The organism is Ramlibacter sp., assembly GCF_035627355.1.
In the GTDB taxonomy this organism is placed as follows: domain Bacteria; phylum Pseudomonadota; class Gammaproteobacteria; order Burkholderiales; family Burkholderiaceae_C; genus Ramlibacter.
Map to the genome: position 1 here is coordinate 1 of NZ_DASPLW010000061.1, position 54147 is coordinate 54147.

Below are 54147 nucleotides of genomic sequence, written 5' to 3' on the forward strand. Positions count from 1 at the left end.
GACTTACCCTGCCTTTCGGCCGAAGCCGGAAAACACCTTGGCGATCCGCTGCAGCGCGCCGACCGGCGCTGCCGGTTCGGCCGGCGGTGGCCCGGACAGTTCTTTCTGCAGCGCGAACAGGCTGGGCGGCCGCTTGAGCGGATCGAGCTCAAGGCAGGCGCGCACCATATTGACCAGGCTTGCCGGGTAGGTTTCGGCCAGTTCGGCGTAGCGCTGCCCCATCTGGTCGTCGGCCTGGCGCTGGTCGGCCGGCTGCGGCGGTTTGCCCGTCATGCAGGCGTACATCGACGCGCCGATGCTGTAGATGTCCGACCACGGCCCGAGCGCCCCGGTCTTGGAATACAGTTCCGGCGGTGCGAAGCCCGGCGTGTACATCGGCCGGATGAAGTTGCCTTCCTTGCTGAGCACTTCGCGCGCGGCGCCGAAGTCCAGCAGCACGGCCTTGTTGTCGTTCGTGATGAAGACGTTGGCCGGCTTGATGTCCAGGTGCAGCATCTTGTGCTGGTGCACGATGCGCAGCCCGCGCAGGATCTCGTCGAACAGCGAGCGGATGGTGGACTCGCGGAACACCTTCTGCTTCTTCAGTTCGCGCGCGGTGATGATGAAGTCCTGCAGGGTCGCGCCCTCCAGGTAGTTCATCACCATGTAGACGGTCTCGTTCTCGCGGAAGAAGTTGAGCACGCTGACCACCGAGGCGTGCGAGATCTGCGCCAGCGAGCGGCCTTCCTCGAAGAAGCTCTTGAGGCCCAGGCGGTACAGGGAGAGCTTTTCGGGCTGCACCTGCGGCAGCAGCTCGCCGGGTGCGCGGGTGGCGAGCGATGCGGGGAGGTATTCCTTGATGGCGACCTGCTGGCCTTCGCTGTCGACGGCGAGGTAGACCACCCCGAAACCGCCGGCCGACAGCTTGCGCACCACGCGGTAACCCCCGATGACGGTGTCCGGGGGAAGCGGCGCCGGCTTGACCTTTGACATAATTTCCAGTCTAGGGCCAGCAGTTCAGCCCCGTTATCCTCGCTATCCCGCAACAGCCCCCAAGAGTCGATGGCAGTCTACAGCATGACCGGATATGCCAGCGGGCAGCAAAGCCTGTCCACCGGCGTAGCCGCGTCCGGCCAGGATGCCAGGGCCTCGGTGCAGGGACGCCTCGGGCTGGAGATCCGGTCCGTCAACAGCCGCTTCCTCGATCTCTCGCTGCGCCTGTCCGAGGACCTGCGCCAGCACGAGCCCGCCCTGCGCGAACTGCTGCAAGGCCGCCTCAAGCGGGGCAAGGTCGAACTGCGCGCCGGGCTGGAATCGACCCAGGCCGACGCGGTACGCGAACCCACGGCGCGCCTGCTGCAGCGGCTCAGCGCCCTGCAGGACAGCGTCCGCTCCTGGCTGCCGGAGGCGCCGGCCCTGAGCGTGGCCGACGTGCTGCGCCTGGGCGCCTCCGAGGAAGCGCCGCACGCCGACCTCGGCCCCGCGCTGCAGGCCCTGGCCCGCCAGGCGATCGACGACCTGGTCGCCGCGCGCGAGCGCGAAGGCACGCGCCTGGCCACCATGCTGCTCGGGCACCTGCAGCAGCTGCGCGCGCTGGCGGAGCAGGCCCGGCCCCTGGTCCCGCAGCTGGTCGAACAGCAGCGCGCCCGTTTCCTGGAGCGCTGGAACGAGGCAATGGGCCTGGCCGACGGCACGGCCACCCCCGAAGCGGCACAGGACCGGGCGCTGACCGAGGCGACCGCGTTCGCGATCCGCATCGACGTGGCCGAGGAACTGACCCGGCTCGCGGCCCACCTCGACGAGATCGAGCGCCTGATCACCAAGGGCGGCGAGATCGGCAAGCGCCTGGACTTCCTGATCCAGGAACTGCACCGCGAAGCCAATACGCTGGGCTCCAAGTCGGCGGCCCTGGAGCTGACGCGCATCTCGGTGGACATGAAGGTCCTGATCGAACAGATGCGCGAGCAGGTCCAGAACATCGAATAGGCACCTCCCGATGGACTACCCCGGCAACCTGTTCGTCGTCGCCGCACCCAGCGGGGCCGGCAAGTCCAGCCTGGTCAAGGCCTTGCTGGAACTGGACTCCCAGGTCCAGCCCTCGGTCTCGCACACCACCCGGCCCCCGCGCGGCCAGGAGAAGCACGGGCGCGAGTACTACTTCGTCTCCGAGCAGGAGTTCGATGCCATGGTGCTGGCCGACACCTTCGTGGAGTGGGCGTTCGTCCACGGCCGGCGCTACGGCACCTCCAAGAAGGCCATCGAGGAGCGCATCGCCCAGGGCGCCGACGTGATCCTGGAGATCGACTACCAGGGCGCCCTGCAGATCAAGCGCATCTTCGCCAACGCGGTGCTGGTGTTCGTGCTGCCTCCGAGCTGGGAGGAGTTGCGCTCGCGCCTGGAGCGGCGCGGCGAGGATTCGGCCGAGGTCATCGAGCTGCGCCTGCGCAATGCGGCCGACGAGATGGCCAAGGCCCCGGAATTCGACTTCGTTATAATCAACGAGCTTTTCGAACGAGCGCTGTTCGACCTCAAAGCCATCGTTCACGCCCAGCGGCTGAAGTATTCCGCCCAGCGCCGGGCCCGGGCCGAGACCTTCAAGGCCCTCAACATCCCCTGACACCGCGAGAGACCATGGCCCGCATCACCGTCGAAGATTGCCTGGAGAAGATCCCCAACCGCTTCCAGCTGGTGCTGGCGGCCACCTACCGGGCCCGCATGCTCAGCCAGGGCCACGCCCCCCGGATCGAGAGCAAGAACAAGCCGGGCGTCACCGCCCTGCGCGAGATCGCCGACGGCAAGGTCGGCCTGGAGATGCTCAAGAAAGTGCCCGGCTGAGCGCAGAGAAGCCAGGCATCCCCGCGCACGCGGGCATCCAGTTCGCCGGGGCCCCGACTTCCCGGGAACGCCGCCGCAAAAAGCACCGCCTCGGCGGTGCTTTTTTTCGTTCCGGGCGCAGTGGGGGCGAGCACCGGCTAACATCGATGGCATGAGTGCCGTGCTCCCCTCCGCGGGCAAGGGCCAGCGCGCGCGGGCGGCGCTGCCGAGCCCGGCGGCCGCGAACGCCGCGGCCGCCAGCTTCGCGGCGCTCACGGACCGCCTCGGCTACCTGGAGCCGGCCGACATCGAGCTGGTGCGGCAGGCCTACCGCTTCGCCGACGAGGCCCACCTGGGCCAGATCCGCGCCAGCGGCGAGCCCTACATCACCCACCCCATCGCCGTGGCGGTCCAGTGCGCCGAGTGGAAGCTCGATGCCCAGGCCCTGATGGCCGCGCTGCTGCACGACGCGATCGAGGACTGCGGCGTCACCAAGGTGCAGCTGGTCGAACGCTTCGGGGTCGCGGTGGCCGAGCTGGTGGACGGGCTGACCAAGCTGGACAAGCTGCAGTTCAACACCCGCGAGGAAAGCCAGGCCGAGTCCTTCCGCAAGATGCTGCTGGCCATGGCGCGCGACGTGCGCGTCATCCTGATCAAGCTGGCCGACCGCACCCACAACATGCGCACTCTGGACGACGTGCCGCGCGACAAGTGGGGCCGCATCTCGCGCGAGACGCTGGACATCTACGCGCCCATCGCCCATCGCCTGGGCCTGAACCTCACCTACCGCGAGCTGCAGGAACTGGCCTTCCGCTACCTGATGCCGTGGCGGCACAAGGTGCTGGTCAAGGCGGTGGCCAAGGCCCGCAGCCGCCGCCGCGACCTGATCCAGAAGGTGCAGCGCGAGGTGGAGTCGGCGTTCGAGCAGGCCGGCATGAAGGTGAGCATCGCCGGCCGCGAGAAGACGATCTACTCGATCTACCGCAAGATGGACGAGAAGCACCTGTCGTTCGCGCAGGTGACGGACATCTACGGCTTCCGCGTGATCGTGCCCACAGTGACCGACTGCTACACCGCACTGGGCATCCTTCACCAGATGTACAAGCCCGTGCCGGGGCGCTTCAAGGACCACCTGGCGATCCCCAAGGTCAACGGCTACCAGTCCCTGCACACCACGCTGGTCGGCCCCTCGGGCGTGAACGTGGAGTTCCAGATGCGCACCGAGGCCATGCACGTGGTGGCCGAGTCCGGCGTGGCCGCGCACTGGCTGTACAAGGCCAGCCACCCGGACGGCGACGCCTCCGACCGGCTGGGCACCAAGTGGCTGCAGTCGCTGCTGGACATCCAGCACGAGACGCGCGACGCCGCAGAATTCTGGGACCACGTCAAGATCGACCTGTTCCCGGACGCGGTCTACGTGTTCACGCCCCGCAGCCAGATCCTGGCCATGCCGCGCGGCGCCACGGTGGTGGACTTCGCCTACGCCATCCACAGCGACGTGGGCGACCACACGGTGGCGGCCAAGATCAATGGGGTGCAGGTGCCGCTGCGCACCGAGCTGAACAACGGCGACGTGGTGGAGGTGGTGACCGCGCCGGTGTCCACGCCCAACCCGGCCTGGCTGGGATTCGTGCGCACGGGCCGCGCCCGCTCCAAGATCCGCCACCACCTCAAGACGCTGGCGCAGGCCGAATCGCAGGAACTGGGCGAGAAACTGCTCACCCAGGCCCTGCGCGCCGAAGGCATCGAGCGGCTGCCGGCCGACGACGAGGCCCACCGGGCGATCTGGGACAAGCTGCTGCGCTTCACCGGCAGCAAGAGCCGGGCCGAACTGCTGACCGATCTGGGCCTGGGCAAGCGCATCGCCGGCATCGTGGCCAAGCGCCTGATGACGCTGATGGCGGAGCTGGGCGAGAAGCCCGACGCGCTGCTGATCACGCGCGAGCGCTACACGGCGCACGAGAACGTCTCGCAGGGCAGCGTGGTCCTCGATGGCAGCGAGAACGCCTCGGTGCAGTTCGCGGCCTGCTGCCGGCCGGTGCCCGGCGACGCGATCGTCGGCTACCTGGGCCGGGGCGAAGGCCTGGTGGTGCACCTGGAGGACTGCGCGGTGGCGCGGCGACTGCAGCACAAGGACGCGGAGCGCTTCATCGGCGTGGACTGGTCCGAGGAGCCGGTGCGCCCGTTCGAGACCGCGATCCTGGTCACGGTGGCCAACAGCAAGGGCGTGCTGGCCCGCGTGGCCTCGGCGCTGGCCAGCGTGGAGGCCGACATCACCCACGTGGACATGGACGACCAGCGCGACCAGGACGCCACCGACCTGCGCTTCCTGGTGGCGGTGCGCGACCGCGCCCACCTCGATGCGGTGATGCGCACGCTCAAGCGCACGCCCTCGGTGATGCGCGCGCAGCGCATGCGCGCCGGCCTGTCAGGCGCCTGAGGCCTCGGCCGGCGCCGGATAGCGCACTTCCAGCACCTCGATCTCCTGCGGCCCCGCCGGGGTGACCAGCTTCACCACGTCGCCTTCGTTCGCCTTGAGCAGCGCGCGGGCGATCGGCGAGATCCAGCTCACCTGCCCGCTGGCGCTGTCGGCCTCGTCGATGCCCAGGATGGTGATGGTGCGCTCGGTCCCCGAGGGTTCCGCATAGGTGACGGTGGCGCCGAAGAAGACCTGGGTGCGGCCATGGTGCAGCGACGGGTCGGTCACCTCCGCGATCTCCAGCCGCTTGGTCAGGAATCGGATCCGGCGGTCGATCTCGCGCAGGCGCTTCTTGCCGTACAGGTAGTCGCCGTTCTCAGAGCGGTCGCCGTTGCTCGCGGCCCAGTGCACGACCTCCACCACCTGCGGCCGCTCTTCGTCGATCAGGTGCAGCAGTTCCGACCTCAGGCGCGCATAGCCCTGTGGCGTGATGTAGTTGCGGCCGCCGGGCGGCAGCGGGGGCAGCGCGTCGCCGTCCTCGTCCTCGACGCTGTCGGCTTCGCGCGTGAACGCCTTGCTCATGGCCGGAAGGATAGCCCGGCACCGTGGCGCGGCGAAGCACTGCCAAACGCAACGCAGGCTCTCTCCTACAGGGTGCGCGGGCTTCGCCTGACGGGGGAAAACGGCCCCGCTGCCAACAATCGGTCCCGATGAAGCAGGCCCCAGCGACACCCCGCCCCCGCCACGGAGTACCGTTCCCATGAGCCTAGCCACGCAGGCGCCCACCGCCGCAGCCGCCGCCGCCAACACGGCTGCCGCCCAGCCGGCGCCGGCCCGGCGACCGCGCACCAGCGCCGAATCGGCCCGCTATGGCGTGCTGCGCCGGCTCGCCCCCGCGCTCAAGCACGACATGGTGGTCAACCTGCAGGCCGTGGCCATGATGGCCGAGGTCCTCAATGCCCGGCTGGAAAAGGGCATGCCCCCGCCGGCCGAACTCGAGCGCAGCGTGTCCAAGGTCAACCGGCTGGCGCGCGATGCGGTGATGACCTGCCTGAAGGTCGCCGCCTGGATCGCGCCATCGGAGGACGAGAGCGTGCGCCTGCGCGAGGGGGTCGACGAATGCGTGGCCCTGCTGCGCAGCGGCTTCAATTTCCGCGGCTGCATCCTCTCCAACCTGGTTCCGGAGACCGAATTCGAGGCCTCGCGGGTGGTCCTGCGGCACCTGGTCGCCGCCTCGCTGCTGTCGCTGGCGGATGCGGCCGGTGGCCCCTCCGAACTGAGCGTCACCGCCGACATTTCGCCGGGCTTCGCGGTGATCACCGTCCGCTGCGCGCCCCGCCCGCAGGAGGAAGCGTCGCTGCTGGACGCCATCGCGTCCGAGCCCAACTACCGCACGCTGGAGTGGGCGGACGTCCAGGCGCTGGCGTTGGCCGAGGGGGTGGAGCTGTTCCGCACCCAGGACCAGATCGTCATGCGGGTGCCCCGCATGGTGGCGACCACGCCGCTGCAGATCGCGCCGCTCTGATCCACCAGGCAGGAAGACCGGAGCGCACGCACGGCGGAGCTCTGCCGTTGCCGTTGCCGATTCCGATGATCAAGCCGGCGTGGCTTCGGCCGAGGCCAGGCGGTCCATGAACGCCTCCAGCTCGGCAATGGGCAGCGGCCGGGAGAACAGGTAGCCCTGGTACGAGAGGCAGCCCTGCCGCGCCAGGAAGTCGCGCTGCTCGGGCGTTTCCACGCCCTCGGCGATCACGTCCAGGTTCAGGCTGTGCGCCAGTCCGATCACCGTGCGGGCGATGGCGGCGTCGTTGGCGTCGGTCAGGATGTCCTTGACGAATTCGCGGTCGATCTTGAGCTGGTCCAGAGGCAGGCGCTTGAGGTAGGACAGCGAGGAATAGCCGATCCCGAAGTCGTCCAGCGACAGCGCGACGCCCATCTCCTTGAGGCTGCCCATCTTGGCGATGGTCACGTCGATGCCGTCGGCCAGCAGGCTTTCGGTGAGTTCGAGCTTGAGCTTGTGCGGCTGGATGCCGGACTGCTCGATGGCCTGCATCACCTCGTCGACGAACTCCGGGTGGCGGAACTGGCGCACGCTCACGTTCACGGCGATGCTCAGGTGCGCCCGGTCCGACCGCTGCTCCCAGGCCGCGATCTGCGCGCAGGCCTGGTCCAGCACCCAGCGCCCGATCGGGATGATGAGCGCGGTCTCCTCCGCCGCCGGGATGAACTGGTCGGGCGGGACCACCCCGCGCTGCGGGTGGTGCCAGCGCAAGAGCGCCTCCACGCCGATCATGCGGCCCTCCACGTCCACCTGCGGCTGGTAGTCGATGCGGAACTGGTTCTCGCGCCAGGCCTGCCGCATGTCGGCGGCCAGCGCCGCATGGGCGCTGACCACTGCCTGCATCTCCGGATCGAAGAAGCAAACCGTGTTGCGGCCCGAGCTCTTGGCCTGGTACATCGCCAGGTCGGCCTGCTTGAGCAGCTCGCTGACGGTGCGGTCGCTGCGGCTGAACAGCGTCACGCCGATGCTGCAGGTGCTGTGGTGCAGGTAGCCCGGCAGCACATAGGGCTCGCCCAGCGCCGCCAGGATGCGGTCGGCTACCGCGTGCGCACCCTTGGCCGGGTCCAACGGCTTGTCGCCGCGGTTCTCCAGCAGGATCACGAACTCGTCGCCGCCCAGCCGGGCCACCGTGTCGCCCTTGGCCACGCAGGAGCGCAGCCGCTCCGCCACCAGCTGCAGCAGCAGGTCGCCCTTCTGGTGGCCCAGCGTGTCGTTGAGCACCTTGAAGTTGTCCAGGTCGATGAACATGAGCGCGCCTTCGCGCGGCCGGGCCGGATCGTTCAGCGCGGCATGGAGCCGGTCCATCAGCAGCTGGCGGTTGGGCAGCTTGGTGAGCGGGTCGTAGAAGGCCAGGTGCTGGATCTTCTCCTCCGCCAGCTTGCGCTCGGTGACGTCGCGGCCGACGGCCACCCAGTGGGTGAGCTTGCGTTCGCGGTCCCAGACCGGCGAGACGTCCAGGTCCACCCAGAACGGCTCGCCGTTCTTCTTGTAGTTGACCAGGTCGACGCGCGCCGGTCGCCACTCCTCCATGGCGGCGCGGATGCGGTCGAGCGAGGCGCGCTGCGTGTTGGGGCCCTGCAGCAGCCGCGGCGAGCGCCCGATCACCTCGTCGCGCGTGTAGCCGGTGCGCCGCTCGAACGCATCGTTGACGAACACGATGCGCGGCCCGGGTTCGCTGAACGGGCCGGCCTCGGTGATGATGACCACGTCGTTGAGCCGCGCGATGCTGCCTTCCAGCAGCCGGAGCTGCTCCTGCGCCTTGCGGCGGCTGGTGACGTCGCGCAGGTGCAGCGCCATCCCGCCGCCGAACGGGAACCCACGCACCTCGAACCAGTGCGACAGGCGCGCATCGAGCTCCTCGAACTCGAGCTTCACCCCGCGCGAGCAGGCGCTGCGGAACTGCTCCTCCAGCCGCAGCCGGACCGTCTTCTGGAACGAGTTCCAGAAGCGGCGGCCCAGCAGCTGCTGGGTGGGCGCACCCAGCAGCCGCTCGGCATGTTCGTTCAGGAAGCTGTACTGGCCATCGGCGTCGACCGTCACGAAGGCTTCGCCGCTGCCCAGGGCTGCGCCCATGCGCAGCAGCGTCCCCGGGCGCAGGCCGCGCGGCGCGATCTCCTGCACCGCTCCCTGGGCGGCCACGATGTGGCCGTCCTCGTCACGCACCGCTTCGCCCAGCGATCGCACCCAGGCGCGACGGCCGTCGGGCAGCACGATCTGCGCTTCCTCGTCGAAAGGCGCGCCCTCCTCCGCGCAGGCCCTCAGCAGCTGTTCCATGCGCGGACGGTAGTCCGGCGCGTAGTGGCGGCAGGCATCGTCGGCGGGGGGTGCATAGCCGTCCGGCTGGCCGTGGATCGCGGCCAGCTGCTGCGACCAGGACAGCTGGCCGCCGGTGGCCGGCTGGAGCCGCCACACGCCTATGCATGCGGCTCGCTCCAGCATGTGCACCGCGCTGGCCTGCGGCGCCGATTCGGTCAGGCGCATGGATCGGAGTCGCAACGAGGCATTGCAGGAACCGGAGGAACCTGCCATGTTAACGGCTGTCCGGCACCTGCCGGTAGGCCCAGTCCTACCCCAGCTCGCGCCCGCGGCGCAGTCGCGCCAGCGGCGGCGCGCATAGAGTGGGTAACTTCTGATACGCCCTCTTACGGACTGACGCACGCCGTGGAAATCAGGACCTTCGTCGTCGAGGACAACGCCACCAGCCGCGACAACCTCGTGGTGGCGCTGGAAGAGCTCACCTGCGTGCGGGTGGTGGGCAGCGCGGGCGTCGAGGACGATGCGCACGACTGGCTCGCCGACGAGGGCCATGCCTGGGACCTGGCCATCGTGGACCTCTTCCTGAAGGCCGGCAGCGGCTTGCGACTGGTCACGCGCCTGTCGGGCCGGCAACCGCTGCGCAAGGTGGTGGTCTTCAGCAACTACGTGAACGCCGCCGTGCGCAAGCGTTGTGCCCAGGTCGGCGTGGACGCCGTCTTCGACAAGTCCACCGAGATCGACGCCCTGGTGGACTACTGTGCGCGGCAATGTGCGCGGGCGGAGGCTCTCCAGCCGTCGCACCCCTAGCGGCTCAGACCCGGAGCTCACGGGGGGCCAGGATGCGGGCGAGTTCGACGGCCGGCACCGGCGGGCTGTACAGGTAGCCCTGGGCCTGGTCGCAACGCAGCGCGAGCAGTTCGCGCGCCTGCGCTTCGGTCTCCACCCCCTCGGCCACCACCTTCAGGCTGAGATGGCGCGCCAGGCTGACGCAGGTGCCCACCAGCCCCCGGTACGCGGCATCGGTGGCGATCTTGCCGACGAAGGAGCGATCGATCTTCACCTCGTCGACGGGCAGGGTCACCAGGTACGCGAGCGACGAATAGCCGGTGCCGAAGTCGTCGATCGCAACCGGCAGCCCCAGCGCACGCACCTGGCTGAGCACCTCGACGGCGCGCTCCATGTTGCCGATCAGCACGCTTTCCGTCACCTCGATGCCCAGCGCCGAGGCATCGCCACCGAGCTGCTCGAGCGCGCCGCGCAGGTGCTGCACGAAGCCCGTGTCGCGCAGCTGGGCGGCAGCGACGTTGACGGCAATGCGCGGGGCCTGCAGGCCGGCGTCGCGCCACCGCTTCCAGTCGGTCGCGGCACGCTCGAGGATGTACCGGCCGACGTCGCGGATCAGCCCGGTCGCCTCCAGCGCCGGCACGAACTCCGAAGGCGGCACCAGTCCGCGCTGGGGATGGATCCAGCGAACCAGCGCCTCCACCCCGACGATCCGGCCGGTGGCCAGGTCGATCTTGGGCTGGTAGTGGTTGACGAACTCGTCGTGGGCCAGGGCCGAGCGCAGCTGCGGCTCCAGCCGGTAGTGCGTGCTGGCGGCGGTGTCGACGAAGCGGTCGAAGAAGGCCGCCGGCTCGTCGCGCTCGATGGCCAGCTGCAGCGCGTTGTCGGCAGCGTTGACGACGTCGTCGAGCGTGGCGCCGTCGCGCGGGTAGGCCGCAAAGCCCAGGTGCACGGGGCACACCAGGGTCAGTTCGTTCACCGTGCAGGGTGCCTGCAGCCGCTCGGCCACGCCGGGTGCCAGCAGCCGCGTGAAGGCATCGGGCTCCATGTCGGGGAAGAACAGCAGGAACAGGCCGCGTTTGATCCGGCCCAGGAAGGCGCCCTCGTCGGCCAGCTCCCGCAGCCGGATGGCCATCTCCTGCACCAGCGCATCGGCCAACCGGAACCCATGGGCGGCGCTGATCTGGCTGAGCGCCTTGAGCCGCACTAAGCAGACCACGCCCTGCCGCGGCCGGGCCGATTCGAACTGGGCCTCGAAGTGCAGCCAATTGGGCAAGCCGGTCAACCGATCGGTTTGCGTGGCCACGCGCAACTGCCGGCGCAGCACCAGTTGCGAGCACACGGCCCGGCCCAGCCGCTCCAACGCCTGCCGCTGCGGCGCCGCCAGCCGGCGTGGCACCTCGTCCATCACGCACAGCGTGCCGATGGCGCTGCCTTCGCGGGTGCGCAGCGGCACCCCGGCATAGAACCGCACCGGCCGCGATCCGGGCCCATGCAGGAAGGGATCGAACCAGGGGGCGGCCGCCGCGTCCGGCACTTCGAGGAGAGTCTCCGTTGCGAGCACCGCACGGGAACAGAAGCCGGCACTGCGCTCGACCTCGGCCACCGGGATCCCGAGCCGGGACTTGTACCGCTGGCGCGACGCGTCGACCAGGGACAGGGCTGCCATCGGCGTGCCGCACACCTCGGCCGCCAGTTGCACCAGGCCGTCCATGTCCTCGTCGGGTCCGGCGTCCAGGATGCCGAGCTCGCGCAGCTCGACCAGCCGCTGCGGCTCGTCGGCCGGCAGCAATGGAGTGGCGCACAGCATCGCCATTTGCTCGGGCGACAGGGCCCGCCCCGGTTCGGTCCCGGCCGGGTACGCCGAGCGCACGCGTCGCACCACCTGCTCGGCGCGCGACAGCAACTCCATCACGGCTGCTCTCCCGCTGCTTGCCCACCGTGGGGTCGTCGAAGGGGCGCCACGGCCCTGCCGGGAGGCGCGACCCGCTTACAAGACGTAAGGAATGTTTGCATGGGCAGCGCCACTGTAGGGACGGCGCCCGTTATTGCTGTGTCAGCCGCGTGGCGCTGATGACGTAGGACTCAGGCTACTCGACAGGAATGAAAAGCGCTGCAGGCCGACTGGCGCGTGGGAGGCGCGGCTGCCCCGCTGCAGGCTCAAGCCACCAGGAGTCCTCAGGAGAGCGGGATGAATCGCCCACCCCATTCGGGACAATCCGACCATGCGCCGGCGGGTCGATGCGACTGCAATCCCCGCCATGAAGTACCCGCCTGCGCTCGTGGCGGCCGTCATCGCAGCGGTCGTTCTCCTGTTGCTGGAAAGCGGCGGCTCGCCGTGCCGCTCCTCGTCCGCCCTGCGCCTGGACGGCGCCTGTGGCGCAGCGGCCTTCTACATGAGCTCGCGGTGAGCACCTTGCCCCGCCTGCCGTAATCAGCAGGCACTGGATCCTGGGGCCGGCGGCCTGCTCCTGCAACACGAAGGGCGCTGCGGCTGCCTATTGCGTGTAGCCGCGCAGGCGGTTGTACGCGCTGACTTGCTCGGCCGAGAGCAGCCGTTGCTGGGCGAGGTGTGTCCGCAGGTGCGAGGCGCGGATGCTCCCCTGGATCTGCGCGATCTCGGCGGTCAGGCGCTCCACGTCGGTGTCGTTCGCCCGCTTTTCGCGAAAAGCGGCATCGAGCTGGCGCTCGGTCTCCACCAGACGGACGCCCAAGGCGCGGGCCTCGGCCTTGTGCCGCTGCATCAACTCACGGCTAGCTGCAAGCTGCGCGGGCGACAGGCCGATCGAGTCGGCGAGTTCCAGTGTATGCATGGGGCCGGGGTAGCCGTTGAGTTCGGCAGCTCGGGCCAGTCCCATGCCCTGGCCCTCCAGCCAGCCGCGCTGCTCCTGCTCGGACATGGCCTTGATTTCGCGTTTCTCCTGGCCGACGTAGGGAGACGCCGCCGTCGCGTGTTCGGCTGGCTTCCCGTGACCCGTGCCGTGATGCTGGGCGGCAGCGGGAAGGCTGGCTGCGAGGACGGCGGCAAAGGTGACGGCGTTGATCCGGTTCATGTAGCGACCTTGCGGTGGGAAGCGAGGCGCCATTCTGATCGCCGACAGGGCGATCTTCCATCCCGCCAGCACCCGGTGAGGTCCGGCGCATCGGGGGCGGGGCGGGAGTGGCAGGCGCCAAAAAGCACAACGGGCCAGCCCCTTGTGAGAGCTGACCCGTCGATTTGATTGGCGCGGCTGGCAGGATTCGAACCCACGACCCCTTGGTTCGTAGCCAAGTACTCTATCCAACTGAGCTACAGCCGCGAAGCCGGCGAGTATAGCAGGTAGCGGACCTGCTCCATTTTCGGCTTGGTAGGGCGTGCTGGGCTCGAACCAGCGACCAAGGGATTATGAGTCCCCTGCTCTGACCAACTGAGCTAACGCCCCGACCGTGGGGAGATTGTAGGTAGCCCGCCGGACCGGCCGTGCGGATCAGCCCCGCTCCATGCCCTTGTTGTGGCTCAGCGCGTTGCTGACCAGCCGGGCGGTGATGTCCACGATCTGGATCATGCGGTCGTAGGGCATGCGGGTGGGGCCGATCACGCCCAGGGTGCCGACCACCTGGCCGTCCACCTCGTAGGGCGCGCTGACGACCGACAGCTCCTCGATGGGCACGACCTTGCTCTCGCCGCCGATGTAGATGCGCACGCCCTCGGCCTGGCTGGAGATCTCCAGCAGGCGCATCAGCTGGGTCTTCTGCTCGAACAGCTCGAAGGCCTTGCGCAGGTTCGACATGTCGCTGGAGAAGTCCGACACCTCCAGCAGGTTGCGCTCGCCGGAGATCACCACTTCGTCCTGGGCCTGCTCGAAGGCGTCGGAGCTGGCGTCCACGGCCGTGCGCATCAGCTTCACGATCTCGCCGCGCAGCTGCTCGACCTCGTTCTTCAGGCGCTCGCGCACCTGCTCGATCGTCAGCCCCGCGTAGTGCGCATTGAGGAAGTTGGCGGCCTCCACCAGCTGCTGCTGCGTGTAGTCCGTGTCGGTGAACACCACGCGGTTCTGCACGTCGCCGTCGGGCGAGACGATGATCACCAGGTAGCGGCGCTCGGACAGGCGCAGGAACTCGATGTGGCGGAACACCGACGCGCGCCGCGGTGCGACCACCACGCCCACGAAGTGCGACAGGTTGGACAGCAGCTGCGCGGCGTTGGCGATCACCCGTTGCGGCTGGTCGGCCGGCAGGCTGGGCGCGGCGAACTGCTCGCGCTGCACCGTCATCATGGTGTCCACGAAGAGGCGATAGCCCCTGGCGGTGGGCACGCGACCGGCGGAGGTATGGGGGCTGGCGATCAGGCCCAGTTGCTCCAGGTCCGACATCACGTTGCGGATGGTCGCCGGCGACAGCTCCAGCCCCGAGGCGCGCGAGAGGGTGCGGGATCCCACCGGCTGCCCCTCGGCGATGTAGCGCTCGACCAGCGCTTTCAGCAACAACTTGGCACGGTCATCGAGCATGGTGCAAGGCCTCGCGGCCATTCTAAGGAATCCGGAGGGGCAAGCCCGTGCGCAGGCGCTTTCTCGGGGCCTGCCCCGATGGTTTAATCTGCGCCGATGAAGCCCATGTTCCACCGCGTCGCCCTGATCGGCAAATACCACGCCGCGGCGGGCGGGGCGGCGGCGGCGGGCAACCGCGCCGCGCTGGAGGACATCGCCAACTACCTCGCGGACGAGGGCTGCGACGTGGCGGTCGAACACGACACCGCCACCGCCTGCGGACTGGCCGGCTACACGGTGCTGGACGTGCCCGCCATCGGCACCCAGTGCGACCTGGGCCTGGTGGTCGGCGGTGACGGCACCATGCTGGGCATAGGCCGGCAACTGGCCCGCCACGGCGTGCCGCTGATCGGCATCAACCAGGGCCGGCTGGGGTTCATCACCGACATCCGGCTCGACAGTTACCGGGCCGTTCTGGGCCCCATGCTGCGCGGCGAATTCGAGGAAGACCGCCGCAGCCTGATGCTGGCCCAGGTGATCCGCGACGGCCATTGCGTGTTCAAGGCGCAGGCGATGAACGACGTGGTGGTCAACCGCGGCGCCACCTCCGGCATGGTGGAACTGCGCATCGAGGTCGACGGCCACTTCGTCGCCAGCCAGCGCGCCGACGGCCTGATCATTGCCACGCCGACCGGCTCCACCGCCTATGCCCTGTCCGCAGGCGGTCCCATGCTGCACCCCGGGAACCCGGCGTTCGCGCTGGTCCCGATCGCGCCGCACACGCTGTCCAACCGGCCGATCGTCATTCCCGATTCGGTGGAGATCGCCATCGAGCTGGTCGCCGGCCGCGACGCCAGCGCCAACTTCGACATGCAGTCGCTGGCCTCGCTGCTGCACGGCGACCGGGTGATGGTCCGGCGGTCGCAGCACCAGGTGCGCTTCCTGCACCCGCGCGGCTGGAGCTACTACGACACGCTTCGCAAGAAGTTGCACTGGAACGAGGGCGGATCGTGAGCCTGCGGCGCATCGCACTGCGCGATTTCGTGATCGTGCGCGAGCTCGAACTGGAGCTGGGCACGGGGTTCACCGTGCTGACCGGCGAAACCGGCGCCGGCAAGTCCATCCTGGTCGACGCCCTGCAGCTGGCGCTGGGCGCCCGGGCCGATGCCGGCGTGGTCCGCGAGGGCGCGTCGCGCGCGGAGGTCACGGCCGAATTCGACCTTGCGCCCGGGCTGCGGGCCTGGCTGGACGAGGCCGGGTTCGAACCGGGCGACAGCCTGCTGCTGCGCCGCACCGTGGACGCCCAGGGCAAGAGCCGGGCCTGGATCAACGGCAGCCCGGCCACCGCCACCCAGTTGCGCGAAGCCGGCGAGCAGCTGGTGGACATCCATGGCCAGCATGCCTGGCAAAGCCTCACGCGTCCCGATGCCGTGCGCGGATTGCTGGACGCCTATGCCGGGGTGTCGGATGCGCCGGTGCTGCAGTCCTGGCAGCAGTGGCGCGCGGCCCAGAAGGCGCTCGCGCAGGCGCGCGAGGCGCAGGACACGCTGCACCGCGAACGCGAGCGGCTGACGTGGCAGATCGGCGAAGTCGACAAGCTCGCGCCGGGCGCGGACGAGTGGGAGGAGCTGAACGCCGACCACACCCGGCTGTCGCACGCGCAGGCCCTGCTCGATGCCGCGAGCGGCGCGCTGCAGGCCCTGGACGGCGAAGGCGACGGCGCGACCAGCCGGCTGTCGCAGGCGCTCTCGCTGCTGCAGGCGCAGCAGCACCTCGAGCCCCAGTTCGAGCCGCTGGCCGAAGTCCTGTCCTCCGCACTGGCCCAGGCCGAGGACGCCGCGCATTCGCTGCACGCCTGGCAGCGCCGGACCGACCTGGACCCGGAGCGGCTGGCGCAGCTGGACGAGCGAATGTCGCTGTGGCTGTCGCTCGCGCGCCGCTACAAGCGCGGGCCGGCGGAGCTGCCCGCCTTGCTCGGAGGCTGGAAGTCCGAGCTGGCGCGGCTGGACCAGGCGGCCGACCTGGCGGCACTGGAAGCCACCGAGCGGGAACACGCCCGCAGCTACCAGGCCGCGGCGACGGCACTGTCCAAGGCCCGCTTTAAGGCGGCACCCAAGCTCGCCCAGGCGATCACCCAGGCCATGCAGGGCCTGGGCATGCAGGGCGGCCGTTTCCAGGTCGCCGTGCAGCCCTTGGCGCAGCCTTCCGCATCCGGCCTGGACGAGGTGGGTTTCCTCGTCGCGGGCCACCCCGGCGCCACGCCGCGGCCGGTCGGCAAGGTCGCTTCGGGCGGCGAGCTCTCGCGCATCGCGCTGGCGATCGCCGTCACCACCAGCCGGCTGGGCACGGCCGGGACGCTGATCTTCGACGAGGTGGATGCCGGCGTGGGCGGCGCCGTGGCCGAGACCGTGGGCCGGCTCATGAAGCAGCTCGGACGCGACCGGCAGGTGCTGGCGGTGACGCACCTGCCGCAGGTCGCGGCCTGCGCCGACCACCACCTGGTCGTCGCCAAGCGCAGCGACGAGGCTGGCACCACCAGCGACGTCGCCGCGGTGCAAGGCGAGCAGCGGGTCGCGGAGGTCGCGCGCATGCTGGGCGGCGAGCGGCTCTCGGGCACCACCCTGGCGCACGCCAAGGAAATGCTGGGCAGCCAGCCATGAGCCTGGAGCTGGTCCTCATCACGGGCATGTCCGGGTCGGGCAAGACGGTGGCCCTGCGCGCGCTGGAGGACGCCGGCTACTACTGCGTGGACAACCTGCCGCCCGAGCTGCTCCAGTCCTTCGTGGCCCTCGAGCAGGCCAAAAAGCACCAGCAGCGCGTGGGCATTGCCATCGACGTGCGCAGCGCCACCTCGCTGCCGCTGGTGCCGCAGCAGCTGGACGAGCTGCGCCGCGGCGGCGTGAACGTCCGCTCCCTGTTCCTGGACTCCACCACCGACACGCTGGTGCGGCGCTTTTCCGAGACGCGCCGCCGGCACCCGCTGTCCAGCCAGGTCGCGTCCGAGCCGGCCGACCCGCTGGTGCGCCGGCGCGCGCTGGTCGAGGCCATCGAGGTGGAGCGCGAACTGCTGGGCGACCTGCGCGAGCAGTCCCACGTGATCGACAGCAGCACGATCCGGCCGGCCCACCTGCAGGCGCAGGTCAAGGCCCTGCTGGCGGCGCCGCCCAGCCAGCTCACGCTGGTGTTCCAGTCGTTCGCGTTCAAGCGCGGCATCCCGGTGGACGCCGACTACGTGTTCGACGTGCGCATGCTGCCCAACCCGCACTACGAGCCGGAGCTGCGCGACCTCACCGGCCTGGATGCGCCGGTGGCCGAGTTCCTGCAGCAGCAGCCGGAGCTGGAGCGCATGTACGCGTCCATCTCGGGGTTCCTCGAGCAGTGGCTGGAGCCGCTGGCGCAGGACCACCGCAGCTACGTCACGGTCGCCATCGGCTGCACCGGTGGGCAGCACCGCTCGGTGTACCTGGTCGAGCGACTGGCGGCGGCGTTCGGCCAGCACTGGACCACGCTGAAGCGGCACCGCGAACTGGAGCGGCCCTGAGGCCGGCGATGCGCCGCCGCTAGGCCTGCGAGAGCAGGCTGCGCACCGGCGCGGGCAGGCCCAGCGAGGGCCATTCCTCTCCCGCGAACCATTCGCCCGTGCGGCCGCCCAGGGCTGCCAGGGGCAACTCCACGGCCACCGGATGCAGGTGCAGGTCGCGGTGGGTCAGCACGTGCAGGAACGGTGGCCGGTCGGCCAGACGGCGACGGGCCGCCAACGGCACCGCGCACGCGAGTTCCTCGCGCGAATCGAAGACGGGCAGGCAGTACAGGCCGCCCCACACGCCGGCCGGGGGCCGCTTTTCCAGCCAGACCGAACCGTCGCGCGCGCGGGCCTGCAGCAGCCAGAGCGATTGCGAACTGCGCCGCGTGCGCCGGCTCCTGACCGGGTAGCGCTCGGGAGCCTGCTCGCGCGCAGCGGCGCACACGTCTTGTAGCGGGCAGGCCGGGCACGACGGCCGCCGGGCCAGGCAGACCGTGGCCCCCAGGTCCATCAAGCCCTGGGTGTAGGCCGGCATGTCCGCGGGCTTGGCGGGCAGCAGTCCTTCGGCGCGCTGCCACAGTTCCCGCACGGCGCCGGCCTGCGAGAGATCGTCGCCGAAGGCCAGTACCCGGGCCAGCACTCGCTTGACGTTGCCGTCGAGGATGGCGGCGCGCTCACCCCAGCAGAAGGCGGCGATCGCCGCCGCGGTCGAGCGGCCTATGCCGGGCAGTTCCTCCAGGGCCGCCGCGCTCTGCGGGAAGCGGCCGCCGTGCGCGTTCACGACCAGCTGGGCACAGCGGTGCATGTTGCGCGCGCGGCTGTAATAGCCCAGGCCGCTCCAGAGCGCCAGCACCTCGTCGGCGTCGGCAGCAGCCAGGTCGGCCACCTGCGGAAATCGCTGCAGGAAGCGCTCGTAGTACGGGAGCACCGTGCTGACCTGGGTCTGCTGCAGCATGACCTCGGACAGCCAGACGCGATAGGGATCGCGCGTGCCCTGCCAGGGCAGGGACTGCCGGCCATGCCGCCGCTGCCAGCGCACGACCAGGCCGGAGATGCCGCCGTGCGGCTCGGTCATGCCTGTTGCAGTTGCGGGGGTTCGGCCGGGGCCTTCGCCGGCGCGACTTCCAGATGCCGAGTCAACTCGAGCAGCTTGGCGTCGATCGCATCGAGGGCTTGGTCCTGCGCCTCGATCTCGGCGATGCGATCGTCCAGCCCGGAGGCAGCCTGCTGGATGCGCTCGATCGCCTCCAGCCGGCGGCTGAAGTTGCGGCGCCGCTCACGCAGCTGCGCGTCGAGCTGGGCCGCGGCGGCCTTGTTCCACAGTTCGACTTCGCCCAGTGCCGCTTCGTAGACCGCCCGCAAGCGGGTGGCCAGCGCACGCACCAGCCGGTCGGCGAACTCGGGCTGGGCCAGTCGCAGCGCGTGGCCCACGCCCAGGTAGTGCTGGTGCCCGCGCTCGACCAGGTCCAGGTCGCGCTGGTAGCGGGCCAGGTCGGGCTCCTTGGGCGGCTGCAGCGAGAACCCGTATTCGGCATTGAGCTGCCGGAAGGTGCCGGTCAGCATCGACTGGATCTCGTCGCTGATGCCCTGGGCCTTGCGCAGGCCCTCGCGCAGCCGGTCGAAGGTCTGCGCATAGGCGCGCTTGACGCCCAGCTTGATGCCCTTCTGGCGCAGCCCGTCGGTGAGTTGCGCCATCTGCTCCTTCATCGCCGCAGTGCCCAGCAGGTCGAACACGTCGCGCAGCAGCTTCAGGTGCACCGACCGCACGGCATGGATGCGGGCGCCGCTGACGTCGAAATCGCGCTGCTCCTGCTCGATGCGCGAGCGCATGTGGCGGATCACCGAGGCGTTCTTGCCGCGCAGGCCCTTGAGCTCCAGCACCTGCTCGGCCAGGTCGCGGCGGCGGATGTTCAGCGCCCGGCCGGCTTCGGCGCGCAGTTCGCCGATGCTGGCAGCGACGGCGGCACGCAGGATCGCTTGGCGCTGGCCCATCATGCCCTCGCCGAGCGCGTGCTCCAGCACCGGCAGGCCGCTGGTGGCCAGCAGGCTCGCGTCGTCCTCGACCTTGGCGACCAGCGCCTTCTGCGCGGAAACGGGGATGACCTGCTCGGCCGGCAGGCCGAGGATCTCGGCCGAGGTGGCGCGCTGCCGGTGGATCTGGGCCTGCACCTGCTGCGGGGTGCTCAGAGAATCCCAGAGCGTGTCGATCTTGTTCAGCACGACCAGCCGGGCGTGCATGTCCTCGCCCTCGGGCAGCAGGTGTTCGCGCCAGATCGCCAGGTCGGACTTGGTGACGCCGGTGTCGGCCGCCAGGATGAACACCACCGCGTGCGCCTGCGGAATGAGGTTCACCGTGAGTTCCGGTTCGGCGCCGATGGCGTTGAGTCCCGGGGTGTCGAGGATCACCAGCCCCTGCCGCAGCAGCGGGTGGGCGATGTTGATCAGCGCATGGCGCCAGCGCGGCACCTCGACCCGGCCGTCCGGGCTCTCCATCGGGTTGTCGTCGGGCGTGTCGTCGTGCCAGAAGCCGAGCGCGCGGGCTTCGTCCTTGCTGACGTGCCGCACCTCGGCGACCTTCTCGAAGGCCTGCGCGAGTTGCGCCGGGTCGTTCACGTCCAGGTCGACGCGGGTCCACTTCTCGGGGGCTCCGCGCCACTCCATCAGGGGCTGCGGCTGCAGCCGCGTCTCTATGGGCAGCAGGCGCAGGCAGGGCGGCACCTCGCTGTCGTAGCCCAGCTCGGTCGGGCACATGGTCGTGCGGCCCGCGCTGGCCGGCATGATGCGGCGCTTGTAGCCGGCGAAGAAGATGGCGTTGATCAGCTCGGACTTGCCGCGCGAGAACTCGGCGACGAAGGCCACCATGACCTTGTCGGACCGCATCTGCGTCTCGAGCCGGCGCAGGCGTTCCTCGACGGCGGCGTCCAGCAGGTCATGGTCCCGCAGCCACTCGGCCAGCAGCTTCAGCCGCAGCGCGAAGTCACGCCGCCATGCGGCGTGCTGGTCGAATTGTTCGTTGAAGGAAGCGCCCACTGATACCCCTTCGATTGAATATAGCACCCGGGCTCAGCCGTAACTGTGTCACTTCTGGCATTCGGGGCAGTGGAACGTGGCGCGCTGGCCCTGCCGGATGCCCCGGACCGGCGTTCCGCACACCCGGCAGGGCAGGCCGGCGCGGCCATAGACCATGGCTTCCAGCTGGAAGTAGCCGGATTCGCCGTTCGCGTTGGAGAAGTCGCGCAGCGTGCTGCCGCCCTGTCGCACGGCCCGGGCCAGCACGTCGCGGATGGCACCGTGCAGCTTCAGGGCGCGCGGCCGGCTGATGCGAGCAGCACTCAGCGTGGGCCGTATGCCGGCCAGGAACAGCGCTTCGGAGGCGTAGATGTTGCCCACGCCCACCACGACGTCGCCCGCCAGCAGCACCTGCTTGATCGGGGCCTTGCGCCGGCGCAGCGCCGCGTGGAACGCCACCGGGTCGAACGCGTCGCCGAGCGGCTCCACGCCCAGCCCACCCAGCAGCTTGATCGCCTCGGGCGACTCCTCCCGCAACGCATGCACCACCGCACCGAAGCGGCGCGGGTCGTTCAGGCGCAGCACCCCGCGGTCGGTGAAGAGGTCGAAGTGGTCGTGCACGCCGGCCGCCGGTTGCTCGGCTGCGAACCGCAGGCTGCCCGACATGCCCAGATGCAGCAGCAGCAACCCTTCATCGAGGTCCATCAGCAGGTACTTGCCGCGGCGACGCACCGCGCGGACCGTGCGGCCCACCAACGCAGCCGGATCGCAGCCCAGCGGCCAGCGCAGGGGCTTGCCCAGCCGCACCTGTTCGATGCGGGCACCCGCGATGCGGTCGGCGAAACTCAGCCGCGTGACCTCGACTTCCGGTAATTCAGGCATGGCATCGCACCCGCAGGGGCTTGGATTATTATGGTCCGGATGAACCGCAGCTCTCGCGTGGCATGGGGCGCGCTCATCCTGCTTGCGCTGTCCCAGGCGGGCTGCGCACAGCCCGGTCCCCCGGTGCCGACCGCTCCGGCCTCCACCCCGGCCGAATCCCAAACGGAACCCGTCACCAGCGCGCTGGACGCAGACCTGTTCTACCAGTTGCTGCTCAGCGAGCTGAACGCGCGCGGCGACGAGTCCGCGGCCGCGTTCTCGCTCATGCTGGATGCCGCGCGCAAGACCGACGACCCCGAGCTCTACCAGCGCGCGGTGGAGATCGCGTTCCAGAGCCGCGCCGGCGATGCCGCGCTGCAGGCCGCGCGCGCCTGGAAGCAGGCCCATCCGACCTCGCGGGACGCCAATCGCTATGTGCTGCAGATCCTGCTGGCGCTCAACCGCGTCCCCGAGGCCATGGAGCCCTTGCGCACGGAGCTGGCGCTGGCGGATGCGCGAGACCGGGTGGCCGTGCTCAGCGCGATCCCCCGGCTGTTCGCCCGGGTCAGCGACAAGCAGCAGGCCGCGACGCTGGTGGAACAGGCCCTGCAGGAGCAGCTGGCCGATCCGGCGACGGCGGCGGCCGCCTGGACCACCGTCGGTCGCCTGCGACTGGCCGCCTCCGACACCCAGGGCGCGCTGGCCGCAGCCGGGCGCGGGCAGGCCGCCGACCCGCAATCGGAGAGCCCGGTCCTGCTCGCCCTGGAGCTCATGGACCCCGGCATGCCGCAGGCGGAGGCCATCGTGCGCCGGTACCTGGAGGGCCGCGCGCTGCCGGAACTGCGAATGGGCTATGCGCGTGCCCTGATCGAGGCGCAGCGCTACACCGAGGCGGCGCAGCAGGTGCAGGCGGTCACCCGCGAGAAGCCCGAGCTGGCGCAGGGCTGGCTGGCGCTCGGCACGCTGCAGGTACAGGAGAAACACCACGAGGAGGCGCAGGCTTCGCTGACGCGCTACCTCGAACTCGCCAAGAGCCAGCCCGCCGGCGCCGAGCGCAGCCGTGGAATGGCACAGGCCTACCTGCTGCTGGCGCAGGTCGCCGAGGAGCGGCGCGACTTCGCGGCCGCCAACGCCTGGCTGGACCGCATCGACGACTCGCAGGACCTGCTGGCCGCCCAGAGCCGGCGGGCTTCCATCCTCGCCCGGCAGGGCCGGCTGGACGAAGCCCGCAAGCTGATCCAGGCCCTGCCCGAACGCACGCCGGTCCAGGCACGGGCCAAGCTGACCGCCGAAGTGCAGTTGCTGCGCGAGCAGAAGCGCTACAAGGCTGCCTACGACCTGCTCGACAAGGCGGTGGCCAAGGATCCGAAGGACCCCGACCTGCTGTACGACCAGGCCATGCTGGCCGAGAAGATGAACCGGCTGCCGGACATGGAGCGCCTGCTGCGCCAGGTGATCGCGGCCAGGCCCGACTATCACCATGCGTACAACGCACTGGGCTATTCGCTGGCCGATCGCGGCGTGCGACTGCCCGAGGCCCGGCAACTGATCCAGAAGGCACTCGAACTCGCGCCCGGCGATCCCTTCATCACCGACAGCCTCGGCTGGGTCGAGTTCCGGATGGGCAATCGCAGCGAGGCTCTGCGATTGCTCGAAGGCGCCTACAAGAGCCGGCCCGACGCCGAGATCGCGGCCCACCTCGGCGAGGTGCTGTGGAGCCTGGGCCAGCGCGACCGGGCCCAGGGCATCTGGCGCGAAGGCCTGCTGCTCAATCGCGAGAACGAGACACTGCAGCAGACGCTCAAGCGGCTGGGCGTCCAGCCGTGAGTTGCGCACGCGTCGGATCCCGCGCCATCCCCGCGCCGAGCTGGCTGGCGCGCCCTGTGCTCGCCCCCGTCCTGATGGCCTTGGCACTCTTGGCCGGCTGCGCGCAGGTGCCGCGCGCCCCCGACGCTGCTTATGCAGGAAGCGAGACCCGAACCGGCAGGCTGGCCCTCGCCGTGCAGGACCAGCCCGGCCAGTCGTTCTCCGCCGCCTTCGAACTGCGCGGCGGCCCGCAGGCCGGCGAACTGACCCTGCTCAATCCACTTGGCGGCACCATCGCCGTGCTGCGCTGGGAGCCGGGCCACGCCGTGCTGCAGCGGCCCGGGCAGGCGCCGCAACCCTGGCCCTCGATGGAGGCCATGCTGGAACAGGTGACCGGGGCCGCCCTGCCGGTCGCGGCGCTGTTCGACTGGCTGGACGGCACCGCCACCCCGGTGCCCGGCTGGGAACCCGACCTCTCGCTGCTGGCCGAGGGGCGCCTGCGTGCCCGCCGGCTCGAGCCGCCGCCGCAGGCCGACCTGCGCATCGTCCTCGACCACTGAGCCATGCGCGCCCTGTACGACGTGCCGGCACCGGCCAAGCTCAACCTCTTCCTGCACGTGGTCGGCCGCCGCGACGACGGCTACCACCTGCTGCAGTCGGTCTTCATGCTGCTGGACTGGCACGACTCGCTTCACTTCGAGCGGCGCAGCGGCACCGCCCTCAGCCGCGAGGACATCGGCATGCCTGTGCCCGACGATGACCTGGTGCTGCGGGCCGCACGGGCGCTGCAATCGGCGACCGGTTGCCGCGAAGGCGCCCACATCACGCTGGACAAGCGGCTGCCCTCGCAGGCGGGCATGGGCGGCGGCTCCTCGGATGCGGCCTCGTGCCTGCTCGCCCTGAATCGCCTGTGGAACACCGGCCTGGGCCGCGCCGAGCTGGCACGCATCGGCCTCGCCCTGGGGGCCGACGTGCCCTTCTTCGTGCACGGGCGCAACGCCTGGGTCGAGGGCATCGGCGAACGGATCGCGCCGGTGGACGTGCCGGCGGGCCGTTTTCTCGTCGTCAAGCCGGCGGCCGGACTGGACACGGCGGCGATCTTTCGCGCACCCGATCTGGTCCGCAACAGCGACGCTGCTATAATTTCAGGCTTTGCTGCAAACCCGCTGCAGTTCGGTCGAAACGACCTGCAGCCCGTGGCCCAGCGGCTGTGCCCCGAGGTGGGCCGGGTGCTGGAATGGCTGGCCTCGCAGGGGCTGGCCGGGCGGATGACAGGCTCGGGCAGCGCGGTTTTCGCGCCGCTGCCGCCGGGCCACCAGGTCCCGCCGGCGCCGCCGGGCTGGCTGGTGCGGGAATGCGGCAACATGGACGTCCATCCGCTGGCACGGTGGGCTTCCAGCGACGAGTCATCGGTTGGCCGCTGATTGCAGCGACCGACCCGTGTAGGGGAGTCGCCAAGTTGGTCAAGGCACCGGATTTTGATTCCGGCATGCGAGGGTTCGAGTCCTTCCTCCCCTGCCAAACCCATTCGGGGCTGCAGCATTTTTTTGGGCACCGGACCCTGTGGCCCGGGCCGATCGACGAGAAACCCGGTGTCTGACGCCCCTCAACCCGTTCCGCCCATGCAGGCCCTTCCGCATCCCGATTTCATGGTGTTCACCGGCAATGCCAATCCCGGCCTTGCTGCAGAGATCGCCGAGCACCTGGGCATCTCGCTGGGCGCAGCCAGCGTCGGCCGCTTCTCGGACGGCGAGGTCACGGTCGAGATCAACACCAACGTGCGGGCCCGCGACGTCTTCGTGGTGCAGTCCACCTGCGCGCCGACCAACGAGAACCTGATGGAGCTGCTGATCATGGTCGACGCGCTCAAGCGCGCCTCGGCCGAGCGGATCAGCGCTGTCATCCCCTACTTCGGCTACGCCCGCCAGGACCGCCGCCCGCGCTCCTCGCGCGTGCCGATCTCGGCCAAGGTGGTGGCCAACCTGCTGCAGACCGTGGGCGTCTCGCGCGTCCTGACCATGGACCTGCACGCCGACCAGATCCAGGGCTTCTTCGACATCCCGGTCGACAACATCTACGCCTCGCCGGTGCTGCTGCACGACCTGCGCACCAAGAACTACGAGAACCTGATCGTGGTGTCGCCCGACGTCGGCGGCGTGGTCCGCGCCCGCGCGCTGGCCAAGCAGCTGGGCACCGACCTGGCCATCATCGACAAGCGCCGCCCGCGCGCCAACGTCAGCGAGGTGATGCACGTCATCGGCGAGATCGACGGCCGCAACTGCGTGATCATGGACGACATGATCGACACGGCCGGCACGCTGGTGAAGGCGGCCGAGGTGCTCAAGGAGCGCGGCGCCAGGCAGGTGTATGCCTACTGCACGCACCCGATCTTCTCGGGCCCCGCGATCGAGCGCATCGAGAAGGGCACCGCCCTGGACGAGGTCGTGGTCACCAACACCATCCCGCTGACCGACGGGGCACGCGGCTGCCGCAAGATCCGGCAACTGAGCGTCGCATCGCTGATCGCCGAGACGATCCAGCGCATCGCCAAGGGCGATTCGGTCATGAGCCTGTTCTCGGAACAGGAAAACCTGTTCTGAGGCCTTGACCGCGCTGCATGTTGTTCCGCGCGGTCTGTAAGCGGCCTTCCTTCCGGGAAGGCCTTTCTTGAAACGGGCAGCACACTGGTCGCGGTGGCTGCCGAAATGGAGTCAGTCATGAAATTCGTCGCTTTCGAGCGCGCCAAGCAGGGAACGGGTGCGAGCCGCCGTCTGCGCAACACCGGCCGCACGCCGGCCATCGTCTACGGCGGCGAGGGCCAGCCCCAGCTCATCGAGCTGGACCACAACGCCCTCTGGCACGCCCTCAAGAAGGAAGCCTTCCACTCCACCATCCTGGAGATGGAGCTGAACGGCAAGACCAGCAAGGTGCTGCTGCGCGACGTGCAGATGCACCCGTTCAAGCAGCTGGTGCAGCACGCCGACTTCCAGCGCGTGGACGCCAAGACCCGCCTGCACATGAAGGTGCCGGTGCACTACGTCAAGGCCGAGGAATCCCAGGCCGTCAAGCTGGAGCACTGCGTGGTCAACACCGTGATCTCCGAGCTGGAGATCGCCTGCTTCCCGGGCGACCTGCCCGAGTTCATCGAGGTCGACCTGTCCGGCCTGAAGAAGGGCATGTCGCTGCACCTGGCCGACATCACGCTGCCCAAGGGCGTGACCGCCGTCACCCACGGCAAGAAGAACCCGGTGCTGGTGTCGGTGGTGACCACCGTCGCCGAGGAAGCTGCGCCCGAGGGCGAAGCGGCGGCCGCTGCTGCTGCCCCGGCGCCGGAAGCCAAGCCGGCCGCCAAGGCTGCCAAGAAGTAAACCCCTTCACCTGAAGGGAACAGGCCCGCTTCGGCGGGCTTTTTCATGGGCGCTCGCCGCGGCGTTTGCCCTTAGGATCGAACGATGATCAAGCTGTTCGTCGGCCTCGGCAATCCCGGCGCGGAGTACGAAGCGACCCGGCACAACGCCGGCTTCTGGTGGGTCGATGCGCTCGCGCGCGAGTTGAAGCTGCAGCTCTCGCCCGACAAGGGCTACCACGGCCTGGTCGCGCGCGGCAGCGTCGGCGGCCAGACGATCTGGCTGCTCGAGCCGCAGACCTACATGAATCTCTCGGGCAAGTCGGTCGCGGCGCTGGCGCGCTTCTTCAAGATCGCCCCGCAGGAGATCCTGGTGGTGCACGACGAGCTGGACCTGCCGCCCGGCCAAGCCCGGCTCAAGCTCGGCGGCAGCCATGCCGGCCACAACGGCCTGCGCGACATCCATGCGCAGCTGGGCACGGGCGACTACTGGCGGCTGCGGCTGGGCATCGGCCATCCCGGCGTGAAATCCGAAGTGGTCGACTGGGTGCTGCGCAAGCCGGCGCCCGAGCAGCGCGAAGCCATCCTCGAATGCATCGCCCGCACGCTCAAGGCCGCGCCCTTGCTGCTGGCGGGCGAGATGGACAAGGCCACGCAGGTCGTGCACACCAGCAAGCCACCGCGGCCCAAGCCGCCGCGTCCGCCCGAAGCAGGCTGAAGACCTGCGGGCACCAGCGAGGGAGGAGACCATGAGAGCGACGATTGCAGCGTTGTCGCTGGCGGCCCTGGCGGCCGCCGCGCCCGCACAGACCATCTACCGCTGCGGCGACAGCTACGGCCCGCAGCCCTGCGCGGGCGGCAAGGCCATCGAGGCCGAGCCGGCGCCCACCGCGGCCGAGCGAAACCGCTCCGCCGCCGCCACGCAGCGCGACGCGAAGCTGGCCGACAGCCTCGAGAAGGACCGGCTGCAACGCGAGGCCCAGCCCGCGCAGCTGTACATCCCGCCGCCGCAATTCGAAGCCCAGCCTGGTCCGTACAAGGGCCCGGAGAAGGCCGCCACGCGCAAGCTCGACGTCTTCACGGCCAGCGCGCCGGCCAGCAACAAGCCGGGCAAGCCGACCAAGGCGAAGAAGGGCAAGGGGAAGGCGGGGAAGAAAGGCACCGCCGATTCCGGCAAGCCGGCCAAGAAGCCGGGCAGCGGCCCAGCCGCCGGCACGCTCGCGGTCAAGCGCTAGGAGCGGCCGGCGACGCCGGCTCCGTGTCGTCGCCAGAAGGCAGGGGCGCCTGCCTGGTGACCTGCACCTGCGCCTGTCCCTGCAGGCGACGGTACTTCTGCCACAGGGTCTCGCGATCTTCCACGTGCGCCGGGTCCACCGGGATGCAGGCCACCGGGCACACCTGCACGCACTGCGGCTGGTCGAAGTGGCCGACGCACTCCGTGCAGCGATCCGGGTCGATCTGGTAGATCTCCGGCCCGAGCGATATCGCCTCGTTCGGGCACTCCGGCTCGCACACATCGCAGTTGATGCACTCGTCGGTGATCATCAAGGCCATGCCGAAGTCCTGCCAGTAAGAAAGATTTCACCCGGAGCGATCTGGCATTATCCGCGCCTTCATGAGCGTGTTCCTGTTCAAGCGCCTGATCACCCTGGTCGCAACCCTGCTAGGCGCTTCGGTGGTGGTCTTTCTGGTGCTGGAGATCCTGCCCGGCAATGCGGCCCAGATCCTGATGGGGCCCGATGCGTCGCCCGAAGCGGTGCAGGCGCTGGCGCAGAAGCTGGGCATAGACCGCCCGGCGGTGGAGCGCTACTTCGACTGGGTCGGCGGCATGCTCACCGGCGACCTGGGCACCAGCTACGCGTACAGCACGCCGGTATCGGAACTGGTGCTGGAACGCCTGAGCCTGACGGTGCCGCTGGCGGTGATGGCCATGGTGCTCACCTCGCTGATCGCGCTGGCGGCCGGGGTCTATGCCGCCGCCCGCCACAACAAGCTGGGCGACGTCGGCGTGATGGGCCTGTCGCAGATCGGCATCGCCATCCCGAACTTCTGGTTCGCCATCCTGCTGATCCTGCTGTTCTCGGTGCACCTCAAGTGGTTCTCGGCCGGCGGCTTCCCCGGCTGGGAGGAGGGCCTGCTGCCGGGATTGCGCGCACTGCTGCTGCCGGCCATCTCGCTGGCGGTGGTGCAGTCGGCGATCCTGGCGCGCTTCACCCGCTCGGCGGTACTGGACGTGCTGCGCGAGGACTTCGTGCGCACGGCCCGCGCCAAGGGCGTGAGCGAGCGCGGCGCGCTGTGGGGCCACGTGCTGCGCAACGCCATGATCCCGGTGGTCACCATCATGGGCCTGCAGTTCGCCGAGCTGCTGGCCGGCACCATCGTGGTGGAAAGCGTGTTCTACCTGCCCGGCCTGGGGCGGCTGATCTTCCAGTCGATCTCCAACCGCGACCTGATCGTGGTGCGCAACTGCGTGATGCTGCTGGCCGCCATGGTGGTGATCGTCAACTTCGTGGTCGACGTGCTGTACGCCGCCATCGACCCCCGCGTCAAGGCTTCCGACATATGAGCGCGGTTCCCGTTCCGGTCGCGACGCCGGCCCTCGCCCCGGGCTTCTGGCGCCGAGCCCTGCGCCACCGCAGCTTCGTCATCGGCGCGGTGCTCAGCCTGCTGCTGGTGCTGGCGGCCGCGCTCTCGCTGGTGTGGACGCCGCATTCGCCCTACGACGTGGACATGTCGGCCAAGCTGCTGCCGCCCGGTCCGAGCTACTGGCTGGGCACCGACCCGTACGGGCGTGACCTGCTGTCGCTGCTGCTGGTGGGCGCGCGCGCCTCCATCGTGGTGGGCGTCATCGCCGTGGGTATCGGGCTGGTGATCGGCACGGCCCTGGGCCTGCTGGCCTCGGCCAAGCGCGGCTGGGTCGAGGAAATCATCATGCGGCTGGCCGACTTCGGCTTCGCCTTCCCGGCCATCCTGTCGGCCATCATGCTGACCGCGGTGTTCGGCCCCGGCATGGTCAACGCGATCATCGCCATCGGCATCTACAACATCCCGACCTTCGCGCGCATCACGCGCGCCTCGGCCAACGCCACCTGGGCGCGCGAGTTCGTGCTGGCGGCGCGCGCCTGCGGCAAGGGGGCGTTCAGCATCACGATGGAGCACGTGCTGCCCAACATCCTCTCGGTGCTCATCGTGCAGGCCACCATCCGCTTCGCGATCGCCATCCTGGCCGAGGCGGCGCTGTCCTACCTGGGCCTGGGCACGCAGCCGCCGCAACCGTCCTGGGGCCGCATGCTGAGCGAAGCCCAGACCCTGATGTTCCAGTCGCCGCTGCTGGCCGTGTTCCCCGGCGTGGCCATCGCCCTCGCGGTGCTGGGCCTCAACCTGCTGGGCGACGGGCTGCGCGACCTGTTCGACCCGCGCCTCGCGCGCAAGCGCTGACCGCCATGGCCCTGCTCGAAGTCAAGGACCTCTCCGTGGTGCTGCAGACCCAGCGTGGGCCGGCGCGTGCGGTGCGCGACGTGAGCTTCACCCTGGAGCGCGGCCAGACCCTCGGCCTGGTGGGCGAATCCGGCTGCGGCAAGTCGATCACCGCGATGTCGCTGATGGGCCTGCTGCCGGAGCACTCCCGGGTGACCGGCAGCATCCGCTTCGAAGGCCGCGAACTGGTCGGACTGCCCGAGCGGCAGCTGTGCGACCTGCGCGGCGACCGCATCGGCATGATCTTCCAGGAACCGATGACGGCGCTGAATCCGGTGCACAGCATCGGCCGGCAGGTGGCCGAGCCGCTGCGCCTGCACCGCGGCATGTCGGCGTCCGCCGCACGCAAGGAAGCGATCGCCCTGCTCGACCGGGTCGGCATCCCCGACGCCGCCCGCCGCATCGACGCCTATCCGCACCAGTTCTCCGGCGGCCAGCGCCAGCGCATCACGATCGCGATGGCGCTGGCCTGCGGGCCCGACCTGCTGATCGCCGACGAGCCCACCACGGCGCTGGACGTGACCATCCAGCAGCAGATCCTGGACCTGATCCGCGAACTGGTGGCCGAGCGCGGCATGGCCATGATCCTGATCTCGCATGACCTGGGCGTGGTGGCGCAGAACGTCTCGCGCATGCTGGTCATGTACGGCGGCTCGGTGGTGGAGAGCGGGGCCACTGCCGACGTGTTCGCCAACCCCTCGCACCCCTACACGCTGGGCCTGTTCGGCGCCCGTCCGCGGCTGGGTGGGGCGCGCGGCGCGCGGCTCGTCACCATTCCCGGGACGGTGCCCGAACTGGCGGACCTGCCGGGCGGCTGCCCGTTCGCGGGCCGCTGCGCCTGGACGCGACCCGAGTGCCACGTCACGGTGCCACCGCCCCACGAAGTGGGTCCGGGCCAGCACGCCCGCTGCATCCGGCTGGACGCCGTCGCGGCGGACAAGGCCGCGGCCGCCGACCAGGAGGCCGTCGCATGAGCGCGCTGCTGCAGGTCGAGAATCTGGTGCGCCACTACACGATGCCACGCGAGAAGCTGCTGGGCCCGCCGCCGGTGGTGCACGCGCTCAACGGCGTGAGCTTCACGATCGAAGCGGGCCGCAGCCTGGGCATCGTGGGCGAGTCGGGTTCGGGCAAGTCCACGCTCGCGCGGCTGGTGATGGCGCTGGATCGCCCCACTTCGGGGCGCGTGCTGCTGGACGGGCGCGACCTGCACGCACTGCCGGACGAAGACCTGCGCCGGGCCCGGCGCGACTTCCAGATGGTGTTCCAGGATCCCTACGGCTCGCTCGATCCGCGCCAGACGGTGGAACGCATCGTCGCCGAGCCGCTCAGCGCTCAAGGCGGCACCACTGCGGCCGAACGGCGCGAGCGCGCGGCCGAGGTGCTGGCTTCCGTCGGCCTGCGCCCCAACGACCTGGGCAAGTACCCGCACGAGTTCTCCGGCGGCCAGCGCCAGCGCATCGCCATCGCACGAGCACTCATCACGCGCCCCAAGCTGATCGTGGCCGACGAGCCGGTGAGTGCGCTCGATGTGTCGGTGCAGGCGCAGGTGCTCAACCTCATGCAGGACCTGCAGCAGCAGTTCGGCGTGACCTACATGCTCATCAGCCATGACCTGGCCGTGGTCAACCACCTGTGCGACGACGTGGCCGTGCTCTGGCAGGGGCGCATCGTCGAACAGGGCCCGCCCGAGAAGCTGTTCCATGCGGCCGAGCATCCGTACACGCAGGCGCTGCTCGACGCCGTGCCCAAGGCAGAGCCGCCGCGCGTGACGGTGGCCGCGTCATCCTGAGCAAACCCCTCTTGCCTTGCCGCGCGGCTATCGGGGATGATGCATTGCACTCTGCAGTGGGCCCAGCGCCCGAACCGATACATCACCTTCCCTGGAGAACAAGCATGCTGAATCGACGGACCGTCCTTTCCTCCGCCGCCCTGGCGACCCTGCCGCTGGCGCTGCCCGAACTCGCGCTGGCCCAGGGCCGGAAGGATTCCATCGTGCTGGCGATGGCGCTGGAGCCGAGCCCCGGCCTGGACCCGACCGGCGGCGCTGCCTCCTCGATCGCGGAAGTCACGCTGTACAACATCTACGAGACGCTCACCAAGATCAACCCCGACGGCAGCGTCACGCCGCTGCTGGCCGAGAGCTGGGAGATCTCGCCCGACCTGACCACCTACACCTTCAAGCTGCGCAAGGGCGTCAAGTTCCACAACGGCGAACCGTTCAACGCGCAGGCGGTGAAGTTCTCGTTCGACCGCGCCGGCGGCGAGAAGAGCACCAACAAGGACAAGCGCACCTTCGCCAACCTCACCACCCGCGTGGTGGACGATCACACGGTGGTGATCCTGACCAAGGAGATCGACCCCGACTTCCCCTTCCTCATGGGGCAGGCCACCTCCATCATCGTGGAGCCCAAGAGCGCCGACACCAACGCCACCAAGCCGACCGGCACCGGCCCGTACCGGCTGGAGAACTGGGTCAAGGGCTCCTCGGTCAAGCTGTCCAAGTGGGACGAGTACCGCAACGCCGCCAGCATCAAGCTGCGCCGCGCCACGTTCCGCTTCATCGCCGACCCGGCTGCGCAGGTGGCGGCCCTGCTGGCCGGCGACGTGGATGCATTCCCGCGCGTGACGCCGCGCAGCGTCGGGCAGTTCAAGGGCAACCCGCGCTTCCAGGTCGTTGTCTCCGGCTCGCGCGCCAAGACCATCCTGGCCATTAACAACAAGAAGAAGCCGTTCGACGACGTGCGCGTGCGCCGCGCCGTGAACATGGCCATCGACAACAAGGCCGTGATCCAGGGCGCCGGCGACGGCTACGGCGTGCCGATCGGCAGCTACTACCCGCCCAGCGCGCCCGGCTACGTCGACCTGACCAGCGTCAACGCCTACAACCCGGACCGCGCCCGCGCGCTGCTCAAGGAAGCCGGCGTGACCGGCCCGATCGACATCACCATCACGCTGCCGCCGCCGCCCTACGCGCGCCAGGGCGGCGAGGTGATCGCCTCGCAGCTGTCCAAGGTCGGCATCAATGCGAAGCTGCAGAACGTCGAGTGGGCGCAATGGCTGTCCAACGTCTATGGCGGCGCCCACAACTACGACATGACGATCATTTCGCACGTCGAGCCGTTCGACCTGAACAACTTCGCCAAGCCGAACTACTACTGGAACTACGAGTCGGCCAAGTACAACGAGCTGTACAACAAGTACAAGACCACCGGCAACGCCAAGGAGCGCCTGAAGCTGCTGGGCGACATCCAGCGCCTGATCGCCGAGGACGCGCCCATGGCCTTCCTGTACCAGCCGCAGTGGGTCACCGTGGCCAGCAAGGACGTCAAGGGCCTGTGGAAGGACATGCCGATCTTCTGCAACGACCTGTCCTCCATGTCCAAGGCGTGACGGGGCACGCGCATGTCGAAGCAGTCACAAGGCCATGCGCTGCATGAACTCCCCGCCACCGAACTCGTAGAAGGCTACCGCCGGCGCGATTTCTCCCCGGTGGAGGTCACCCGTTCCGTGCTCGGCCACATCGAGCGCTGGGAGCGGCACCTGCACGCGCTGTTCCTGCTGCGGCCCGACAAGGCGCTGGAGCAGGCGCGCGCCAGCGAATCGCGCTGGCGCCGCGGCGAGCCCCTGGGCCCGATCGACGGGGTGCCGCTCACGCTGAAGGACAACATCGCCACCGAGGGCGACCCGACGCCGCTGGGCACCGCGGCCGTCGAACTCGTGCCGGCCGCCGCCGACGCGCCGCCGGCCGCGCGCGTGCGCGAAAGCGGCGGCGTGCTGCTGGCCAAGACCACCATGCCCGACTACGGCATGCTGTCCTCCGGCCTGTCCAGCTACCACGCGCTGGCACGCAATCCCTGGGATCGCAGCAAGACGCCGGGCGGCTCCAGCGCCGGCGCCGGCGCCGCGGCGGCAGCCGGCTACGGGCCGCTGCACGTGGGCACCGACATCGGCGGCTCGCTGCGCCTGCCCGCCGGCTGGTGCGGCATCTTCACGCTCAAGCCCAGCCTGGGCCGCATCCCGATCGACCCGCCCTACACCGGCCGGGCCGCAGGGCCGATGACGCGTACGGTGGCCGACGCCGCCCTGTTCATGCAGGTGCTGTCCGGGCCCGACGCGCGCGACAGCATGAGCCTGCCCTGGCAGGACATCGCCTGGCGCGACGTGGAAGCGGGCGCGCAGCGGCTCAAGGGCCTGCGCATCGGCCTGCTGCTGGAAGCCGGCTGCGGGCTGGCGGTGCTGCCGGAGGTGCGCGCCGCGGTCGAGAACGCCGCCCGCATCTTCGAGCGCGCCGGCGCCATCGTGCAGCCCATGCAGCCGTTCATGACCCAGGGCATGCTGGACGGCATGGACCACTTCTGGCGCATGCGTTCCTACCTGGACATGAAGGCGCTGCCGCCGGCACGCAAGGCCAGGGTGCTGCCCTACATCCAGCAATGGGGCGACAGCGTGGCCGGCATGGATGGCGAGGCGGTGTTCAAGGCCGCAAGCCAGTTCCACGCGACCCGCGTGGCCACGGTGAGCGCCTGCAGTGCCTTCGACTACGTGATCTCGCCGACCTCGCCGGTGCCGGCCTTCCCGGCCGAACTGCCCTCGCCCACCAACGACCCGCTGAGGCCGCTGGAGCACATCGGCTTCACGGTGCCGTTCAACATGTCGGAGCAGCCGGCCGCATCGATCAACTGCGGCTACACCGCCACCGGGCTTCCCATCGGCCTGCAGATCGCCGGCCGGCGTTTCGACGACCTGGGCGTGCTGCAGGTCTCGTGGGCCTTCGAGATGATCCGCGAGCCGCAGCGGCCCTGGCCCCAGCCGCCCTCCGAGGCGCTGGACCATGTCGACTGACGCGCTCGGCAACCCGGTCACCCTCGAACCCGGCAGCACCGCGCTGGCGGCCCTGGACGACTTCGTCGAGGGCTTCATCGCCAGCGAGGCGCGCGCGGTCAACGTGCTGTCGGCCGCGGAGGACCCCTCGCCCATCGTGCAGGCCAGCATCGCGGCGGTGCACATGTTCGCCGAGTCTGCGGCCGCACCTGCCAACGCGCAGCCCTTCATCGCCACCGCGCTGGCTGGTGCCGGGCGCGTGACGTCCCGCGAGCAGCGCTTCATCCACGCGGTCGCCGCCTGGGTCGACGGCGACGTGCCGCGCGCCATCCGCCTGCACGAGGAGCAGGCGCGCGAGCACCCGCGCGACCTCGCCTCGCTCAAGCTGGGTCAGTACCACCTGTTCAACCGGGGCCAATCCGCGGCCATGCTGCGGCTGGCCCTGGCCGCGCTGCCGGCCGCCGGCGACGTGCCCTACCTGCACGGCATGCTGGCCTTCGGCTGGGAACAGTGCCATGGGCTGGAGCAGGCCGAGGCGCACGCCCGGCGCGCCATCGCCCTGTGCCGCAAGGAGCCCTGGGCCCACCACGCGCTGGCGCACGTGATGCTCACCCAGGGCCGCATCTCGGAAGGCCACGCCTTCCTGCAGGACGTGAGCGACACCTGGCTGGGCCTGAATTCCTTCATGGTCACGCACAACTGGTGGCACCAGGCCCTGTTCGCGCTGGAACTGGATCGCCCCGACGAGGTGCTGGCGCTGTACGACCGGCAGGTCTGGGGCGTGGCCAAGGACTACAGCCAGGACCAGGTCAACGCGGTGTCGCTGCTGGCGAGGCTGGAACTGGCCGGCATGGCCGTGGGCGACCGCTGGCAGGACGTCGCCGATTGGCTGGCACCCCGCACGGCCGACCACGTGCTCCCCTTCCTGGACCTGCAATATCTCCTGGGGCTGGCCCGGGCTGGACGGCCCGAAGCAGACACGCTACTGCGCAACATCGAAGCCCATGCCCGCACGGCGCCGCCGTCCGAGCGCGAGACCTGGCGGGACGTGGCAGTGCCGGCCGCGCGCGGCCTGCTGGCCTGGGCGCGGGGCGAGCACGCCGTCGCCGCGCGCGAGCTCGGCCAGGCGCTGCCACGGATGCTGGAGATCGGCGGCAGCCATGCCCAGCGCGACCTGTTCTCGCAGGTCCACCTCGACGCCCTGGTACGCAGCGGCCGACTGGAAGGCGCCCAGAACCTGCTGCTGCCGGTGCTGCGCCAGCAACCCGAATCGCGCCGCCTGCGCCGGCAGGCGGACCAGCTCCTTGCCGCCCTCGGCCTCGGTGACGTGGCCGACCACTTCCGATGACCCTCGTCCTGCTGCCGGGCCTGGCCGGCAACGATTCCATGTGGCGCGACCAGCTCGCCGACTTGGCCGACTTCCGCCCCCACGTGACCGACGTCCACATGCGCCACGCAACCGTGGCCGAGATGGCGGCCGGGTTGCTGTCCCGCTTTCCCGGCGAGCTCGTGCTGTGCGGCGCCTCCATGGGCGGCATGGTGGCGATGGAAGCGGCGCGGCAGGCGCCCGGCCGCATCCGCGGGCTGGCGCTGCTGGGCACCACTGCCCGGCCCGAGGACGACGCCATGCGCGGGGTGCGCGAAAACGCCATCCGCCTGTTCGAGCAGGGTCGCATGCGCGAGGTGATCGAGCCCAACGTGGGCATGGCCTTCCATCCCGACCGCGCCAAGGACGCCGACCTGACCGGTCGCTACCTCGAGTTCGTGCTGCAAGCCGGGGCCGGACAGCTGGTCCGGCAGAACCGCGCCGTGATCGGCCGGCCCGATGCCCGCACCCACCTGCCGTCGTTGCGCTGTCCGGTGCTGGTGATGTGCGGCGAGGACGACCAGCTCACCCCGCCCGCGCTGTCGCGCGAGATCGCCGCCCTGGTCCCCGGGGCGCAACTGGTGATGCTGCCCCGTTGCGGCCACATGCTGACCATGGAGCAGCCGGAGGCGGTCAACCGCGAGCTGCGGCGCTGGCTGCGCGCCGTGCTGGCCTGAATCAGGGCGTGCCCGAGGCCCTGACCTTCTCGATCAGCCGCTGCTGCACCGAAGGCGAGACGAACTTGTCCACCTCGCCGCCCAGCACCGCGATCTCGCGCACGAAGGTGCTGCTGATGAACTGGTACTTGTCGCTGGGCGTGAGGAACACGGTTTCCACGTCCGGCATCAGGCTGCGGTTCATGCCGGCCAGCTGGAACTCGTAGTCGAAGTCGGTCACGGCGCGCAGGCCGCGCACCATCGCCTTGCCGCCGCGGGCCACGACGAAGTCGCGCAGCAGGCCGGAAAAGCTCTCCACCTCCACCTGCGGGTACTCCCGGACCGCCTCCTTCGCCATCTCGATGCGCTCGGAGAGGGAGAACATGGCCTTCTTGTGGTGGCCGGCGGCGACCGCCACGATCACCGTCTCGAACAACTGGGTCGCGCGCCGGACCACGTCCTCGTGACCCAGGGTCATGGGGTCGAAGGTGCCGGGGTAGACGGCGATCACAGGATGGATGTTGGCCATGGGCGATCCGGTTGACAGGGAAATCGCTGGGATTATGCGGCCCGTCCGGGAGCCCGCCCGAACAGGTGGGCATGGACCGCCCCGGCCTTGAGGTGCCGGCGCAGTTCCAGGCCGGCCTGCGCGGCATCGGAATCGGTCCAGGCCCGGGGCGCTTCCAGGTACACCAGGCCGCCGGACGCGAGCGCCGACAGCGCGGCCGCCAAGGCCGGTTCGAAGAGCTGGCTGTCGAAGGGCGGGTCCAGCAGCACCAGGTCCAGGTTCGAGCCGGCCATGCCGGCCAGCACCGCCAGCGCGTCGCCGCGGCGAATCTCGACCGTGTGGGCCGCCAGCCGCTCCTTCAGCTTGCGAAGGGTGGCCACCAGTTCGGGATCCTGCTCCACCAGCAGCACCTGGGCGGCGCCTCGCGAAGCCGCTTCCAGCCCGAGCGCGCCAGTACCGGCGAAGGCATCCAGGCAGCGCCAGCCGGACAGGTCCTGCCCCAGCCAGTTGAACAGGGTCTCGCGCACCCGATCGGGTGTGGGGCGCAGGCCGGGCCGGTCGGCCACCGGCAGCCGGGTCCGCTTCCATTGGCCGCCGACGATGCGCACCTCGTGCGGGGGGGCAGCGCGAGCGGCAGAAGGGCGGGGACGGGCTCGGGCCATGGCACGAGCTTAAGCGACGCGCCCAAAAGAAACGGCGCGGTACCCCGGGGTACCGCGCCGCACACCTCTCTGTTCTCCGGCCTCTTGTTCTGTTGTGGAGGCCTGGAAATGCCCTTTGTGACAGCGGACGGCGCATTGTTCGGCAACCGCCGTCCAGGGGTGGCGCCGTCCCTGTCAGAGTTGACAGGGGGTCTGGCCTGGGGCTAACCCGACCCCGGCGCGGCGTCAGGGCGTGGCGCCCACGGTGACCGTGACCATGCGCGCCGGATCCAGCTTGCGCTGCATGGCCGCCCGCACGTCCGCCGCCGTGATGCGGGCCACCTTGGCCGTCCAGGTGTCCAGGTAGTCCAGCGGCAGCCCGTGCCAGGCGATCGCCGCCACGTTGTCCAGCAGCTTGCGGTTGCTGTCGATGCGCAGCGGAAAGCCGCCGATCAGGTAATCCTTGGCCGCCTTCAACTCGGCCTGCGTCGGGCCCTCGGCCACGTACCGGGCCAGCACCTCGCGGGCGACCACGATGGCCTGCGCGGCCTGGTCGGGCCGGGTCTGCAGGCCGATGGTGAATGCGCCCGCGTGCAGCCCCGGCGAGAAGTAGCTGTAGGCACCATAGGACAGCCCGCGCTTCTCGCGCACCTCGGTGGACAGCCGCGACACCAACCCGCCGCCGCCGAGGATGTAGTTGCCGACCAGCAGGGCCAGGTGGTCGGGGTCCGAGCGCTTGTAGCCCGGCTCGCCGATCAACACGTGGGCCTGGGCCGATTCGAAGGGAATGGCCACGGTCCGCGCCGCCGCCAGCGGCTGCACCTCGGGGACCGGCGGCAGCGCCGGACAGGAGCCCTGGGGCTGCGGCAGGCGGGCCAGCATGCGGGCGACGATGGCATCGGCCTGCGCCCGGTCCACGTCGCCGACCACGCTGACCCGGGCGCGGCAGGGCATCACGTGGACGCGAAAGAAGCGCTGCATGTCCTCGATGGAAATCGCGGCCAGAGAGGCCTCGGTCACCTCGGCTCCGTAGGGATGGCTGCCATAGACCGCGTGGTCGTACGCCTTGCCGGCGACGGTGCCGGGTCGGGTGTTCGCCTCCCGGATCGAGGCCGACATGCGTTGCCGGTCGCGCTCCCAAACCGCCAGCGGGAAGGCCGGCTCGCCGAACTGGCGGGCGGCGAGCTCGATGGCGCGATCCAGCAGGGCCGGGTCGGTGAGCGAGCGCAGGCTGAAGCTCATCCGGTCGCTGCCGGCGTCGCCCCCGAAGCCGGCGCCCAGGTCGGCCCAGGCCTCGCTGAGCTGGTTCTCGTCCAGCGGGGGCTGGTCGCCATGGGCGAGCACGCCCTTGCCGGTCATGACGGCGGTCACGCTGGCCAGGCCGGTCTTGTCCGGCGGGTCGCGCCGGCCACCGGCATCGAAGTCGATCTGGATGTCGACCATGGGAATGCTGCGGCTTTCCACCAGGTAGACCTGGGCGCCGCTGGGCTGTTGCCAGTGCTGGATCGGGATGGCTGCCCGGGCGCCGACCCAGGCGCCGAGCAGGAGCAGCCAGGCGGCCAGCCGGTGCAGGGATTTCCACGCGAAGGGGTGCATGGCCAGGGGCTCCTTCAATGCCGCAAGCCCGCGGGCGGCGGCCGCCGCGCCTGGGACGGGTCGCGCGGCAGCGGCCGCAGGATGCCGACGGTGAGCTGGTCGTCGCCGAAGTACTTCGCGGCGACCGCCTGCACCTGCGCGGGGGTGACCGCCTTTAGCCGGTCCATCAGTCGCTCGCTGGCGTCCAGCGGCAGGCCCAAAGCCCAGAAGCTGCCCAGCTCGCGCGCCTGGGAGAAGACCGAATCCCGCTTGTAGACCTCGGCGGCGATCCAGCGCGTCTTGACGCGCTGCAGTTCGTCCTCGCTCACGCCCTCGCGCGCGACGCGTTCGACTTCGGCCCGCAGCCCCGCCGCGACCTGCTCCGGCGTCTTGCCCGGCGCCGGCACGCCATCCAGCGTGAACAGCTGCGGCCCGCGGCCCCACAGCCCGTTGCCCGCACCGACGCTGTCGGCCACCCGGTCGGGGCCCTGCGTCAGGGCCCGCTCCAGACGTGCGCCGCGATAGCCGTCGAGCACGGCGGCGAGCACGGTGAGCGCCACCGCATCGTCGCCTGCGGGGTCGGGCTCGAAACTGCGCAGTTGCGGCACCTTGAACGAGAGCACCACGTACGACTGCTCCGCCGGCGCCTTGTGCTCGACGCGGCGGGTGCCGGTCTGCGGCGGCTCGCCCTGCGGCTTGCGCGGCGGCACGGCGGCTGCCGGGATGCGGCCGTAGTGCTTCTGCGCCAGCCGCAGGACCTGCTGGGGATCGACGTCGCCCGCGACCACCACGGCCGCGTTGGCCGGCACGTACCAGCGCCGGTAGAAGGCGCGAGCGTCCTCGGGCGTCATCGCCTCCAGGTCGCTGGCCCAGCCGGAAACCGGCCGCCGGTAGGGCGAGACCAGGAAGGTCACCGCGTCCAGCACTTCGTGCAGCATGGCCCGCGGCGAATCGACGATCCGCAGCCGGCGCTCCTCCTTGACCACCTCCAGCTCGCGCTTGAACTCCTCGTCCGGCCAGCGGTTGTGGGCGAAACGGTCGGCTTCGAGGCGCATCACCTCCTCCAGCCGGTCGGCCGGGATCTGCTGGTGGTAGCCGGTGTAGTCGCGCCCGGTGAAGGCATTCTCGCGTCCACCGATGGCGGCGATGCGGCGCGAGAACTCGCCCGGCCCCAGCGTCTCGGTGCCCTTGAAGAGCATGTGCTCCAGCACGTGGGCCACGCCGCTGGTGCCGTCGGTTTCGTCCATGGCGCCCACCCGCACCCACAGCATGTGGACGGCGGTGGGCGACCGGTGGTCGGGCTTGACGATGAGCGTCATGCCGTTGTCGAGGGTGAACCGGACCGGCTCGGCGGCTGCCGCGGAGGCGGTGCGGGCCGGAACCGGCGGCGGGGCCTGTGCAGGAGCTGCGCCGGCCGCCAGGAGCAGCGCGGCGCAGCAGGCCGCCGCCGCGCATCGCAGGAGGTGTTTCATAGAATCCACTGATTCTAGAAACGCCTTCGATGTTCAGTTTCTTTCGCAGAAAGCCGGCGCCCACGCCGGCGCCTGCAGCCTCCCCGCCCCCCGTTCCCCCTGCTGCCGAGCCCCTGGCGGAAGCGCCGGCCGCTCCGCTCGCCGCACCACCGGTCCCGCCGGCACCCACTGCCGCGCCCGAAGCGCCGCCCCCTGCTCCCGCGCCGTCCGGCGGACTAATCGGCAGCGCGCTGGTGCAGGCCATGGACATCCCGGCGCCGGCCCCGGTGGCGCCGGAGCGCCAGGGCTGGATGCAGCGGCTCAGCGCCGGGCTGCGCAAGACCGGCTCCGGCATCACCCAGGTCTTCACCGGCGGCCAGATCGACGACCAGCTCTACGAGGACCTGGAGTCGGCGCTGCTGATGGCCGACACGGGCGTGAAGGCGACCCAGCACCTGCTGCAGGAGGTCAAACGCAAGGTGGCGTCCACCGGGGCGACCCGGCCGGTGCAGGTCAGGAACATCCTGAACGAGGCGCTCGCCCAGATGCTCAAGCCGCTGGAGAAGACGCTGGTGATCGGCGCCCAGCAGCCCACGGTGATCATGGTGGCCGGTGTCAACGGCGCCGGCAAGACGACCTCGATCGGCAAGCTGACCCGGCACCTGGCGGACGAAGGCGCCTCGGTGCTGCTGGCCGCCGCCGACACCTTCCGCGCCGCGGCGCGCGAGCAGCTGGCGATCTGGGCCGACCGCAACACGGTGGAGATCGTCAGCCAGGAGGGCGGCGACCCGGCGGCCGTGAGCTTCGATGCCGTCAATGCCGGCCGTGCGCGCGGCAAGGACGTGGTGATCGTCGACACCGCCGGCCGCCTGCCGACGCAGCTGCACCTGATGGAGGAGCTGCGCAAGATCCGGCGGGTGGTGCAGAAGGCCCAGCCGGACGCGCCGCACGAGGTCCTGCTGGTGATCGACGGCAACACCGGCCAGAACGCGCTGGCCCAGGTCAAGGCCTTCGACCAGGCGCTGGGCCTGACCGGATTGATCGTCACCAAGCTCGATGGCACGGCCAAGGGCGGCGTGCTGGCCGCGATCGCCCAGGAAAAGCCCGTACCGGTGTATTTCATCGGCGTCGGCGAGAAACTGCAGGACCTGGAAACCTTCAACGCCCGCGAATTCGCGCAGGCGCTGCTGGGCTGAGGACACACCATGACCGTTGCCGGCGAACCCCGCCTCACCTCCTTGTCCCATGGCGGCGGCTGCGGCTGCAAGATCGCGCCGGGCGTGCTGTCGGAGATCCTGCAGGGCTCGGCCGCGCGGATGCCCATTCCGCCGCAGCTGCTGGTCGGCATCGAGACCGCGGACGACGCCGCCGTCTACCAGCTCAATGACGAGCAGGCGCTGGTCGCGACCACCGACTTCTTCATGCCGATCGTCGACGATCCGTACGACTTCGGCCGGATCGCGGCCACCAACGCCATCTCCGACGTCTACGCCATGGGCGGGCGGCCGATCCTGTCACTGGCCATCGTCGGCATGCCGGTGAACGTGCTGTCGACCGCCACCATCGGCCGCATCCTGCAGGGCGGGGAATCGGTCTGCCGGGCCGCCGGCATCCCGGTGGCCGGCGGCCACACCATCGACTGCGTCGAGCCGATCTACGGCCTGGTCGCCCTGGGCCTGGTCCATCCGGCGCAGGTGCGGCGCAACGCGGGCGCCCGCGCCGGCGACGCGCTGGTGCTGGGCAAGCCGCTGGGCGTCGGCGTGCTGTCGGCGGCGCTGAAGAAGCAGGCACTGGATGCGGCCGGCTACGAGCGCATGATCGCCACCACCACCCGCCTGAACACGCCGGGGGCGGACCTGGCGGCACTGGAGGGCGTGCATGCGCTCACCGACGTTACGGGTTTCGGGCTCGCCGGGCATGCGCTGGAACTGGCCCGCGGCGCCGGGCTGACGGTGGCCCTCGACTGGAACCAGGTGCCCTTCCTGGAGGGCGTGGCGCAGCTGGCGGCCGACGGTTTCATCACCGGCGCGTCGGGCCGCAACTGGGCCGGGTACGGCGCCGACGTGAGCCTGCCCGGCGGCTTTACCGACACCCAGCGGGCGCTGCTCACCGACCCGCAGACCAGCGGCGGCCTTCTCGTGTCCTGCTCGCGCGACGCGCTGCCGCGCGTGCTGTCCGTCTTCCGCGAGCACGGGTTCGGCGACGCGGCGGTGGTCGGCGAGGTGCTCGAAGGTCCGACGCGGCTGGTGGTCCGCTAGGGCGGGGAACCGACTTCCTGCCGCACCCAGTCGGCGTAGGCCGGGCTGGCCTGCATGACCTGCCACAGCAGTTGCGGCAATTCGTAGGGGTGGTGCTCGGCGAAGAACGCCTGCAGCGCCGGGAGCCGCGCGGGCAGTGTCTTGACCGTGAGCCGGACCTCGGATTCGCTGCAGGCCTGTCCTTGCCAGCGATAGTGCGACTGCAACCCCTCCTCCACCTGCACGCAGGCGGCCAGCCGTTGCTCGAGCAGGGCCTGCGCCAACCGGTTGGCCTCGTCCAGGCGGGCGACCGTGGTGGTCAGGCTCAGGATGCCGGCATCTGCAAGTTCGTCCATGGAGTTCGGGCTCATGATTGCTCCGGGTTGCTCAGGGCGGGCCGGGATGTTACAATGTTAGTACACACTCTCGCTGTGCTACACGCCGTTTCGCGCATTTTCCTGGCAACGCGAAACCCGGTCGCCGCCGGCCGGGTCCATCGGGGACATCGGCGCGGGCTATCGCCGGGATTGAACTTGAGCGTTAGCACTCTATCCAAGCGAGTGCTAATATGAAAGCCAACATGAAAGGAGCAACCGGCATGACAGCCTCGACGATGGGAACCCCCGGCGGTGCGCTGGCCCTCGCCAACCCGTGGGCGGTCGTACCTTCGCTCGGCAACCTGGACGCCTACATCTCGGCGGTGAACCGCCTCCCCATGCTGAGCGCGGAGGAGGAGCAGGAGTACGCCCGCAAGTTCAAGGAGCAGAACGACCTCGAAGCCGCAGGGAAGCTGGTGCTGTCGCACCTGCGTCTGGTGGTATCGGTTTCGCGCAAGTACCTGGGCTACGGCCTGCCGCACGGTGACCTGATCCAGGAAGGCAACATCGGCCTGATGAAGGCCGTCAAGCGCTACGACCCCGACCAGGGCGTGCGCTTGGTCAGCTATGCGCTGCACTGGATCCGGGCCGAGATCCACGAGTACATCCTGAAGAACTGGCGCATGGTCAAGGTGGCCACCACCAAGGCCCAGCGCAAGCTGTTCTTCAACCTTCGGTCCATGAAGCAGGGCTTCAAGGACGACGAGGACGCCCAGACGCACCGCGAGACGCTGACCGACGCCCAGATCGACCTGATGGCGCGCGAGCTGAACGTCAAGCGCGAGGAAGTGATCGAGATGGAGACCCGGATGGCGGGCGGCGACGTGCTGCTGGACCCGGCTCCCACCGACGACGGCGAAGAGAGCTTCGGCCCCATCAGCTACCTGTCGGACGCCAGCCAGGAGCCCACCGCGGTGCTGGAATCGCAGCAGCGCGACGTCATGGCCACGGACGGCATCGCAGCGGCGCTGGACGAACTGGACCCGCGCAGCCGCCGTATCGTCGAGGAGCGCTGGCTCAAGGTGAACGACGATGGCTCGGGCGGCATGACGCTGCACGAGCTGGCTTCGGAGTACGGCGTATCGGCCGAGCGCATCCGGCAGATCGAGGTAGCGGCCATGAAGAAGATGCGCAAGGCGCTGGCGGCCTACGCTTGACCGGCCGCCATCCCGAAAGCCCGGCGCCGCCGGGCTTTTTTGTTGCCCGGCGCGCTCGTTCGGAGCCTTCCGTCGACCCCTTGTCGGATGCGTGACCGCATTTTTGTAACAAAACTGTGACAATTTCAGCGTGAGGGTTCCGCTGTTCATCCGCTGTTGCCTGGCTTGCCTCGGGTTCCTGGCGGCGGCGGCATCGCTTGGGGCAGCAGGGCTGCCGGGCGCGCCCGGCGTCATCGTCCTGAAGCCGGACCAGGAAGCAGTGGCGCTGGACGCCAGGGCGCTCGTCTGGGTCGAACCCGGCCGCAGCCTGAAGGTCGAGGACGTGGAGGCCCAGGCCGCCCGGCTTCCCTGGTCCGTGCAGCGAAACGGCGAGCAGCACGACCTGGATGGCCGGACGCTATGGATCCGCTTCGAGGCCGAAGTGCACGACGCCAACTCGTGGTACTTCGTGGTCGGCTCGTCCGGCATCGACCGGGTGGAGTTCTTCCACCGCAATGCGGCTGGCGCCTGGGTGCGCCAGGAAGCCGGCGACCATCGGCCGGTGTCGCAATGGCCCGTCCCCGGCCATTCACCCACCTTCGAGCTGGTGCACCCGAGCACCCAGCCGATCACCTACTGGGGGCGGATCGAGCACGACCGCGTCGACTTCGCCGCCGGCCTGTCGCTGTACAGCCAGGCCCATCTGCTGGGCAAGCGCGAGCGCGAGCATTTCCTGCTGGGGGCGTACTTCGGCGTCGCGGTGCTGCTGGCCCTGGTGTCCCTGGCCAACGCCGTCGTCTTCCGCGACCGCAATTTCGCGACGTATGCGCTGTACCTGATCCTGTTCACGCTGGGCCAGGCGGCCTACATCGGGGTGGGCGCGCAATACCTCTGGGATGACTGGACCACCTGGAACGCGCTGTCGACCTTCCTGCTGCCGGGCCTGTCGGCGGTGGCGGCCCTGTGGTTCGTGCAGGTGGTCACCGAGCCGGCCCGCTTTTCCCGCCTGCTGGACCGGATGGTGTGGACGCTGATGCTGGCCACGCTGCTGGCGGTTCTGGTGGACGTGTGGTTGCCGAGCCGGACGCTGTTCGGTGTCCGGTTGCTGCTCACCAGTGCGGCGGTCGCGCTGATCGCGGTCCTGATCGGCCTGGTATGGATCAAGGGCAACGACCCCGGCATCCGCCTGATCGCACTGGGATTCGTGCCGGTGCTGCTGATGTCGCTGTTTCCGCTGGCCCGCGGCCTGGGACTGATCCCCAACGGCGTCCTGACCCGCTATGGGCTGGCGATCGGCGCGGCGCTGGAGATGCCGATCCTGTTCCACGCCCTGAGCCTGCGCTCGCGGCGCCGGCGCGAGGCCCAGTTGCGCGCCTCCGCGCTGCCGCACACGGATGCCCTCACCGGCCTCGCGGATCGGGCCACGCTGCTCCAGCGGATGGAGGCGGCTGCGGCGCGCGGCCGCAGCCAGAAGCACTCGTTCGCCCTGTTGCTGGTCAAGCTGGCCAACCACGACGCGATCGCCAGCGAGTTCGGGCGCGAGACGCTGGACCGGGCACTGGTGGTTGCCGCCTCGCACCTTCGCCGGGCGGCGACCGACATCGACCTCGCCGCCCGCGTCGGCGAGCACGAGTTCGCGCTGCTGCTGGAGGGTCCGACGGGAACCGAGGCCGCCACCGGGCGCGCCCAGCAGATCGTCGCCAGCGGCCTGCGCCCCGCGCCCGCGCTGCCGGGCAGCCTGACCCTGCGGCTGCAGGTGGTGATGGCCCTGCTGCCGGACACGCAGCCGAACGCGGTGGCCGCCCTGGAATGGGCCCTCGAGGGGCTGGCGGCGGTGCGGCCCGATTCGCGCAAGCAGATCCGGCCGCTCAACTTCTAGCCGGCAGGCGCGCTGCGGCGGATGGTGCGCAGGGCGCGCCGGGTGATGTAGGCGGTCTCGGGCGTGCGCGAGCGCCGCTGCCACTGCACGCAGACTTCCTGCACCCACTCGGGCCGGGTGCGGCTGGCGTCGTTCAGCCAGTTCGCCACCGAATTGCGCACGTACAGGCTGGGATCGGACAGCAGGGGCTCCAGCAGGGGCAGCGCACGCCAGGGTTCGCTCTTGAGCGCAGGCACGGGCGCGCACCAGACGCCGTGCGGGCGGGTGGCTTCGCAGGCGAAGCGGCGGATGTTCGGATCGGCGTCGGCGGCCCATGGCTGCAGCAGGCGCAGCGCGACGTCGGTGCGCGGTCGCCAGGTCGTACAGCGCGAGGAACTCGTTGAGGTTGACGGTGGGAATCATCCCGTCGTTGAGCGCCTGCAGCACCTCGGGCGGGATCAGCGCGATGCGCGCAGCGCCACGGCGTTGCAGCAGGTGCGCGACCACCGCCGGGTGCCTAGGACTGCAGCAGCTGCTTCAGGTCGCCGGCCAGCGCCTGCGGGCCGGTGCCGTAGCGCGTGTACAGGCGCAGCCGGCCCTCGGGGTCGTAGACGAAGCTGGCCGCCGAGTGGTCCATGGTGTAGCTGCCGGGGGTCTTGCCGTCGACCTTCTTGTAATAGACCTTATAGTCCTTGGCGGTGGCTTCGACCTGCTCGGGCGTGCCGCGCAGCGCCACGAAGTCGGGGCCGAAGTTGGCCATGTAGGCCTTGAGCACTTCGGGCGTGTCGCGCTCCGGGTCCACCGTGATGAAGATGCCTTGCACCTTCTCGCCATCGGCCCCGAGCAGCTGCTTGGCCTGCGCGATCTCGCTCAGGGTGGTGGGGCACACGTCCGGGCACTGGGTGTAGCCGAAGAACACCACGACGGCCTTGCCGCGGAAGTCCTGCAGCGTGCGCATCTTGCCGTCGGCGTCCGGCAGCTGGAAGCCCTTGGCGTAGTCCATGCCCGTGACGTCGATGGCGGAGAACTGGGGCTTCTTCTCGCCGCAGGCGGCGAGCGCGCCGGGGAGCGCGGCAGCGGCGAGCAGTTGCAGGATGTGGCGGCGGTCCATGGGCACCTCAGAGCAGATAGTGGTCCAGCAGCAGCGCGGCGAAGAGAACGCTCAGGTGGACCAGGGAGAAACGGAAGGTCTTGCGCGCCAGCGCATCGGAGTAGTCGCGCCACAGGCGGAAGCCGTACCAAGTGAAGCCGGCGCTCAGCACCAGCGCGGCGGCCAGGTACAGCCAGGAGCTCATGCCGATGGCGAACGGCAGCAGGCAGGCGGCGGCCAGCACCAGCGTGTACAGCAGGATCTGCAGCCGCGTGAATTCGCTGCCGTGGGTCACCGGCAGCATGGGCAGTCCCGACTTGCGGTAGTCCTCCACCCGGTACAGCGCCAGCGCCCAGAAGTGCGGCGGGGTCCACAGGAAGATGATCAGGAACAGCACCAGCGCCTCGGGCCCGACGTCGCCGCGCATCGCGGCCCAGCCCAGCACCGGCGGCATGGCGCCGGAAGCGCCGCCGATGACGATGTTCTGCGGGGTCAGGGGCTTGAGCACCACGGTATAGATCACCGCATAGCCGACGAAGGTCCCGAACGTCAGCCACATGGTCAGCGGATTGACGGTCCAGTACAGCAGCAGCGATCCGGCGGCGCACAGCAGCGCCGAGAACAGCAGGGTCTGGGTGTCGGACAGCTCGCCCTTGGCGGTCGGCCGCCAGGCGGTGCGCCGCATCTTGGCGTCTATGCCCTTCTCGATCAGGCAGTTGAAGGCGGCGGCGGCGCCGGCCACCAGCCAGATGCCCAAGGCGGCGAACGCGGCCAGTTGCAGGTCGGCGAGCCGGGGCAAACCGGGCACCGCCAGCACCATGCCGATGACGGCGCAGAACACGATCAGCTGCACCACGCGCGGCTTGGTCAGCGCGTAGAACTGGGCCACGCGGCTCATGTCCGGGCCCTTTCACGCGCCGGCAGGACGCCGGGACGAGCACTTGCGGCCGCGGTGCCGGCCACGCGGGACTCGCACAGCGCCCAGGTCAGCACCATCACCAGCAGGGCCGCGCCGGCGGTGTGGGCCAGCGCCGCCAGCAGCGGCCAGCCCAGCACCACGTTGGACAAGCCGCTGAGCAATTGCCACAGCGCCAGGCCACCGAGCGCCCACGCCTGGCGTGGCAGCGCGGGGCGCAGCCGGAACGCCAGCACCAGCAGCAGCGCGAGCACGAGGTATGCGGCCAGCCGGTGGGCGTAGTGGATTGCGGTCAGGGCGGCAAAGCTCACGTGCTCGCCGGCGGCCGTCAGGCCCAGCGGCCGCCACAGCTCGAAGCCCTGGGCGAAGTCCATGGCCGGCCACCAGCTGCCCTGGCAGGCCGGGAACTGCTGGCAGGCCAGCACGGCATAGTTGGTGCTGACCCAGCCTCCGAGCGCTGCCTGCAGCCAGACGGCCGCGGCGGTGGCCAGCAGCAACGCATAGCTCCCAGCGCCCAGCGCCACCCGGCCGCCGGCCCGCTCCGCCTGCCGGTAGCCCACCGTCTGCCGCACCAGCAGCGCCAGCAGCACCAGCCCGCCCAGCAGGTGCAGGGTGACGATGGCGGGGAACAGCTTCATGGTCACCGTCAGCGCGCCGAAGGCGCCCTGGATGCAGACCCACACCAGCGTGGCCGTCGGCCACCAGGGCCCGACCGGCAGGTGCTCGCGCCGGCGCAGCAACCAGGTCGCGACCGCCAGCGTCAGGATCAGCACGCCGACCCCCGTCGCCAGGTAGCGGTGGACCATCTCGATCCAGGCCTTGGTGTGCGTCACCGGGCCGGTCGGCATCTCCGCCTGGGCCGCGCTGATCTCCGCGTGGGCGCCCACCGGGCTGGCGTTGGCGTAGCAGCCCGGCCAGTCGGGGCAACCCAGGCCGGAGTCGGTCAGCCGTGTGAAGGCACCGAACACGACCAGGTCCAGCGTGAGGAAGAGCGTCAGCCCGGTCAGCAGCGCCAGCCGGTGCACCGGCGACGCCTGGCGGTTGCGCAGCCAGAGCCAGCCGAGCGGGCCGGCCGCCAGCAACGCGCCCATGGCCATCATGTGCAGCGCGGGAGAAAGATCGACCAGTTCGTTCATGGGTTGCGCCCCGCCTGGTCCCAGCCGGCCGAGGCCCGCATCAGGCGTTCCAGGTCGGCCTTGGCTTTGGAGGCGCCCTCCCGGTCCAGGCCCGCCGGGAAACGCATCATCCAGTTGCCCATCGGATCGACCAGGTACAGGTGGTCCTCCAGTGCCTGGCCCTGCGCCGGCTGCAGCCAGCGCGCCAGCGCATCGCCCGGCACGCGCAGCACCGTGGCGGCCGCCAGCGCAGGCTGCAGTTCCGCGCGCACCGGCGCGGCGTCGTCCACCAGCCAGACCCAGTCCAGGCGGTCCTTGTCCTTGCCCAGCGCTTCGCGCATCTGGCGCTGCAGGTAGAGGTGGTTCTCGCAGGGGCCCGTGCAGGTGCCGCCGGCCACGCTGATCAGCAGCCACTGGCCCTTCAACGAAGGTAGCGAGACCGGCTGGCCGTCCAGGCTTGTCGCCGTGAGCGCCGGCAGGGGGCGCTGCGGTTCGATCAGCTCGCCGAAGTTGCGACGGCCCTCGGGCCGCACCACGTAGTAGGTGAAATAGGACGCGATGACCGGTGCCGCGCAGATCAGCAGCACGAAGAGCATCTTGAGTCGGCCGCGCGCCGTGCGCTGGGCGTCCTCCAGCTCGCGCGGGCCCGGCAGCGCATGCACCGTCAGGTCGAGCGGCTGGTCAAGGGCCCCGGGCTTGGCGGCGGGGTTGGATGAACTGGAGCCAGGCATAGAGGAAGGCGATCAGGCCGCACAGGGCCCACCACTGGAAGGCGTAACCGTAGTTGGTCTCGGGGCCGCGGCCGGCGGTTTCGGGCCACTCCCGCAGCAGGCCCTGGGAGGCCGGCCCGGTCTGCTGCACCGACACGTCGGGCAGCAGCTTCAAGCCGGTTTCGGCCGCGAACGGCGGCAGGTCGAGATTTTGCCGGATGGGCCCGCTGCCGGCCGAGCCGAACTGGTAAAGCTTGGCGGGGGGCGGGGCAATGCGGCCCTGCAGTTCCACCATCCCGGCCGGCGTCTCCACCGGCGGCAGCTGTTCGCGACGCTGGAAATCGCGCGGCGCCCAGCCACGCTGTACCACCACGGCGGCATCGCTGCCGGCCAGCCGCAGCGGCGTGAGCACGTAGAAGCCGACCCGCCCGTCCATCTGCCGGTTGTCCAGGAACACCGTGTGCTCGGGCACCCACTGGCCCCGCAGGCGCACCGGACGGTGCAGCAGCGCACCCCGGTCGCCGGCCAGCAGCTCCGCCAGGCCCAGCGGCGGCAGGCCCTCGCGCGAGCGGATCGCGTGCTCCAGCGCTTCCTTCTGGTGGGCGCGGTCCAGTTGCCACAACCCCAGCGCGAAGGTGATTCCCATCCCCAGCAGCGCGGCCAGGGCCATGCCCCAGGAGCGGATGCGCCTCACGGTGCGACGCCGATAATCGGCTGCATGAAATACCTCGTGCTGCTGGCCTTCGTGGCCATCATCGGCAGCCTCGGTTCAGCCCTCGTCTTCATGATGCGCGACGGCCAGGACGGCCGGCCCAAGACCAGCCGCATGGTGCGGACGCTGGCCTGGCGGGTCGGTTTGTCCATCCTGCTGTTCATCTGCATCCTGGTCGCCTGGAAGCTGGGGTACATCCAGCCTACCGGAATCCCGGCCGGGGCCTGAACGATCCCGTCAAAAAGCACAAGGCGCCCGATCGGGCGCCTTGCTGCTGCGGGCGGGTGCCGCCTTACATCCAGTAGACCAGCACGTACAGGCCCAGCCAGACCACGTCCACGAAGTGCCAGTACCAGGCCGCGCCCTCGAAACCGAAGTGGCGCTCGGGGCTGAAGTGGCCCTTCATCAGGCGCAGCGTGATGAAGAACAGCATCAGCATGCCCACCAGCACGTGGAAGCCGTGGAAGCCGGTCAGCATGAAGAAGGTGGAGCCGTAGGCGCCCGACGTGAGCTTGAGGTTCAGGTCGGTGTAGGCGTGGAAGTATTCGTAGCCCTGCACGCACAGGAACGTGAAGCCCAGCAGCACCGTCAGCCACATGAAGGCGATGGTGGCGCCGCGCTTGCCCTCGCGCAGCAGGTGGTGGGCGATGGTCAGCGTCACGCCGGAGGACAGCAGCAGCGCCGTGTTGATCGTGGGCAGCCACAGCGGGCCCATGGTCTGGAACGGCTCGATGGTGCCGGCCGGCGAAGCCGTGGCGCCGGGCACGGCGCTGGGCCAGGCCGCCTTGAATTCGGGCCACAGGATCGAGTTGTCCAGGCCGCCGAGCGCCGGCACCGAGTGCGCGCGCATCCACCACAGGGCGGTGAAGAAGGCGCCGAAGAACATCACCTCGGAGAAGATGAACCAGCTCATGCTCCAGCGGAACGAGTGGTCCACCTTGCGGCTGTACTGGCCGGATTCGCTCTCGTGGATGGCATCGCGGAACCACTGGAACAGCACGCCGAACAGCCACAGCAGGCCGAACAGGAACATCCATCGGCCCCAGCCCACGCCATTGATCCACTGGGACGCGCCGAAGACGACGAAGAACAGGCCGAACGCGGCGAAGAACGGGTGCCGCGAGGGATGCGGCACGAAGTAATAGGGCTGGCTGCCGCTGGTGGTTGAGCTCATGTTTTCTCGACTCCTGCTATCGATTCTCTTGACGTTTTCCTAGACCACCCAGTGGACCAGCCCGATCAGGCCGCCCACGATCACCGCGATGCCGACCAGGCCGACCGCCACGACGTGCAGCGGGTTCGCGCGCCGGGCATCCTCCTCCCAGCCGCTGCGCTTGCGCACGCCCAGAAAGGACCAGGCAACTGTGCGTGCCGTTCTCAGGAAGCTCATGAGCGCTCTCCCGCGGGCGCCGGCTGTACCGAGGACACCGTGGCCGGCGCCGCCGGCGTGGAGGACCCCACTTCGAAGAAGGTGTACGACAGGGTGATCGTCGTCACGTCCTTGGACAGCTTGGGGTCGATCACGAAGGCCACCGGCCACTCCTTCTTCTCGCCCGGCTCCAGCGTGTACTGGTTGAAACAGAAGCATTCCAGCTTGTTGAAGTGGGCCGAGGCCTGCCGCGGCGCATAGCTGGGGATGGCCTGGGCCGACATGCGGCGGTCCTGCACGTTCTGGAATTCGTACACCACGGTGGCCAGTTCGCCCGGATGCACCTTGACGCTGCTGACGGCCGGCTTGAACTGCCAGGGGCCGCGCGCATTGGCGTCGAATTCCACCGTGATGGTGCGGCTGCGGTCGACCTGGGTGTTGGCCGCCGCGGTGGAGCCGCCCGGCACCTGCTTCTCGCTCAGCGCCAGGATGTTGATGCCGGTGAGTTCGCAGATGTGCTTGTAGATCGGGATCAGGCCGTAGCCGAACACGAACATGCCGGCGGCCACCACCGCCAGCTTGCCCACCATCCTGCGGTTTTCGCCGCGTGTCGACATGGCATCAGCCTCCCAGTAGCACCATCTTGGCCAGGAAGCCAAGGAAGAAGGCGAGTGCCACCGACGCCAGGATCAGGCCCAGGCGGCGGTTGGCCTTCTTGCGCTCTTCGTCGTTCACGGCCGCGTGCATGCTCAGTGCGACACCGCGCCGGGCGCGGCGTTGGGGTTGATATGGCCGGGCATTGCATCCAGGACGCGGGTCGCGCTGGCGTCCAGGCGGGGAGGCGTCTCGAAGGTGTGGAACGGCGCCGGCGAGGGCACTTCCCACTCCAGGCCTTCGGCGCCCTTGCCGTCGGGGTCGTTCCAGGGGCGCTGCGGCGCCGCGGCACCCTGGCCGCGCATCACCGGCAGGACGACGAACAGGAAGAAGTACACCTGCGCCAGGCCGAAGGCGAAGCCGCCGATCGAGGCCCACATGTTGAAGTCGGCGAACTGCATGGGGTAGTCGGCGTAGCGGCGCGGCATGCCGGCCAGCCCCAGGAAGTGCATCGGGAAGAAGGTGACGTTGAAGGAGATCAGCGACCACCAGAAGTGGATCTTGCCGCGCGTTTCGTTGTACATGTGGCCGGTCCACTTGGGCGACCAGTAGTAGAAGCCGGCGAACAGCGCGAACAGCGAGCCGGCCACCAGCACGTAGTGGAAGTGCGCGACCACGTAGTAGGTGTCCTGCAGCAGCAGGTCGATCGGCGCCA

At 69.9% G+C, this 54147-nt stretch carries 56 protein-coding genes and 3 tRNA genes (1 of these 59 only partly in view); 31 read left to right on the plus strand and 28 right to left on the minus strand.

Translation table 11 applies throughout. From position 1 onward, the window contains the following. Positions 1-3: 3 nt before the first annotated feature. Positions 4-972 carry a serine/threonine-protein kinase gene (locus VEC03_RS14420; RefSeq protein ID WP_324916363.1) on the minus strand — a complete coding sequence of 323 codons (969 nt, stop codon included), beginning with the start codon at positions 970-972 and terminating at the stop codon, positions 4-6. Between the two features lie 69 nt (positions 973-1041). On the opposite strand from VEC03_RS14420, the gene VEC03_RS14425 reads away from it, so the two are divergent. The 4 genes from VEC03_RS14425 to VEC03_RS14440 all read left to right on the plus strand — a co-directional run bounded on the left by VEC03_RS14425 (position 1042) and on the right by VEC03_RS14440 (position 5233). Then, positions 1042-1965: a YicC/YloC family endoribonuclease gene (locus tag VEC03_RS14425; protein ID WP_324916366.1), complete on the plus strand. Its 924-nt coding sequence runs from the start codon at positions 1042-1044 to the stop codon at positions 1963-1965. A 10-nt stretch (positions 1966-1975) separates the two neighbouring features. Next, positions 1976-2596 (plus strand): guanylate kinase, encoded by a 621-nt coding sequence (gmk, locus tag VEC03_RS14430; protein WP_324916370.1) that lies wholly within the window; start codon positions 1976-1978, stop codon positions 2594-2596. Positions 2597-2610: 14 nt separating this feature from the next. Then, on the plus strand, positions 2611-2814 hold the full coding sequence (gene rpoZ, locus VEC03_RS14435; RefSeq protein WP_324916373.1) for a DNA-directed RNA polymerase subunit omega: 204 nt from the start codon (positions 2611-2613) through the stop codon (positions 2812-2814). A 151-nt stretch (positions 2815-2965) separates the two neighbouring features. Continuing rightward, a complete protein-coding gene (locus VEC03_RS14440) occupies positions 2966-5233 on the plus strand; it encodes a bifunctional (p)ppGpp synthetase/guanosine-3',5'-bis(diphosphate) 3'-pyrophosphohydrolase (protein WP_324916376.1) in 2268 nt (755 codons plus the stop codon). Here the strand turns inward: VEC03_RS14440 and greB are convergent. Continuing rightward, positions 5222-5794: a transcription elongation factor GreB gene (gene greB, locus VEC03_RS14445; RefSeq protein ID WP_324916379.1), complete on the minus strand. Its 573-nt coding sequence runs from the start codon at positions 5792-5794 to the stop codon at positions 5222-5224. The genes VEC03_RS14440 and greB overlap by 12 nt on opposite strands. A gap of 178 nt (positions 5795-5972) precedes the next feature. On the opposite strand from greB, the gene VEC03_RS14450 reads away from it, so the two are divergent. Further along, positions 5973-6737: a hypothetical protein gene (locus tag VEC03_RS14450; protein ID WP_324916381.1), complete on the plus strand. Its 765-nt coding sequence runs from the start codon at positions 5973-5975 to the stop codon at positions 6735-6737. A 69-nt stretch (positions 6738-6806) separates the two neighbouring features. Here the strand turns inward: VEC03_RS14450 and VEC03_RS14455 are convergent, their stop codons facing one another. After that, positions 6807-9254 carry a bifunctional diguanylate cyclase/phosphodiesterase gene (locus VEC03_RS14455; RefSeq protein WP_324916385.1) on the minus strand — a complete coding sequence of 816 codons (2448 nt, stop codon included), beginning with the start codon at positions 9252-9254 and terminating at the stop codon, positions 6807-6809. A gap of 180 nt (positions 9255-9434) precedes the next feature. Between VEC03_RS14455 and VEC03_RS14460 the strand changes: the two genes are divergently transcribed. Beyond that, the gene (locus VEC03_RS14460; protein ID WP_324916388.1) at positions 9435-9836 is read left to right on the plus strand and encodes a response regulator; all 402 of its coding nucleotides are present in this window, start codon (positions 9435-9437) and stop codon (positions 9834-9836) included. A 4-nt stretch (positions 9837-9840) separates the two neighbouring features. Here the strand turns inward: VEC03_RS14460 and VEC03_RS14465 are convergent, their stop codons facing one another. Beyond that, on the minus strand, positions 9841-11724 hold the full coding sequence (locus VEC03_RS14465) for a sensor domain-containing phosphodiesterase (RefSeq protein ID WP_324916670.1): 1884 nt from the start codon (positions 11722-11724) through the stop codon (positions 9841-9843). 349 nt (positions 11725-12073) lie between these two features. Between VEC03_RS14465 and VEC03_RS14470 the strand changes: the two genes are divergently transcribed. Then, positions 12074-12223: a hypothetical protein gene (locus VEC03_RS14470; RefSeq protein ID WP_324916391.1), complete on the plus strand. Its 150-nt coding sequence runs from the start codon at positions 12074-12076 to the stop codon at positions 12221-12223. Positions 12224-12310: 87 nt separating this feature from the next. On the opposite strand, the gene VEC03_RS14475 is transcribed toward VEC03_RS14470, so the two are convergent. From VEC03_RS14475 to hrcA, 4 genes are all read right to left on the minus strand, one after another. Next, positions 12311-12865: a hypothetical protein gene (locus VEC03_RS14475; RefSeq protein ID WP_324916393.1), complete on the minus strand. Its 555-nt coding sequence runs from the start codon at positions 12863-12865 to the stop codon at positions 12311-12313. A gap of 169 nt (positions 12866-13034) precedes the next feature. Further along, positions 13035-13111 (minus strand) — tRNA-Arg (locus tag VEC03_RS14480). 46 nt (positions 13112-13157) lie between these two features. Then, positions 13158-13234, minus strand: a tRNA-Ile gene (locus VEC03_RS14485). Between the two features lie 45 nt (positions 13235-13279). Then, positions 13280-14299, minus strand: a complete 1020-nt coding sequence (gene hrcA / locus VEC03_RS14490; RefSeq protein WP_324916396.1) for a heat-inducible transcriptional repressor HrcA — start codon at positions 14297-14299, stop codon at positions 13280-13282. A 96-nt stretch (positions 14300-14395) separates the two neighbouring features. Between hrcA and VEC03_RS14495 the strand changes: the two genes are divergently transcribed. Genes VEC03_RS14495 through rapZ form a run of 3 tightly spaced genes read left to right on the plus strand, consistent with a single transcriptional unit; the run spans position 14396 to position 17819 of the window. After that, positions 14396-15292 (plus strand): NAD kinase, encoded by an 897-nt coding sequence (locus VEC03_RS14495; protein WP_324916399.1) that lies wholly within the window; start codon positions 14396-14398, stop codon positions 15290-15292. Next, complete coding sequence (recN, locus tag VEC03_RS14500; RefSeq protein WP_324916402.1) at positions 15289-16938, plus strand: DNA repair protein RecN; 1650 nt, start codon at positions 15289-15291, stop codon at positions 16936-16938. The genes VEC03_RS14495 and recN overlap by 4 nt, the downstream gene beginning before the upstream one ends. Next, positions 16935-17819 (plus strand): RNase adapter RapZ, encoded by an 885-nt coding sequence (gene rapZ, locus VEC03_RS14505; RefSeq protein WP_324916405.1) that lies wholly within the window; start codon positions 16935-16937, stop codon positions 17817-17819. The genes recN and rapZ overlap by 4 nt, the downstream gene beginning before the upstream one ends. 19 nt (positions 17820-17838) lie before the next feature. Here rapZ and mutY read toward each other — a convergent pair whose 3' ends face one another. Genes mutY through mutM form a run of 3 tightly spaced genes read right to left on the minus strand, consistent with a single transcriptional unit; the run spans position 17839 to position 21692 of the window. Further along, entirely contained in the window at positions 17839-18876 is a 1038-nt protein-coding gene (gene mutY, locus VEC03_RS14510) for an A/G-specific adenine glycosylase (RefSeq protein WP_324916408.1), read from the minus strand. Beyond that, on the minus strand, positions 18873-20831 hold the full coding sequence (locus VEC03_RS14515; RefSeq protein WP_324916411.1) for a dynamin family protein: 1959 nt from the start codon (positions 20829-20831) through the stop codon (positions 18873-18875). The genes mutY and VEC03_RS14515 overlap by 4 nt, the downstream gene beginning before the upstream one ends. A gap of 48 nt (positions 20832-20879) precedes the next feature. Next, the gene (gene mutM, locus VEC03_RS14520) at positions 20880-21692 is read right to left on the minus strand and encodes a bifunctional DNA-formamidopyrimidine glycosylase/DNA-(apurinic or apyrimidinic site) lyase (protein WP_324916414.1); all 813 of its coding nucleotides are present in this window, start codon (positions 21690-21692) and stop codon (positions 20880-20882) included. A 30-nt stretch (positions 21693-21722) separates the two neighbouring features. Between mutM and VEC03_RS14525 the strand changes: the two genes are divergently transcribed. From VEC03_RS14525 to VEC03_RS14560, 8 genes are all read left to right on the plus strand, one after another. Further along, positions 21723-23498: a tetratricopeptide repeat protein gene (locus VEC03_RS14525; RefSeq protein WP_414708501.1), complete on the plus strand. Its 1776-nt coding sequence runs from the start codon at positions 21723-21725 to the stop codon at positions 23496-23498. 74 nt (positions 23499-23572) lie between these two features. Next, the gene (locus tag VEC03_RS14530) at positions 23573-24037 is read left to right on the plus strand and encodes an outer membrane lipoprotein LolB (protein WP_324916420.1); all 465 of its coding nucleotides are present in this window, start codon (positions 23573-23575) and stop codon (positions 24035-24037) included. A gap of 3 nt (positions 24038-24040) precedes the next feature. Next, entirely contained in the window at positions 24041-24901 is an 861-nt protein-coding gene (ispE, locus tag VEC03_RS14535) for a 4-(cytidine 5'-diphospho)-2-C-methyl-D-erythritol kinase (RefSeq protein WP_324916423.1), read from the plus strand. Between the two features lie 20 nt (positions 24902-24921). Continuing rightward, positions 24922-24998 (plus strand) — tRNA-Gln (locus VEC03_RS14540). 101 nt (positions 24999-25099) lie between these two features. Further along, positions 25100-26077, plus strand: coding sequence for a ribose-phosphate pyrophosphokinase (locus VEC03_RS14545; protein WP_324916426.1), 978 nt, complete (start codon positions 25100-25102; stop codon positions 26075-26077). Positions 26078-26194: 117 nt separating this feature from the next. Continuing rightward, entirely contained in the window at positions 26195-26845 is a 651-nt protein-coding gene (locus tag VEC03_RS14550; RefSeq protein ID WP_324916429.1) for a 50S ribosomal protein L25/general stress protein Ctc, read from the plus strand. 84 nt (positions 26846-26929) lie between these two features. Beyond that, the gene (pth, locus tag VEC03_RS14555; protein ID WP_324916432.1) at positions 26930-27541 is read left to right on the plus strand and encodes an aminoacyl-tRNA hydrolase; all 612 of its coding nucleotides are present in this window, start codon (positions 26930-26932) and stop codon (positions 27539-27541) included. Between the two features lie 31 nt (positions 27542-27572). Beyond that, complete coding sequence (locus VEC03_RS14560) at positions 27573-28058, plus strand: hypothetical protein (RefSeq protein WP_324916435.1); 486 nt, start codon at positions 27573-27575, stop codon at positions 28056-28058. Here the strand turns inward: VEC03_RS14560 and VEC03_RS14565 are convergent. Beyond that, positions 28048-28377, minus strand: coding sequence for a YfhL family 4Fe-4S dicluster ferredoxin (locus VEC03_RS14565; protein ID WP_324916438.1), 330 nt, complete (start codon positions 28375-28377; stop codon positions 28048-28050). The genes VEC03_RS14560 and VEC03_RS14565 overlap by 11 nt on opposite strands. 61 nt (positions 28378-28438) lie before the next feature. Between VEC03_RS14565 and VEC03_RS14570 the strand changes: the two genes are divergently transcribed. From VEC03_RS14570 to VEC03_RS14605, 8 genes are all read left to right on the plus strand, one after another. Then, positions 28439-29389: an ABC transporter permease gene (locus VEC03_RS14570; protein WP_324916440.1), complete on the plus strand. Its 951-nt coding sequence runs from the start codon at positions 28439-28441 to the stop codon at positions 29387-29389. Continuing rightward, positions 29386-30261, plus strand: coding sequence for an ABC transporter permease (locus VEC03_RS14575; RefSeq protein ID WP_324916443.1), 876 nt, complete (start codon positions 29386-29388; stop codon positions 30259-30261). Before VEC03_RS14570 ends, VEC03_RS14575 begins: the two co-directional genes overlap by 4 nt. Positions 30262-30266: 5 nt before the next feature. Continuing rightward, positions 30267-31274: an ABC transporter ATP-binding protein gene (locus VEC03_RS14580; RefSeq protein WP_324916446.1), complete on the plus strand. Its 1008-nt coding sequence runs from the start codon at positions 30267-30269 to the stop codon at positions 31272-31274. Next, positions 31271-32089: an ATP-binding cassette domain-containing protein gene (locus tag VEC03_RS14585; RefSeq protein ID WP_324916449.1), complete on the plus strand. Its 819-nt coding sequence runs from the start codon at positions 31271-31273 to the stop codon at positions 32087-32089. The genes VEC03_RS14580 and VEC03_RS14585 overlap by 4 nt, the downstream gene beginning before the upstream one ends. Before the next feature lie 104 nt (positions 32090-32193). Continuing rightward, positions 32194-33690, plus strand: coding sequence for an ABC transporter substrate-binding protein (locus tag VEC03_RS14590; RefSeq protein ID WP_324916452.1), 1497 nt, complete (start codon positions 32194-32196; stop codon positions 33688-33690). Between the two features lie 12 nt (positions 33691-33702). After that, positions 33703-35142, plus strand: a complete 1440-nt coding sequence (locus tag VEC03_RS14595) for an amidase (RefSeq protein WP_324916455.1) — start codon at positions 33703-33705, stop codon at positions 35140-35142. After that, positions 35132-36469 (plus strand): tetratricopeptide repeat protein, encoded by a 1338-nt coding sequence (locus VEC03_RS14600; RefSeq protein WP_324916458.1) that lies wholly within the window; start codon positions 35132-35134, stop codon positions 36467-36469. Before VEC03_RS14595 ends, VEC03_RS14600 begins: the two co-directional genes overlap by 11 nt. Then, positions 36466-37164: an alpha/beta fold hydrolase gene (locus VEC03_RS14605; protein ID WP_324916460.1), complete on the plus strand. Its 699-nt coding sequence runs from the start codon at positions 36466-36468 to the stop codon at positions 37162-37164. Before VEC03_RS14600 ends, VEC03_RS14605 begins: the two co-directional genes overlap by 4 nt. A gap of 1 nt (position 37165) precedes the next feature. Here the strand turns inward: VEC03_RS14605 and coaD are convergent, their stop codons facing one another. The 4 genes from coaD to VEC03_RS14625 form a co-directional block, all read right to left on the minus strand. After that, positions 37166-37672: a pantetheine-phosphate adenylyltransferase gene (gene coaD, locus VEC03_RS14610; RefSeq protein WP_324916462.1), complete on the minus strand. Its 507-nt coding sequence runs from the start codon at positions 37670-37672 to the stop codon at positions 37166-37168. A 32-nt stretch (positions 37673-37704) separates the two neighbouring features. Further along, the gene (gene rsmD, locus VEC03_RS14615; protein WP_324916465.1) at positions 37705-38313 is read right to left on the minus strand and encodes a 16S rRNA (guanine(966)-N(2))-methyltransferase RsmD; all 609 of its coding nucleotides are present in this window, start codon (positions 38311-38313) and stop codon (positions 37705-37707) included. A gap of 225 nt (positions 38314-38538) precedes the next feature. Then, entirely contained in the window at positions 38539-39888 is a 1350-nt protein-coding gene (locus VEC03_RS14620) for a pitrilysin family protein (protein ID WP_324916467.1), read from the minus strand. Positions 39889-39902: 14 nt separating this feature from the next. Beyond that, on the minus strand, positions 39903-41339 hold the full coding sequence (locus VEC03_RS14625; protein WP_324916469.1) for a pitrilysin family protein: 1437 nt from the start codon (positions 41337-41339) through the stop codon (positions 39903-39905). Between the two features lie 29 nt (positions 41340-41368). Between VEC03_RS14625 and ftsY the strand changes: the two genes are divergently transcribed. Next, positions 41369-42514: a signal recognition particle-docking protein FtsY gene (gene ftsY / locus VEC03_RS14630; RefSeq protein ID WP_324916472.1), complete on the plus strand. Its 1146-nt coding sequence runs from the start codon at positions 41369-41371 to the stop codon at positions 42512-42514. A gap of 9 nt (positions 42515-42523) precedes the next feature. Then, positions 42524-43576: a selenide, water dikinase SelD gene (gene selD, locus VEC03_RS14635; RefSeq protein ID WP_324916474.1), complete on the plus strand. Its 1053-nt coding sequence runs from the start codon at positions 42524-42526 to the stop codon at positions 43574-43576. Here selD and cutA read toward each other — a convergent pair. After that, positions 43573-43911, minus strand: a complete 339-nt coding sequence (gene cutA / locus VEC03_RS14640; protein ID WP_324916477.1) for a divalent-cation tolerance protein CutA — start codon at positions 43909-43911, stop codon at positions 43573-43575. The two genes, selD and cutA, sit on opposite strands and share 4 nt — an antisense overlap. Before the next feature lie 242 nt (positions 43912-44153). On the opposite strand from cutA, the gene rpoH reads away from it, so the two are divergent. Next, positions 44154-45089, plus strand: a complete 936-nt coding sequence (rpoH, locus tag VEC03_RS14645; protein WP_324916480.1) for an RNA polymerase sigma factor RpoH — start codon at positions 44154-44156, stop codon at positions 45087-45089. A 130-nt stretch (positions 45090-45219) separates the two neighbouring features. After that, positions 45220-46947 carry a sensor domain-containing diguanylate cyclase gene (locus VEC03_RS14650; protein ID WP_324916482.1) on the plus strand — a complete coding sequence of 576 codons (1728 nt, stop codon included), beginning with the start codon at positions 45220-45222 and terminating at the stop codon, positions 46945-46947. Here the strand turns inward: VEC03_RS14650 and VEC03_RS14655 are convergent. The 6 genes from VEC03_RS14655 to VEC03_RS14680 form a co-directional block, all read right to left on the minus strand. After that, the gene (locus tag VEC03_RS14655) at positions 46944-47279 is read right to left on the minus strand and encodes a DNA alkylation repair protein (protein WP_324916673.1); all 336 of its coding nucleotides are present in this window, start codon (positions 47277-47279) and stop codon (positions 46944-46946) included. The genes VEC03_RS14650 and VEC03_RS14655 overlap by 4 nt on opposite strands. Before the next feature lie 164 nt (positions 47280-47443). Beyond that, positions 47444-48037 (minus strand): SCO family protein, encoded by a 594-nt coding sequence (locus VEC03_RS14660; RefSeq protein ID WP_324916484.1) that lies wholly within the window; start codon positions 48035-48037, stop codon positions 47444-47446. A gap of 7 nt (positions 48038-48044) precedes the next feature. Further along, positions 48045-48914, minus strand: coding sequence for a heme o synthase (cyoE, locus tag VEC03_RS14665; protein ID WP_324916487.1), 870 nt, complete (start codon positions 48912-48914; stop codon positions 48045-48047). Beyond that, a complete protein-coding gene (locus tag VEC03_RS14670; protein WP_324916489.1) occupies positions 48911-50068 on the minus strand; it encodes a COX15/CtaA family protein in 1158 nt (385 codons plus the stop codon). The genes cyoE and VEC03_RS14670 overlap by 4 nt, the downstream gene beginning before the upstream one ends. Further along, positions 50065-50778, minus strand: a complete 714-nt coding sequence (locus VEC03_RS14675; RefSeq protein WP_324916491.1) for a hypothetical protein — start codon at positions 50776-50778, stop codon at positions 50065-50067. Before VEC03_RS14675 ends, VEC03_RS14670 begins: the two co-directional genes overlap by 4 nt. After that, entirely contained in the window at positions 50729-51451 is a 723-nt protein-coding gene (locus tag VEC03_RS14680; RefSeq protein ID WP_414708502.1) for an SURF1 family protein, read from the minus strand. The genes VEC03_RS14675 and VEC03_RS14680 overlap by 50 nt, the downstream gene beginning before the upstream one ends. Positions 51452-51475: 24 nt before the next feature. Between VEC03_RS14680 and VEC03_RS14685 the strand changes: the two genes are divergently transcribed. Next, positions 51476-51697, plus strand: a complete 222-nt coding sequence (locus tag VEC03_RS14685) for a twin transmembrane helix small protein (protein WP_324916494.1) — start codon at positions 51476-51478, stop codon at positions 51695-51697. Positions 51698-51761: 64 nt separating this feature from the next. Here the strand turns inward: VEC03_RS14685 and VEC03_RS14690 are convergent, their stop codons facing one another. The 5 genes in view from VEC03_RS14690 to ctaD are tightly spaced (at most 39 nt apart) and all read right to left on the minus strand, a layout consistent with a single transcriptional unit that may run on beyond the window. After that, positions 51762-52643: a cytochrome c oxidase subunit 3 gene (locus tag VEC03_RS14690; protein ID WP_324916496.1), complete on the minus strand. Its 882-nt coding sequence runs from the start codon at positions 52641-52643 to the stop codon at positions 51762-51764. Between the two features lie 39 nt (positions 52644-52682). Beyond that, the gene (locus tag VEC03_RS14695) at positions 52683-52859 is read right to left on the minus strand and encodes a DUF2970 domain-containing protein (RefSeq protein WP_324916498.1); all 177 of its coding nucleotides are present in this window, start codon (positions 52857-52859) and stop codon (positions 52683-52685) included. Beyond that, on the minus strand, positions 52856-53455 hold the full coding sequence (locus VEC03_RS14700; protein WP_324916501.1) for a cytochrome c oxidase assembly protein: 600 nt from the start codon (positions 53453-53455) through the stop codon (positions 52856-52858). Before VEC03_RS14700 ends, VEC03_RS14695 begins: the two co-directional genes overlap by 4 nt. Positions 53456-53459: 4 nt before the next feature. Next, complete coding sequence (locus tag VEC03_RS14705; protein ID WP_324916504.1) at positions 53460-53573, minus strand: cytochrome oxidase small assembly protein; 114 nt, start codon at positions 53571-53573, stop codon at positions 53460-53462. A 14-nt stretch (positions 53574-53587) separates the two neighbouring features. Continuing rightward, positions 53588-54147, minus strand: partial view of a cytochrome c oxidase subunit I gene (gene ctaD, locus VEC03_RS14710; protein ID WP_324916506.1) — the end only. 1132 nt of this gene lie beyond the right edge of the window; 560 of the gene's 1692 nt are visible here — the last part of the coding sequence; the start codon falls outside the window, past its right edge; it ends in the stop codon at positions 53588-53590.

Excerpts from the sequence above, each read along its gene's own strand:
- VEC03_RS14420 (WP_324916363.1), bottom strand. The coding sequence starts at position 972 with ATGTCAAAGGTCAAGCCGGCGCCGCTTCCCCCGGACACCGTCATCGGG.
- VEC03_RS14425 (WP_324916366.1), top strand. The coding sequence starts at position 1,042 with ATGGCAGTCTACAGCATGACCGGATATGCCAGCGGGCAGCAAAGCCTG.
- gmk (WP_324916370.1), top strand. The coding sequence starts at position 1,976 with ATGGACTACCCCGGCAACCTGTTCGTCGTCGCCGCACCCAGCGGGGCC.
- rpoZ (WP_324916373.1), top strand. The coding sequence starts at position 2,611 with ATGGCCCGCATCACCGTCGAAGATTGCCTGGAGAAGATCCCCAACCGC.
- VEC03_RS14440 (WP_324916376.1), top strand. The coding sequence starts at position 2,966 with ATGAGTGCCGTGCTCCCCTCCGCGGGCAAGGGCCAGCGCGCGCGGGCG.
- greB (WP_324916379.1), bottom strand. The coding sequence starts at position 5,794 with ATGAGCAAGGCGTTCACGCGCGAAGCCGACAGCGTCGAGGACGAGGAC.
- VEC03_RS14450 (WP_324916381.1), top strand. The coding sequence starts at position 5,973 with ATGAGCCTAGCCACGCAGGCGCCCACCGCCGCAGCCGCCGCCGCCAAC.
- VEC03_RS14455 (WP_324916385.1), bottom strand. The coding sequence starts at position 9,254 with ATGCGCCTGACCGAATCGGCGCCGCAGGCCAGCGCGGTGCACATGCTG.
- VEC03_RS14465 (WP_324916670.1), bottom strand. The coding sequence starts at position 11,724 with ATGGAGTTGCTGTCGCGCGCCGAGCAGGTGGTGCGACGCGTGCGCTCG.
- VEC03_RS14470 (WP_324916391.1), top strand. The coding sequence starts at position 12,074 with ATGAAGTACCCGCCTGCGCTCGTGGCGGCCGTCATCGCAGCGGTCGTT.
- VEC03_RS14475 (WP_324916393.1), bottom strand. The coding sequence starts at position 12,865 with ATGAACCGGATCAACGCCGTCACCTTTGCCGCCGTCCTCGCAGCCAGC.
- hrcA (WP_324916396.1), bottom strand. The coding sequence starts at position 14,299 with ATGCTCGATGACCGTGCCAAGTTGTTGCTGAAAGCGCTGGTCGAGCGC.
- VEC03_RS14495 (WP_324916399.1), top strand. The coding sequence starts at position 14,396 with ATGAAGCCCATGTTCCACCGCGTCGCCCTGATCGGCAAATACCACGCC.
- rapZ (WP_324916405.1), top strand. The coding sequence starts at position 16,935 with ATGAGCCTGGAGCTGGTCCTCATCACGGGCATGTCCGGGTCGGGCAAG.
- mutY (WP_324916408.1), bottom strand. The coding sequence starts at position 18,876 with ATGACCGAGCCGCACGGCGGCATCTCCGGCCTGGTCGTGCGCTGGCAG.
- mutM (WP_324916414.1), bottom strand. The coding sequence starts at position 21,692 with ATGCCTGAATTACCGGAAGTCGAGGTCACGCGGCTGAGTTTCGCCGAC.
- VEC03_RS14525 (WP_414708501.1), top strand. The coding sequence starts at position 21,723 with ATGGTCCGGATGAACCGCAGCTCTCGCGTGGCATGGGGCGCGCTCATC.
- VEC03_RS14530 (WP_324916420.1), top strand. The coding sequence starts at position 23,573 with ATGGCCTTGGCACTCTTGGCCGGCTGCGCGCAGGTGCCGCGCGCCCCC.
- ispE (WP_324916423.1), top strand. The coding sequence starts at position 24,041 with ATGCGCGCCCTGTACGACGTGCCGGCACCGGCCAAGCTCAACCTCTTC.
- VEC03_RS14545 (WP_324916426.1), top strand. The coding sequence starts at position 25,100 with ATGCAGGCCCTTCCGCATCCCGATTTCATGGTGTTCACCGGCAATGCC.
- VEC03_RS14550 (WP_324916429.1), top strand. The coding sequence starts at position 26,195 with ATGAAATTCGTCGCTTTCGAGCGCGCCAAGCAGGGAACGGGTGCGAGC.
- pth (WP_324916432.1), top strand. The coding sequence starts at position 26,930 with ATGATCAAGCTGTTCGTCGGCCTCGGCAATCCCGGCGCGGAGTACGAA.
- VEC03_RS14560 (WP_324916435.1), top strand. The coding sequence starts at position 27,573 with ATGAGAGCGACGATTGCAGCGTTGTCGCTGGCGGCCCTGGCGGCCGCC.
- VEC03_RS14565 (WP_324916438.1), bottom strand. The coding sequence starts at position 28,377 with ATGGCCTTGATGATCACCGACGAGTGCATCAACTGCGATGTGTGCGAG.
- VEC03_RS14570 (WP_324916440.1), top strand. The coding sequence starts at position 28,439 with ATGAGCGTGTTCCTGTTCAAGCGCCTGATCACCCTGGTCGCAACCCTG.
- VEC03_RS14575 (WP_324916443.1), top strand. The coding sequence starts at position 29,386 with ATGAGCGCGGTTCCCGTTCCGGTCGCGACGCCGGCCCTCGCCCCGGGC.
- VEC03_RS14580 (WP_324916446.1), top strand. The coding sequence starts at position 30,267 with ATGGCCCTGCTCGAAGTCAAGGACCTCTCCGTGGTGCTGCAGACCCAG.
- VEC03_RS14585 (WP_324916449.1), top strand. The coding sequence starts at position 31,271 with ATGAGCGCGCTGCTGCAGGTCGAGAATCTGGTGCGCCACTACACGATG.
- VEC03_RS14590 (WP_324916452.1), top strand. The coding sequence starts at position 32,194 with ATGCTGAATCGACGGACCGTCCTTTCCTCCGCCGCCCTGGCGACCCTG.
- VEC03_RS14595 (WP_324916455.1), top strand. The coding sequence starts at position 33,703 with ATGTCGAAGCAGTCACAAGGCCATGCGCTGCATGAACTCCCCGCCACC.
- VEC03_RS14600 (WP_324916458.1), top strand. The coding sequence starts at position 35,132 with ATGTCGACTGACGCGCTCGGCAACCCGGTCACCCTCGAACCCGGCAGC.
- VEC03_RS14605 (WP_324916460.1), top strand. The coding sequence starts at position 36,466 with ATGACCCTCGTCCTGCTGCCGGGCCTGGCCGGCAACGATTCCATGTGG.
- coaD (WP_324916462.1), bottom strand. The coding sequence starts at position 37,672 with ATGGCCAACATCCATCCTGTGATCGCCGTCTACCCCGGCACCTTCGAC.
- rsmD (WP_324916465.1), bottom strand. The coding sequence starts at position 38,313 with ATGGCCCGAGCCCGTCCCCGCCCTTCTGCCGCTCGCGCTGCCCCCCCG.
- VEC03_RS14620 (WP_324916467.1), bottom strand. The coding sequence starts at position 39,888 with ATGCACCCCTTCGCGTGGAAATCCCTGCACCGGCTGGCCGCCTGGCTG.
- VEC03_RS14625 (WP_324916469.1), bottom strand. The coding sequence starts at position 41,339 with ATGAAACACCTCCTGCGATGCGCGGCGGCGGCCTGCTGCGCCGCGCTG.
- ftsY (WP_324916472.1), top strand. The coding sequence starts at position 41,369 with ATGTTCAGTTTCTTTCGCAGAAAGCCGGCGCCCACGCCGGCGCCTGCA.
- selD (WP_324916474.1), top strand. The coding sequence starts at position 42,524 with ATGACCGTTGCCGGCGAACCCCGCCTCACCTCCTTGTCCCATGGCGGC.
- cutA (WP_324916477.1), bottom strand. The coding sequence starts at position 43,911 with ATGGACGAACTTGCAGATGCCGGCATCCTGAGCCTGACCACCACGGTC.
- rpoH (WP_324916480.1), top strand. The coding sequence starts at position 44,154 with ATGACAGCCTCGACGATGGGAACCCCCGGCGGTGCGCTGGCCCTCGCC.
- VEC03_RS14660 (WP_324916484.1), bottom strand. The coding sequence starts at position 48,037 with ATGGACCGCCGCCACATCCTGCAACTGCTCGCCGCTGCCGCGCTCCCC.
- cyoE (WP_324916487.1), bottom strand. The coding sequence starts at position 48,914 with ATGAGCCGCGTGGCCCAGTTCTACGCGCTGACCAAGCCGCGCGTGGTG.
- VEC03_RS14670 (WP_324916489.1), bottom strand. The coding sequence starts at position 50,068 with ATGAACGAACTGGTCGATCTTTCTCCCGCGCTGCACATGATGGCCATG.
- VEC03_RS14675 (WP_324916491.1), bottom strand. The coding sequence starts at position 50,778 with ATGCCTGGCTCCAGTTCATCCAACCCCGCCGCCAAGCCCGGGGCCCTT.
- VEC03_RS14685 (WP_324916494.1), top strand. The coding sequence starts at position 51,476 with ATGAAATACCTCGTGCTGCTGGCCTTCGTGGCCATCATCGGCAGCCTC.
- VEC03_RS14690 (WP_324916496.1), bottom strand. The coding sequence starts at position 52,643 with ATGAGCTCAACCACCAGCGGCAGCCAGCCCTATTACTTCGTGCCGCAT.
- VEC03_RS14695 (WP_324916498.1), bottom strand. The coding sequence starts at position 52,859 with ATGAGCTTCCTGAGAACGGCACGCACAGTTGCCTGGTCCTTTCTGGGC.
- VEC03_RS14700 (WP_324916501.1), bottom strand. The coding sequence starts at position 53,455 with ATGTCGACACGCGGCGAAAACCGCAGGATGGTGGGCAAGCTGGCGGTG.